The organism is Desulfobacterales bacterium (genome assembly GCA_030066985.1).
Taxonomy (GTDB): domain Bacteria; phylum Desulfobacterota; class Desulfobacteria; order Desulfobacterales; family JAHEIW01; genus JAHEIW01.
Map to the genome: position 1 here is coordinate 1 of JASJAN010000006.1, position 57,671 is coordinate 57,671.

At 48.8% G+C, this 57,671-nt stretch carries 47 protein-coding genes (1 of these 47 running past the window's edge); 23 read left to right on the forward strand and 24 right to left on the reverse strand.

From position 1 onward, the window contains the following. Window positions 1–3,319, reverse strand: a 3,319-nt coding sequence (locus tag QNJ26_04615; GenBank protein ID MDJ0984804.1) for a PAS domain S-box protein, incomplete at its 3' end; no start/stop codon positions are given. A 123-nt stretch (window positions 3,320–3,442) separates the two neighbouring features. Between QNJ26_04615 and QNJ26_04620 the strand changes: the two genes are divergently transcribed. Then, window positions 3,443–4,591, forward strand: a complete 1,149-nt coding sequence (locus QNJ26_04620) for an AI-2E family transporter (GenBank protein ID MDJ0984805.1) — start codon at window positions 3,443–3,445, stop codon at window positions 4,589–4,591. A 247-nt stretch (window positions 4,592–4,838) separates the two neighbouring features. Here the strand turns inward: QNJ26_04620 and QNJ26_04625 are convergent, their stop codons facing one another. The 5 genes from QNJ26_04625 to QNJ26_04645 all read right to left on the reverse strand — a co-directional run bounded on the left by QNJ26_04625 (window position 4,839) and on the right by QNJ26_04645 (window position 9,585). Continuing rightward, the gene (locus QNJ26_04625; protein ID MDJ0984806.1) at window positions 4,839–5,534 is read right to left on the reverse strand and encodes an ABC transporter ATP-binding protein; all 696 of its coding nucleotides are present in this window, start codon (window positions 5,532–5,534) and stop codon (window positions 4,839–4,841) included. Further along, window positions 5,534–6,268: an ABC transporter ATP-binding protein gene (locus QNJ26_04630; protein MDJ0984807.1), complete on the reverse strand. Its 735-nt coding sequence runs from the start codon at window positions 6,266–6,268 to the stop codon at window positions 5,534–5,536. The genes QNJ26_04625 and QNJ26_04630 overlap by 1 nt, the downstream gene beginning before the upstream one ends. A 4-nt stretch (window positions 6,269–6,272) precedes the next feature. Then, the gene (locus QNJ26_04635; GenBank protein ID MDJ0984808.1) at window positions 6,273–7,238 is read right to left on the reverse strand and encodes a branched-chain amino acid ABC transporter permease; all 966 of its coding nucleotides are present in this window, start codon (window positions 7,236–7,238) and stop codon (window positions 6,273–6,275) included. Window positions 7,239–7,251: 13 nt separating this feature from the next. After that, window positions 7,252–8,148, reverse strand: a complete 897-nt coding sequence (locus tag QNJ26_04640; protein MDJ0984809.1) for a branched-chain amino acid ABC transporter permease — start codon at window positions 8,146–8,148, stop codon at window positions 7,252–7,254. 210 nt (window positions 8,149–8,358) lie between these two features. Next, window positions 8,359–9,585: an ABC transporter substrate-binding protein gene (locus tag QNJ26_04645; GenBank protein ID MDJ0984810.1), complete on the reverse strand. Its 1,227-nt coding sequence runs from the start codon at window positions 9,583–9,585 to the stop codon at window positions 8,359–8,361. Window positions 9,586–9,797: 212 nt separating this feature from the next. Between QNJ26_04645 and QNJ26_04650 the strand changes: the two genes are divergently transcribed. The 7 genes from QNJ26_04650 (at window position 9,798) to QNJ26_04680 (ending at window position 16,755) form a co-directional block, all read left to right on the forward strand. Next, window positions 9,798–11,183, forward strand: a complete 1,386-nt coding sequence (locus QNJ26_04650) for an FAD-binding oxidoreductase (protein ID MDJ0984811.1) — start codon at window positions 9,798–9,800, stop codon at window positions 11,181–11,183. A 127-nt stretch (window positions 11,184–11,310) separates the two neighbouring features. Next, window positions 11,311–12,396, forward strand: a complete 1,086-nt coding sequence (locus QNJ26_04655) for an ABC transporter ATP-binding protein (GenBank protein ID MDJ0984812.1) — start codon at window positions 11,311–11,313, stop codon at window positions 12,394–12,396. 43 nt (window positions 12,397–12,439) lie between these two features. Next, entirely contained in the window at window positions 12,440–13,537 is a 1,098-nt protein-coding gene (locus QNJ26_04660) for an ABC transporter substrate-binding protein (GenBank protein MDJ0984813.1), read from the forward strand. 203 nt (window positions 13,538–13,740) lie between these two features. Then, window positions 13,741–14,631: an ABC transporter permease gene (locus QNJ26_04665; protein ID MDJ0984814.1), complete on the forward strand. Its 891-nt coding sequence runs from the start codon at window positions 13,741–13,743 to the stop codon at window positions 14,629–14,631. Beyond that, complete coding sequence (locus QNJ26_04670) at window positions 14,628–15,461, forward strand: ABC transporter permease (protein MDJ0984815.1); 834 nt, start codon at window positions 14,628–14,630, stop codon at window positions 15,459–15,461. Before QNJ26_04665 ends, QNJ26_04670 begins: the two co-directional genes overlap by 4 nt. Window positions 15,462–15,522: 61 nt before the next feature. Continuing rightward, window positions 15,523–16,176 carry a hypothetical protein gene (locus QNJ26_04675; GenBank protein ID MDJ0984816.1) on the forward strand — a complete coding sequence of 218 codons (654 nt, stop codon included), beginning with the start codon at window positions 15,523–15,525 and terminating at the stop codon, window positions 16,174–16,176. Window positions 16,177–16,410: 234 nt separating this feature from the next. Continuing rightward, the gene (locus QNJ26_04680; GenBank protein MDJ0984817.1) at window positions 16,411–16,755 is read left to right on the forward strand and encodes a hypothetical protein; all 345 of its coding nucleotides are present in this window, start codon (window positions 16,411–16,413) and stop codon (window positions 16,753–16,755) included. 8 nt (window positions 16,756–16,763) lie between these two features. Here the strand turns inward: QNJ26_04680 and QNJ26_04685 are convergent, their stop codons facing one another. From QNJ26_04685 to QNJ26_04695, 3 genes are all read right to left on the reverse strand, one after another. Next, complete coding sequence (locus QNJ26_04685; GenBank protein MDJ0984818.1) at window positions 16,764–17,300, reverse strand: hypothetical protein; 537 nt, start codon at window positions 17,298–17,300, stop codon at window positions 16,764–16,766. Between the two features lie 99 nt (window positions 17,301–17,399). Continuing rightward, window positions 17,400–17,828: an SRPBCC family protein gene (locus tag QNJ26_04690; GenBank protein MDJ0984819.1), complete on the reverse strand. Its 429-nt coding sequence runs from the start codon at window positions 17,826–17,828 to the stop codon at window positions 17,400–17,402. 35 nt (window positions 17,829–17,863) lie between these two features. Further along, a complete protein-coding gene (locus QNJ26_04695; GenBank protein MDJ0984820.1) occupies window positions 17,864–21,205 on the reverse strand; it encodes an AsmA-like C-terminal region-containing protein in 3,342 nt (1,113 codons plus the stop codon). Window positions 21,206–21,556: 351 nt separating this feature from the next. Here QNJ26_04695 and QNJ26_04700 point away from each other — a divergent pair, with 351 nt between their 5' ends. Continuing rightward, window positions 21,557–22,753: a metallophosphoesterase gene (locus QNJ26_04700; GenBank protein MDJ0984821.1), complete on the forward strand. Its 1,197-nt coding sequence runs from the start codon at window positions 21,557–21,559 to the stop codon at window positions 22,751–22,753. A 156-nt stretch (window positions 22,754–22,909) separates the two neighbouring features. Here QNJ26_04700 and QNJ26_04705 read toward each other — a convergent pair whose 3' ends face one another. Beyond that, window positions 22,910–24,070: a DUF362 domain-containing protein gene (locus tag QNJ26_04705; GenBank protein ID MDJ0984822.1), complete on the reverse strand. Its 1,161-nt coding sequence runs from the start codon at window positions 24,068–24,070 to the stop codon at window positions 22,910–22,912. 161 nt (window positions 24,071–24,231) lie between these two features. Further along, on the reverse strand, window positions 24,232–24,702 hold the full coding sequence (locus QNJ26_04710) for a universal stress protein (protein ID MDJ0984823.1): 471 nt from the start codon (window positions 24,700–24,702) through the stop codon (window positions 24,232–24,234). A 132-nt stretch (window positions 24,703–24,834) separates the two neighbouring features. Between QNJ26_04710 and QNJ26_04715 the strand changes: the two genes are divergently transcribed. From QNJ26_04715 to QNJ26_04730, 4 genes are all read left to right on the forward strand, one after another. Beyond that, window positions 24,835–25,626 carry a hypothetical protein gene (locus QNJ26_04715; protein ID MDJ0984824.1) on the forward strand — a complete coding sequence of 264 codons (792 nt, stop codon included), beginning with the start codon at window positions 24,835–24,837 and terminating at the stop codon, window positions 25,624–25,626. Window positions 25,627–25,664: 38 nt separating this feature from the next. Continuing rightward, entirely contained in the window at window positions 25,665–26,114 is a 450-nt protein-coding gene (locus QNJ26_04720) for a Slp family lipoprotein (GenBank protein ID MDJ0984825.1), read from the forward strand. Between the two features lie 107 nt (window positions 26,115–26,221). Then, window positions 26,222–27,490, forward strand: a complete 1,269-nt coding sequence (locus tag QNJ26_04725) for a radical SAM protein (protein ID MDJ0984826.1) — start codon at window positions 26,222–26,224, stop codon at window positions 27,488–27,490. Between the two features lie 180 nt (window positions 27,491–27,670). Next, a complete protein-coding gene (locus QNJ26_04730; protein ID MDJ0984827.1) occupies window positions 27,671–28,609 on the forward strand; it encodes a hypothetical protein in 939 nt (312 codons plus the stop codon). 164 nt (window positions 28,610–28,773) lie between these two features. Here the strand turns inward: QNJ26_04730 and aceA are convergent, their stop codons facing one another. The 4 genes from aceA to QNJ26_04750 form a co-directional block, all read right to left on the reverse strand. Continuing rightward, a complete protein-coding gene (gene aceA / locus QNJ26_04735; GenBank protein MDJ0984828.1) occupies window positions 28,774–30,114 on the reverse strand; it encodes an isocitrate lyase in 1,341 nt (446 codons plus the stop codon). A 281-nt stretch (window positions 30,115–30,395) separates the two neighbouring features. Then, on the reverse strand, window positions 30,396–31,994 hold the full coding sequence (gene aceB, locus QNJ26_04740) for a malate synthase A (GenBank protein ID MDJ0984829.1): 1,599 nt from the start codon (window positions 31,992–31,994) through the stop codon (window positions 30,396–30,398). 148 nt (window positions 31,995–32,142) lie between these two features. Beyond that, window positions 32,143–33,870 (reverse strand): bifunctional isocitrate dehydrogenase kinase/phosphatase, encoded by a 1,728-nt coding sequence (gene aceK / locus QNJ26_04745; GenBank protein MDJ0984830.1) that lies wholly within the window; start codon window positions 33,868–33,870, stop codon window positions 32,143–32,145. A gap of 368 nt (window positions 33,871–34,238) precedes the next feature. After that, on the reverse strand, window positions 34,239–35,774 hold the full coding sequence (locus QNJ26_04750; GenBank protein ID MDJ0984831.1) for a YifB family Mg chelatase-like AAA ATPase: 1,536 nt from the start codon (window positions 35,772–35,774) through the stop codon (window positions 34,239–34,241). Between the two features lie 721 nt (window positions 35,775–36,495). On the opposite strand from QNJ26_04750, the gene QNJ26_04755 reads away from it, so the two are divergent. The 5 genes from QNJ26_04755 to coaD all read left to right on the forward strand — a co-directional run bounded on the left by QNJ26_04755 (window position 36,496) and on the right by coaD (window position 42,485). Further along, a complete protein-coding gene (locus QNJ26_04755; protein ID MDJ0984832.1) occupies window positions 36,496–37,011 on the forward strand; it encodes a DUF4390 domain-containing protein in 516 nt (171 codons plus the stop codon). Window positions 37,012–37,047: 36 nt separating this feature from the next. Next, window positions 37,048–39,279: an ATP-binding protein gene (locus QNJ26_04760; protein ID MDJ0984833.1), complete on the forward strand. Its 2,232-nt coding sequence runs from the start codon at window positions 37,048–37,050 to the stop codon at window positions 39,277–39,279. Between the two features lie 97 nt (window positions 39,280–39,376). Continuing rightward, window positions 39,377–40,735 carry a sigma-54 dependent transcriptional regulator gene (locus QNJ26_04765; protein MDJ0984834.1) on the forward strand — a complete coding sequence of 453 codons (1,359 nt, stop codon included), beginning with the start codon at window positions 39,377–39,379 and terminating at the stop codon, window positions 40,733–40,735. Window positions 40,736–40,994: 259 nt separating this feature from the next. Then, a complete protein-coding gene (gene rsmD, locus QNJ26_04770) occupies window positions 40,995–41,555 on the forward strand; it encodes a 16S rRNA (guanine(966)-N(2))-methyltransferase RsmD (GenBank protein ID MDJ0984835.1) in 561 nt (186 codons plus the stop codon). 417 nt (window positions 41,556–41,972) lie between these two features. Further along, the gene (gene coaD / locus QNJ26_04775; protein ID MDJ0984836.1) at window positions 41,973–42,485 is read left to right on the forward strand and encodes a pantetheine-phosphate adenylyltransferase; all 513 of its coding nucleotides are present in this window, start codon (window positions 41,973–41,975) and stop codon (window positions 42,483–42,485) included. A gap of 278 nt (window positions 42,486–42,763) precedes the next feature. Here the strand turns inward: coaD and QNJ26_04780 are convergent, their stop codons facing one another. Both QNJ26_04780 and QNJ26_04785 read right to left on the reverse strand, forming a co-directional pair. Next, window positions 42,764–43,744 carry a DUF368 domain-containing protein gene (locus QNJ26_04780; GenBank protein ID MDJ0984837.1) on the reverse strand — a complete coding sequence of 327 codons (981 nt, stop codon included), beginning with the start codon at window positions 43,742–43,744 and terminating at the stop codon, window positions 42,764–42,766. A 205-nt stretch (window positions 43,745–43,949) separates the two neighbouring features. Next, window positions 43,950–44,612 (reverse strand): protein-L-isoaspartate(D-aspartate) O-methyltransferase, encoded by a 663-nt coding sequence (locus tag QNJ26_04785; GenBank protein MDJ0984838.1) that lies wholly within the window; start codon window positions 44,610–44,612, stop codon window positions 43,950–43,952. Window positions 44,613–44,816: 204 nt separating this feature from the next. Here QNJ26_04785 and QNJ26_04790 point away from each other — a divergent pair, with 204 nt between their 5' ends. Continuing rightward, window positions 44,817–45,830 (forward strand): potassium channel protein, encoded by a 1,014-nt coding sequence (locus tag QNJ26_04790; protein ID MDJ0984839.1) that lies wholly within the window; start codon window positions 44,817–44,819, stop codon window positions 45,828–45,830. A 32-nt stretch (window positions 45,831–45,862) separates the two neighbouring features. Here the strand turns inward: QNJ26_04790 and QNJ26_04795 are convergent, their stop codons facing one another. After that, entirely contained in the window at window positions 45,863–46,450 is a 588-nt protein-coding gene (locus QNJ26_04795; protein MDJ0984840.1) for a 5-formyltetrahydrofolate cyclo-ligase, read from the reverse strand. 178 nt (window positions 46,451–46,628) lie between these two features. Here QNJ26_04795 and serS point away from each other — a divergent pair, with 178 nt between their 5' ends. The 3 genes from serS to QNJ26_04810 all read left to right on the forward strand — a co-directional run bounded on the left by serS (window position 46,629) and on the right by QNJ26_04810 (window position 50,483). Next, complete coding sequence (serS, locus tag QNJ26_04800; GenBank protein MDJ0984841.1) at window positions 46,629–47,903, forward strand: serine--tRNA ligase; 1,275 nt, start codon at window positions 46,629–46,631, stop codon at window positions 47,901–47,903. Next, window positions 47,900–49,402 carry a threonine synthase gene (gene thrC / locus QNJ26_04805; GenBank protein MDJ0984842.1) on the forward strand — a complete coding sequence of 501 codons (1,503 nt, stop codon included), beginning with the start codon at window positions 47,900–47,902 and terminating at the stop codon, window positions 49,400–49,402. The genes serS and thrC overlap by 4 nt, the downstream gene beginning before the upstream one ends. A gap of 313 nt (window positions 49,403–49,715) precedes the next feature. Further along, the gene (locus QNJ26_04810; GenBank protein MDJ0984843.1) at window positions 49,716–50,483 is read left to right on the forward strand and encodes a tetratricopeptide repeat protein; all 768 of its coding nucleotides are present in this window, start codon (window positions 49,716–49,718) and stop codon (window positions 50,481–50,483) included. 294 nt (window positions 50,484–50,777) lie between these two features. Here QNJ26_04810 and pilQ read toward each other — a convergent pair whose 3' ends face one another. The 6 genes from pilQ to QNJ26_04840 are packed head-to-tail and all read right to left on the reverse strand — an operon-like array spanning window position 50,778 to window position 56,937. Beyond that, entirely contained in the window at window positions 50,778–53,600 is a 2,823-nt protein-coding gene (gene pilQ / locus QNJ26_04815) for a type IV pilus secretin PilQ (protein ID MDJ0984844.1), read from the reverse strand. 1 nt (window position 53,601) lies between these two features. Then, entirely contained in the window at window positions 53,602–54,405 is an 804-nt protein-coding gene (locus QNJ26_04820) for a pilus assembly protein PilP (protein MDJ0984845.1), read from the reverse strand. Window positions 54,406–54,452: 47 nt separating this feature from the next. Further along, window positions 54,453–55,088, reverse strand: coding sequence for a type 4a pilus biogenesis protein PilO (locus QNJ26_04825; GenBank protein MDJ0984846.1), 636 nt, complete (start codon window positions 55,086–55,088; stop codon window positions 54,453–54,455). Beyond that, window positions 55,088–55,678 carry a PilN domain-containing protein gene (locus QNJ26_04830; protein ID MDJ0984847.1) on the reverse strand — a complete coding sequence of 197 codons (591 nt, stop codon included), beginning with the start codon at window positions 55,676–55,678 and terminating at the stop codon, window positions 55,088–55,090. The genes QNJ26_04825 and QNJ26_04830 overlap by 1 nt, the downstream gene beginning before the upstream one ends. Continuing rightward, complete coding sequence (gene pilM, locus QNJ26_04835; GenBank protein MDJ0984848.1) at window positions 55,675–56,727, reverse strand: type IV pilus assembly protein PilM; 1,053 nt, start codon at window positions 56,725–56,727, stop codon at window positions 55,675–55,677. The genes QNJ26_04830 and pilM overlap by 4 nt, the downstream gene beginning before the upstream one ends. Window positions 56,728–56,736: 9 nt before the next feature. Next, window positions 56,737–56,937: a helix-turn-helix domain-containing protein gene (locus QNJ26_04840; protein MDJ0984849.1), complete on the reverse strand. Its 201-nt coding sequence runs from the start codon at window positions 56,935–56,937 to the stop codon at window positions 56,737–56,739. A 665-nt stretch (window positions 56,938–57,602) separates the two neighbouring features. Between QNJ26_04840 and QNJ26_04845 the strand changes: the two genes are divergently transcribed. Then, on the forward strand, window positions 57,603–57,671 hold the beginning of the coding sequence (locus QNJ26_04845; protein MDJ0984850.1) for an ATP-binding protein. 1,395 nt of this gene lie beyond the right edge of the window; only the first 69 of its 1,464 coding nucleotides appear in the window; the start codon lies at window positions 57,603–57,605; its stop codon lies off the right edge, out of view.

Here is a 57,671-nt window from a genome sequence, read left to right on the forward strand (position 1 = left end):
CGGCCTGTTCTTCGGTCAGGCCGATGCCGGTGTCTCTGACGGAAAATTTTAACGACACCTGCTCCTGATTGCGTTTGCGCAATTCTGTGGATACGACGATTTCACCGTTGTCTGTGAATTTGACTGCATTGTTGGCCAGATTGATCAGCACCTGCCCGAGCCGCAAGGGATCCCCCACCAGAAAGCGGGGCACCTCCCAGTTGACATTAAACAGCACTTCGAGCTCTTCTTTTTCCTGGGCCTTGACCGTGACCAGGTTGGCAAGATTATCCATCACATCTTCCAAATTAAAATCGACACTTTCGATGTCCATCTTGCCGGCTTCAATCTTGGAGAAGTCTAAAATGTCATTGATAATGCCCAAGAGCGCATTGGCTGATGACTGGATTTTTTTCAAATAATCGCGCTGTTTGGGTGTCAGATCGGTCTTGAGCGCCAGATGCGCCATACCGATGACCGCGTTCATGGGCGTACGGATCTCATGGCTCATGTTGGCCAGAAAATCCCCCTTGGCCTTATTGGCATCGTCGGCGGCCTGTTTGGCCTCGATTAGTTCTTCTTCCATTTGTTTGCTATCAGTGATATCACGCAGTGACTCAATGGCGCCGGCGATTTTCCCGGCGGCATCATACAGGAGACCGGCAGTGGCACTCAGATAGATCCCCCCATCACCCAGATGCTCATGGTAGGATTCGGAGATCAGGTTCTCACCTTCCTTTTTGACTGATATGTATTTCTCTTCATATTCGGGCTGCCAGCTACGAACCAGGTCGATCAATACCGGTCTTCTCTCACCATAAAAGGGCAGGGCATGTTCATAATCGCCTTTGCCGACAATTTGCCCTGCTTTTACACCCACCATTTTTTCAATGGCTTTGTTCCAGCGAACCACTTTGCCTTCATTATCAACCACCCAGGTGGGATCCGGCAAAAAGTCGATGATCTGTGCCAGACGTTCCTGGGAATTTTTTGTCTCTTGCTCGGCTTTTTTGCGTTCGGTGATATCCATCATGGATGCCAGGATATTTTGAACATCTCCGTTTTCCTCGCGCACGCAGGAGACCGTCAGGCTGGTATAGACGATCTCGCCATCCTTGCGGATAAACCGTTTGTCCATGGCGTAATCATTGATCTCGCCGGCCATCAATTTTTGGAAATTGTTCAAATCTTCTTCTAAATCGTCCGGATGCGTCAACTCAGCCCAGGTCATGCGGCGTAATTCATCCAGGTTGTATCCCAGCATCTGTTGCAGCTGGTCGTTGACCTCGATCCAGCCCTTATCCGGGGCGGTAACGGTCATCCCGACCTGGCTGTACTCAAAATAACCTCGAAAACGCTCTTCGCTTTTGCGCAGGGTTTCCTGAATCTTTTTTTGCTCGGTAATATCTTCTTTAACCGCCACAAAATGGGTGATCTCGCCTTTATCATCCTTTATCGGCGAAATAGAAGCACTTTCCCAGAATTCTTCTCCATTTTTTTTACGGTTAATAAATTCACCCCGCCAGACGTTTCCGGCCAGAATGGTATCCCACAGCTCCTTATAGAAGGATGGGGGAAGATCTCCGGACTTTAATACCTTGGGGTTGTTTCCAATGGCTTCTTCGGCCGAATAACCGGTAACTTCACAAAAAGTGGGATTGACATATTCGATGGTGCCGTCTTTGGCAGTAATCACCACCGAAGCCGGATTGTTCTCGATGGCCAAAGAGAGCTTGCGGGCCTGCTCCTGGGCCAGTTTGCCTTCGGTAATATCGATAATGGAGCCGGCCATGCGATAGGCCAGGCCACTGCGATCCCAGAGGGCATGGCCCATGGAGCGAAACCAGCGGTATTCGCCGGATTTGCATCGCAGTCGAATGATCTCATTAAAGGGGGTGTGGTTGTCCAGGTGGTCCTGTAATTTGGCCACAATGACGTCGTGATCATCGGGGTGTAGGCTGTTTTCCCAGCCTGGAAAAGCATCTTCGCTTTCATCGCCGGAATAACCCAACAGTTCTTTGAAGCGCTCCGAATACCAGGTCTTGCCGGTCTGTGGTTCCAGGTCCCATAGACCGCCCCCGGCAGCTTTGACGGCCAGGGAGAACCGCTCTTCACTTTCGGACAATTCAGCGGTTCTTTCCTCGACGCGGATTTCAAGCAGATCATAGGATTCCTGCAAAGCACGTCTGGCTTGCTTTTGTATGACCACCGCAAACATCATTGAACCCAGCGCAAGAAAGACCGTAATTCCGAGCACCGTCAGAATTACCGTGCGCGTGGTAAAATAGGGACGCAGGGCATCAGCTTTATCGATTTCAGAGGCCAGCCCTATTTGCAGCTGTTGATCCCATAACCAGGCACCGTAGACCAGGATGCCCCGGTAATCGCGGTACCCGGATACATTGAGCCCGGTGTTGCCTGCAGTCGCTTCCCGGGCCATGAGGGTCAACGGTTGCTGGTAGCGGGGAACCGCAGGGGTGAATCCCGCGGTCATGTCACCGCCGGGGTCGCGAACACTGACAGCCAAAATACTGTCTTCATCTTTGCCGATCAAACCGATTGCACGCAGATCTTCATCAAAGCGGCTTTCGGAAAGCATGGTGCCGTAGCGGCCGAAGGCATATGTTTCGCCGCTGTTACCGAGGCGCCCCAGCTGAATGAGGCGGGTAAAATCCCGGGCCGGATGGACCCTTAGGGTTAGAACCGCAATAACAGCGCCGCGTCTGTCTTTGACAGGGGCGGCAAAAAACATGGAAGGCGATTTCCGGCGCCGACCGTCCCGGGGAGAAATCAAAGGGACGTCCGACCAAATGGGCGGCACCATAATCACTTCGCCCTGGAAGACACGATGAAGAAGATCCAGAGCCTGGTTTGCAATCAGATTTTTAGCCCCGACGTTGCTATCCCGCATGGATGCGATGTTGAGAAAATCTGGAGCGATAACAAAAAATCCCATCTGACCGTATCGGCTTTTGCGGTATCTGAAAAAAGCGCGCAGCTCTTTCAAACTGTCGCTTTTCAATAATCTTGTTTTGCTGCGGGGAATATTCAACTGTCGCTGAATCAGATCAACCATTCGGGGGTCTTGGGCGAGCTGGACCAGGTGGAATTTGTTGGATTCAACCCACACTTTGAGCGATCCCCGGGTGGTCTGCAGGACCGTCTTCAAAGAACTCCCTACATCAGCCTGTATTTTTGTCTTAACCCTGTCCAGCGCGAACCAGGCCAGGGTCGACACCAGGATGATGAAGCAGACCCCTAAAATGATGAGCAGGCCTAATTTTTCAGTCGATCCCTGCTCTGTGGGAAGCAGTCCGTTTTGGTTTGACCTGAAGAACATGATGTGCCTCTCAAATGAAATAATCGGTCATACAAATGGTGTTGCATATTAAAATATTGCTTTGATCATTACAAGTTGGTTATATTTATAAAAAAATCAACTCTGCTTTAGAGGGATTCTGCCATGAACAAAGAAACCATTAACCAATGGGTACTTTTGCTGCTGGTTTTGTTTATCTCGGCCCTATTTCTATCGATGATTCGCCAGTTTCTGATGGCCATTTTTCTGGCCGGTATTTTCTCAGCCCTGTCCTATCCTTTGTACCGCCGCTTTGTACGCTGGTCTGGCGGGCGCCGTGCCCTGGCCTCGATGGTGACCCTTTTGCTGATCGTCTTTGTTGTTATCATACCTTTGGGCGCATTGCTGGGCATCGTCACCGCCCAGGCCATCAAAGTCGGTGAAGCGGTTACTCCCTGGGTGGCAAAGCACCTTTCTCAGCCGGATGAGATTTCCAGCATCTTAAAATCCCTACCGTTTTATGATCGCATCGAGCCCTATCGCAATCTGATCCTGACAAAGGCCGGTGAGCTGGTCGGCCACATTAGCGGCTTTTTAATTAACCGTTTGCGAGCGTATGCCGTGGGGACGGTCAACTTTATCTTTATGATGTTCATCATGTTGTATACCATGTTCTTTTTTTACATGGACGGCAATAAGTTGATTGATAAAATTCTATATTACCTGCCGCTGGAAGACCAGGATGAACGCCGCATGCTCAATAAATTCACCTCGGTCACCCGCGCCACGCTTAAAGGCACGGCAGTGATTGGTATCCTGCAGGGCACCCTGGCCGGCGCAGCCTTTGCGGTGGTCGGAATTGACAGTGCCGTGTTCTGGGGTACCGTGATGGCGGTGCTGTCCTTTATCCCGGGCATTGGCACTGCGCTGGTTTGGGGGCCGGCAGTGATCATCCTGGCCGCCACCGGGCATTTTGCCAAGGCCATCGGGCTGGGTGTGTTTTGTGCGGCGGTGGTGGGCAGTATCGATAATCTGCTGCGCCCCATCCTGGTGGGGCGTGACACCCAGATGCACGAGTTGATGATTCTTTTCGGGACCCTGGGCGGCATCATCATGTTCGGTGTGGTGGGCATCATTATCGGTCCGATTGTGGCCGCCTTGTTTGTCACGGTTTGGGAAATATATGGGGTAGCGTTTGAGGATATTTTACCTTCGGTGGGAAACGCTGCGCCAGAGGGTAAATCCAAGAATTCAAATGGAGAGTTGCTTTCAGACGATTTCGACTCTGGTGCAGATGCCCCGCCGGATTCTTAGTTGCTGGCAACTGCTCACAGGGCTTTGAACAAGGATTTCTTCTTTACTAAAAATAAATGTAAAAATTGTTTTAAAGGCTCAGATTGTTTTTATTTAAATATTTAGTTTTCATTTCAGAGGTGAGCAATTTTTTGCAAGGTCAAGGAAGAATCAGATTTTTACCGGAGGCATACTTGCAGTATGTCGAGGATTAAAATCTGATTGTGACACAGAGATCGCGAAAAAGGGCCATTTCTGAAATGAAAACTTAGATGCCGCAGATATGTTTGACTTCCTCATTATCAATCAGTTCATCAACCGGCCCCTCATAGCAGATCCGGCCGTTGTCGATAATATAGCCATAATCGCTTAGCGTCAGCGTAAAGTTCACGTTTTGTTCAGCCAGCAAAACCGTTAAACCGACGTCTTTCAGTTTTTTGATCCGTTCGCCCAATGTTTTAACCAGCACCGGTGCCAGTCCCTCGGTAGGCTCATCCAGCAACAGAAACTGCGGATTGGTCATCAAGGCTCGACCGATTGCCAGCATCTTTTGCTCGCCGCCACTAAGCAAACCGCCCTTGCGGCTGTCCATTTCTTTCAAGGCCGGAAAAAGATCGTAAACTTTGTGTTTATCCCATTGCTCTCCCGTCTTGCTTTTGCGCTCGGCAATTTCCAGATTTTCTCCGACAGTCAGGTCGGCAAAGATGCGGCGGTCATCAGGGACCCAGCCCATGCCCCTGCGCACCAGCTGATAGGCAGGTGTGCCAGTCACATCCGCATCATTAAAACGGATTTGGCCCTGGGCAGGCGGGTTTAAACCCATGATGCTTCTAAACGTGGTGGTCTTGCCGGCGCCGTTGCGACCCAGCAAACAAACAACTTGCCCCGTCTTTACCCTTAAAGACACATCAAAAAGGATGTGGCTCAAGCCGTAGTAGGTGTGAATACCTATAACCTCGAGCATCATTCATCTCCCAAATAGGCTTGTTGGACATCAGCGTTTTGCCTCACCGTCAGGGGATCGTCCTGAACAATTGTCTGTCCCTGCTGCATGACCATGATGCTCTGGGCCACGCCAAAGACAACCTCCATATCATGCTCGCAAAATAAAATAGTCAGGCCCTGTTCTCGGGCAAGGCGTTGGATCAGAGCCATAGTGGTTGTGGTCTCCTCGGGAGACATGCCGGCAGTGGGTTCATCCAAAATTAGCAATTCCGGCTCATTTCCCAGGGCAATGGCAATCTCCAGAATGCGTTTGTCTCCATGGGACAGGGAGCCTGCTATGTCCATTTTTTTATCCACAAGACCGACACTTTCCAAAATACGGTTGGTTTCCTCAACCGCCAGCTGCGCCGCCGGATAAAACAGCTTATTGCTGAGTTTCTGCTGAGAAAGAACCGAAACCTGCACGTTGCGAAAGACAGACAGCCGCGGAAAAATATTGGCGATCTGAAAGGACCGGGCGATCCCCTTACGACAGATGGCATGCGGGGGTAATTTGCCGATGTCTTCGTCGGACAGTAAAATCTGACCCGTGTCGGGCTGCAGTTGTCCGCAGATCAGATTGAATAGGGTAGTTTTGCCGGCGCCGTTGGGCCCGATCACCGCCACGAGTTGTCCTTTTTCTACGGTTAGATGCGCACCATCTACGGCTTTGAAGTCATCGAATGATTTATGTAAATTCTCTACGCGCAGCACTCATTTACTCCGTCTGGTATTCGCCGGTATATTTTGCCCGGGACCGAAAAAGATGGCGGTAGTTGGTGCCCATAATACCGTCCGGCAAAAAGAAAATCAGCAAAATTAAAATAACTCCGAGAATGAGGGTCCAATATTCGGTGTAGGTCCCCATGAAGGTACGCAGGGACACAATGATGGCAGCGCCTAAAATGGGGCCGGCAAATGTAAACCATCCGCCCAGCAGGCACATGATAAATACTTCAAGTGACAGGCTCCAGAACAGCAAATCCGGAAAAATGGATCCTTCCACCACCACAAAAAGCACGCCGGCCACCCCGCCAAAGAAGGTGGCGATGATAATGGTCACCAGTTGGTGACGTCGTACATGGATGCCCACGGCCGCACAGCGCTCCGGGTTGTCGCGGATGGCCTGCAGGGTGGAGCCAAAGGGTGACTTTAAGATCAAGAACATTAGGAACACACAGATACCGATCGCCACCAAAACAAAATAATAAGAAGTCGTTGTCGAGGATATAAAATCAGGTATGGTAATGCCGTGAATGCCGTCATCACCGCCGGTAAGGTCATACCAACGAAAGGCTATGGCCCAGATCAAAGATCCCAGAGAGATCTGCAGCATTCCGAAATACAATCGGTTTAACCGGATGCAGAACATGCCGATCAGCAATCCGGCCAGGGCGGCTGCCAGGGGTCCGGCGATAAAAGCCAACCACCACGGCAGAGACGTTTTGGACAACAAAAGCCCCGTCGTATAGGCGCCCACGCCGTAAAAGACCCCGTGATGAAATTGAAACAGCATGCCATGACCCACGCATAGATTCAAGCTCATGGCCAGCAGCGCGGTTACGAAAATGACCGCCAAAAAGTAGACGTAGAATCTTGGCAGAAACGATGGCGCCAGAAGCAGAATCACAAAAATAGCAACGCTGACACCAAATGATTTTTGCCGGATTATCTCTCGAAACAACGGCAGTTCCTTTCTACCATACCGATTTCAGCATCCCCGTAGGCTTCAGGGTCAAAATAATCACCACCGCCAGATAGGGGAATACAATGGCAAACTGCGGCCAGAACAAAACACCGAAAGACTGGGTAATGCCAAATATCAGCGAACCGGCCAGAGCTCCCCACATATTGCCGAGGCCGCCGATGGTGACAATCAAAAAGGCCTCGATGATGATGTCGTGATCCATTCCCAGGGTAACACTGATCGTCGGTGAGACTAGGGCACCGCCCAGACCGGCAAGGAAACAGCCCAGGACGAATGCGAACGCGAATACCCAGCTGACATTGATACCGATGGCACCGACCATCTCCATATCCACGGCTGCGGCGCGGGCAATTTTACCCATTTTGGTTTTAGTGGAAAACAACCACAGCCCGACGGCCACCAGCGGGCCGATGACTAACAGAAACAGATTGTACCTGGGATACGGGGATTCGAAGACAGAAATAGAGCCCTGCAGAAATGCCGGGGCCATAATGGAGCGGTAATCGGCGCCCCACACCATTTTGGTTAAATCGCCCAAAATTAACATCAACGCAAAGGTGAACAGCAGCAGCATGAGATGCTCGCGCTCGTATAGATGACAGAACAGCGTCCGTTCGGCAATCAGGCTGATGAGCGCAACCACCAAAGGTGCGAAAATAAGGGCCAGCCAGAAACCGAGGGACCCACCGCCGAACAGGGTCGAAATGCTATAAGCGGCAAATGCACCGATCATATATAAAGAACCGTGGGCGACATTCGGCACGCGCAGCACACCGAGCACAAAACTCAGACCCGAAGTCACAATGAATAAAATCATGGCGCGACTTAAACCGATCAGAAAGGTACTGCTCAAAGCTGCAAGCGTTATCCCCGCTCCACCTTCCATACCTTAATTCCTTATCTTGTGTCTTTCCCGTTCTCCCAATAAAGAAAACCGGCTCACCGGCCAACCGGCGAACCGGTAAACTTCACGTATGTGATTGACTTGCCCGCCAGAATCCAGACGGGCTAGATCCTGTCCAGCGCTGAGGATCCGCCCAGCAGGTCAACGGCCCATGTTACCATAGTAGACGGACAAACGTAATCGATGTGTTTTTTATTGTTCCCGGGCCTTCATGATCTCCTGACAGGACGGCATGACTTCCGCTCCCCGCAGGGTATAAATGTCCGTGGAAACGGCCACACCCAGCTCGGGTGATAGCTTTGTTACGCCAAAATACATTGGTAAAATGGCCTGATGATCGCAGGCCCGCATTTCGATCCTGCCCGCCGGGCTTTGAATCTGCAGGCCTTCCATGGCATCAATAAATTTTTCCGTATCAACAGAACCGGCCTTTCGATAAGCCTCGGCAATGAAAAGACCCGTGATATAGCCTTGAAAAGCCGGAAATCCGGGCGGATTGCCGTAGGCAGCTTTAAAACGACTCACAAAGCGCTTATTGGCCGAAAGCTCCGGATAATAAAAATGGTAGTCGATGGTGCCCATGACCCCTTCAGGCGCATTCATGCCCTGGGGCTTTAAAACCGCATGATCGGTTGCGCTGTGAATATAAATCCCCATTTTATCAGTCATGCCGGTGGCTTTGATAGTTTTCATAATGTTGACCATGCTGCGGCCGCCGGTGGCAAAGATTACCGCGTCCGGTTTGGCAGCCATAATTGATGTGACATAGGGAACCAGATCGGGCTCACCGACTTTCCACCAGGATTTACCGATGACTTTCACCTCCGGTTTAAGGGCCTTTAGGTTTCTCCAGGCCGCATCTGCTATGGCATGGCCGTATTCATAATCGTCTCCAGCGATCCAGTAAGTGACATAAGGCTTTCGGGCAAGGGCCACCCCGCCGGATTTACCGGCCATGGCCGTATTTTCACCGGCCGAGAATACATAGCGATGGCCTTTTTTGCCGGTGATATTCTCACTTTTGGAAATCCAGGCGATAAACGGCACTTTTTCTTTTTTGGCTACCGCTTGAGATATCGCCACCGCGGCCCCGCTGTTGATGGTGCCCACCAGGATATCCACATTTTCGCGCAGGACCAGTTCTTTGGCAAAATTTAGCGCCAGATCCACTTTAAACTTTGAATCACGGGTGGTGAACTCAATTTTTTTGCCCAGAACACCCTGGGCGTTTATCTCATTTAAGGCCAGCTTAAATCCGTTAAGGGCATCATTTCCAAAAACGGCCGCAGGGCCACTATAGCAGTCAATGACCCCCACCTTAATATTTTTGGCAGTGGCATTCGCCGGCATCATAGAAAAACAGATAGAAAAAAGGCCGACCAGCAATACCAGACTAATGAGAAACATATTTTTTTTCATCACGATCCTCCTTTCACTTTTGGATTGGACGTTCATATGGGCTACGTGTGTGTATTTTGCTAGACTATTGTATGTGTTTGGCGGGCAGAACTGAATGCGATTCATTTTTTATTTTGATATTCTTTCCTATATAGGTTACACAGTGAAGTCAAGTCTTATTCAGAAGGCAGAACACTTCTAAGTACCGAATACTACTCTCTCAGGAGGATATTTTGGAGTTCAATTCTCTGAACGATAAGCATATAAAAAATCTGCAGGCCATGGTCGCTCGTGAGCGGTTTTCCACCGGCGATTCGGTTCTCGATTTGCATGCCAAAGATCAGTCGCAGCATGCCCCCAGTCGGCCGGAAGCCGTCATCTGGCCGGTAACCAGTGCTGAGGTGGTGACCATTCTACAATATGCCAATGAGCACCGGCTCGCGGTAACCGGATGGGGCTCTGGGTCCAGCCTGGAAGGCAATCCGATTCCGATTCAAAAAGGCATTGTTTTGGATTTTAACCGGATGGACCGCATTCTGGACATTCGGGCTGAAGATTTTCAGGCTGATGTGGAACCTGGTGTTATCTATCAGCATTTGAATGAAAAATTGCGCCACACAGGCCTGTTTTTTCCGCCCGATCCCGGTGCCCAGGCCACCATTGGCGGCATGATTGCCAACAACGCCAGCGGGACCCGCACGGTGTATTACGGCTCCACCAAGGATTATGTGTTGCGGCTGGAGGTCGTTCTGACCAGCGGCGAAATCATCGAGCTGGGTACCCGCGCAGCCAAAACATCTTCGGGCTATGATTTGGTTCACCTGATGGTAGGATCCGAAGGGACACTGGGCATTGTGGTCGGCGCCACCTTGCGCCTGGTGGGTTTTCCGGTGGAATACTCGGCTGCCATTGCTACTTTTACCTCTGTAGAAGCTGCCAGCAAAGCGGTATTTGAGATGATCAGAGCCGGTTTGAATCCGGCGGCTCTGGAACTGCTGGGGTCAGAATGTATTGAACTGATGAACCGTGAAGAGCAGCTGGGCCTGACGGTTTCACCCACTTTGTTTGTCGAGTTTCACAGCTCTACGGCTAGCCACCTGGCAGAAGTCCTGGGGATGGGCCGAGAGATCTGTGATGAATTTGGGTGCACGGAATTTAGATCTGGTTTGGGTAAGGCCGAGCGGGATAAAATCTTCAAAGCGCGGCATGCACTGGGCGAGATGATTATTCGTACCCATCCGGATTGCGGTACCCTCGTTGTTGATGTGGCCGTTCCCAATACGGCCTATCCGAAAATTATCGCGGCCATTGGCGAGGAGATGAAATCAACCGGCATCAAGGGGTATACCTTCGGCCACGCCGGAGACGGCAACGTACACTTTAATATTCCCGGTAAAAAAGGTAATAAAAAGCAATGGGCTCAGATTGACGAGCTGGTCCACCGTTTGGTGTCAAGAGCTATTGATCTGGGCGGAACCGCCACCGGCGAGCACGGTGTGGGTTTGGGGAAGAAAAAGTACATGACCGCCGAGCACGGCAAAAGCCTGGAGTGGATGAAGCAGATCAAAACCCTGTTCGATCCCAACGGTATCTTAAACCCAGGGAAGATCTTTCCCTGAAAACCGCCCGGTGTTCTATTCAATGACATTACCCTTCTTGACCCGAACAACCGCTTCATGTATGAACCTAAACTGAGCGTTTCAAATCTTTCTCCATTACTGCCGTTTATCAGCAGAAAGGGACACGATGGGGTCTCAGCTTGAACTGATCAATGTCTCTAAACTATTTGGAGATGTCAGAGCTGTTGATGACGTATCTTTGAGCATTCAACACGGCGAGTTTCTGACACTGCTTGGCCCCAGTGGGTCGGGCAAAACGACCTCACTGAACATGGTCGCCGGTTTCGAAATTCCCGATCGTGGCGAGATCTTATTGGAAAATGAAGATATCACCACGGTAGCGCCAAATGATCGCGGTATTGGCATGGTGTTCCAAAACTATGCGCTCTTTCCCCACATGACCGTATCCGACAACATCGCCTTCCCGCTGAAAATGCGCAAAACCCCCGGCCCCACCATTCAGCAGTCCGTCAAAGAAGCGCTTGAGCTTGTCAAATTACCGGGATTTGAGACCCGTTACCCGCATCAACTCAGTGGCGGGCAGCAACAGCGAATTGCGCTGGCCCGGGCCATTGTTTTTAAACCCAAAATCCTGTTGATGGACGAACCTTTGGGCGCGCTGGATAAGAAACTCCGTGATCACATGCGGCTGGAAATCAAGCACCTGCAGGAGTCTTTGGATATCACCGTAATTTATGTTACCCACGACCAGGAAGAAGCGCTGACGATGTCGGATCGGATTGCCATTATGAACGAAGGCAAAATTATCCAGCTGGATACACCGGTGGCGCTGTATGAGTCGCCGGCCAGTCTGTTTGTGGCCGGCTTTATTGGCGAGTCTAATTTTCTAAGAGGTCAGATTGCAGAATCCGATGGTGACCGCACAGCCGTTGAGACCGATGAAGGCCTGAAGGTCTGGGTTGCCAAATTTAACGAGGCGAATCCCGGCAAAGCGGTTTCGGTTGCCATCCGGCCCGAAAAAATTCAAATCCTGAGCCCGGAAGCAACTGATTCCAATGAAATTGCCAATCGATTCAACGGCAAAATCGAAGAAATCGTCTATTTGGGTGAAGCCAGAATTTATCGCGTCAGTCTGGCACCGGGGATACTTGTGGATGTCAAAGTGCAAAGCGGGCCCAGTGTTCAAAATTTCAAGATCGGAGGTGATATTACCATCGGTTGGCGCCAACGCCACGGACTTGCCTTAACCTGATATGGCACTTTATCCATAACCTAAACACAAAAGGAGGTGTGGAATGAAAAAGAAAAAGGAAACCCAAAACCAAAAGGGCCTGACGCGTCGTGAATTTATCGTAAAAACCGGTGCGGCCACCGGTGCGGCTTTGGTGACGGCGTCAGTGGGACCGTTTGTTCACACCACCATGGCCAAGGGCGGCACCCTGAAGATTTGCTCATATGGCGGTTCCTATCAGGAGTCTCAACGCAAAGCCCTCATTCAGCCATTTGCGGATAAATTCGGTGTTAAGATTATCGAAGCATCGGGCCCGGATATTGCCAAAGTGAAGGCCCAGGTCGACGCCAAAGCGTTTGAATGGGATGTAGTGGATTTGGAGACCCGCCATATTGCCCGCGGCGAGCTGGAAAATCTTCTAGAGCCCATCGATACCAATGTGGTCAACCTTGAGGGCATTGACAAAAAGGCCATTCGCAAAGCAGCCGTCGGCAATATTTTCTGGACGACTTCTTTGGCTTATAACAAAAAAGCGCTTGCCGACAAGAAAGCGTGCGCCAGCTGGGCGGATTTCTGGGATGTCAAAAATTTTCCAGGTCCGCGGGCTTTGCAAGATCAAGCCCCCTTCAATCTCGAGTTTGCCCTGTTGGCCGACGGCGTGCCCATGGATAAAATTTATCCGATTGATGTCGAGCGCGCCTTCAAGAAAATGGATCAGATCAAAGACCACATCACAGTTTGGTGGAAAAACGGCGCCCAGCAGATTCAACTGTTGACCAGTGCCGAGGCCCACTATGCATCTGCCTGGAATGGGCGCGTCAATGTGGCCCAGAAAAAGAACGTGCCGCTGGAGATTGTTTGGGAAGGGGGCTGTCTTGATCTGGATTGGTGGGCCGTTCCCAAAGGCAATCCCAACCGAGATCTGGCGATGAAATTCATCAACTTTGCAATCTCTGCCGAGCGCCAGGGCGAGCAGATGCAGAAATACATTGCCTATGGCCCCACCAATCTCAAGGCGTTCAACTATATCACACCGGAGCGGGCCAAAGAGCTGCCGTCATATCCGGATAACCTCAAAAAGCAGTTTGCCCACGATGCGGATTACTGGGGACCGAATTTGGCGCCGTTGACTGAGAAATGGAAAACCTGGATTATCTCCTAAAAGTGATTTCAACTTATTAGATCATGTTCGTTAGCAAGGCGGGAGCCAGCATAAAAGTGGAGCGTACACGTCAGTATGTGAGCATTTTATGCTGGCTCACAACGCCGCTAACGGACATTAGATAAAGTTTGGAATCACTTTTAACTATTTAAATTGGCAAGCGAAAATATTTATCTCCTTTATATGAATCTGTGGTTATAATAGTGGAATCAGCGGACACTATCTTATCTCAAAAAATTACATCCAGCAGTTTCTGGCACCGCAAAGGTTTCAAAAGGTTTATTCTGGTGGTACCGGCCCTGTTGGCGCTTTTTCTGCTGTTTGTCTATCCGATTTCAAGCATCCTGATCAAAAGTTTATTTAGTCCGGATTTTACCTTTGAACATTATCTGTATTTTTTTAAAACGCCGCTCTATTCGCGGCTCTTATGGATAACCTTTCAGATTAGTGTTTTATCGACCTTATCGGCTCTGATCGTGGGCTACCCCATAGCCTATGTGCTGCGTCGTGCACGACCCGGTGTTCGTAATTTTTTCCTGCTGGCCATAACGCTTTCTTTTATGATTAGTCTTTTGGTGCGCAATTATTCCTGGATCATTGTTCTGCAGCGCAGCGGTGTCGTTAACTCCGTACTGACCTACTTCGGATTGATCGACTCACCGTTTAAGCTTTTGCACAACAAATTCGGTGTGATGGTCGGCATGACGCATATTTTTGTGCCCTACATCGTGTTTCCGATTTACTCTGTCATGATGGGTATTGATTTGAACCTTGAAAAGGCGGCCCAAAATCTGGGCGCCACCCGCTGGCAGACGTTCTGGCGGGTGTCGTTTCCGCTGAGTCTGCCCGGCATCGGCGCCGGTGCATTGCTGGTTTTTATCATGGCGTTGGGATTTTTTATCACCCCGGCCCTGTTGGGCGGGCGCAAGGAACAAATGATATCCAATTTGATTCAGATCCAGGTCGTGGATCTGTTGAATTGGCCCTTTGCATCGGCAATGTCGGTGATTTTACTGCTGGCCACGTTGGTGGTCTTTGCCATTTATAACCGCTACCTGGGGGTGGAGCGTCTGTGGGGAGGGGTCAAAACATGAGCCAAAGGTCACGCAAAAGAGCGGCGCGTTTCGATCCCTTGCACATCGGCTGGCCGCTTTGGATCGTATCCGGTTCGGCGATTTTTTTTCTGATTGCGCCGGTGCTGCTGCTGATCCCCATGTCTTTGGGTTCAGCTGAGATTATCGAATTTCCACCCAGTAAAATCGGTTTGGATCAATATCGCAAATTTTTCAACCACCCGGCCTGGCAGAGTGCGGTTCTAAACTCTTTACAGGTTTCGGTGATGACCGCCGTCTTTTCAACTTTCCTGGGTCTGTTGGCTTCTCTGGGGTTGGTTTGGGGCCGTTTCAAAGGCAAGGGTCTTATCAATGCCTTTATTATTTCCCCGATGATTGTGCCGCTGATTGTCATGGCTTTGGCGTTTTACATTAGCCTTGCCAAATTTGGCCTGTTAGGGACCAAGCTGGGACTGGTACTGGCTTACACCCCTTTAACCCTGCCGTTTTCGGTTCTGCCCATTTCAGCTACGCTACGCGGGTTTGATCGCAGTCTAGAACATGCCGCTCGCATATTGGGCGCCAATCGATTCCAGACCTTTATGAAAGTCACTTTTCCGATCATCCGGCCCGGTGTTCTGACCGGCGCTATCTTTGCTTTTATGATTGCCTTTGATGAAGTGGTGATCGCCCTATTTATTTGCGGTTCCACTGCCGTCACCCTGCCTAAAAAGATGTGGGATGTGATTCGCTATGAGATCGAACCCATGCTGCCTGCCATTTCAACCCTGCTTTTATTGCTGGCCGCTTTGATTCTGGTGTTGGTCGGTATGCTGCAGCAGCGTATCGCCCGGCGTATGACCGTCGGCTAACACGATGCCGTGAGTCACATTTTATGCCATTATAAGAATTCCCCAAGCGAGGACAAAAACCATGTTTCCTAAATTTTCACTGTCAAGCGCTTATCAAACCAAATATCCTGGCGTTGGATTTGGTCTGACGCTCATTAGTGGGTGCCGCAATCATGAAAATCCAGAAGGATTTGATCAGCACAAGCGCAAACTGCTGCGCAAAATGCGAAAGCGGCAGACCCTGGCTGAAATCACCAGCCGCATTGATACCTATGCTGATTTTTTCCAACGTTTTGGGTTTGACTGCCCGCTCACCCACCATCTGAAGCGCACCATCCACAGCGGTTTTCCACGCTACGATTTGATAGTGGATGCACATTTTATGGCTGAAATGTGCGCCGGGATACTGGTGGCGGTTACCGATTATGAGCGCTTTGATGGCAGTCTGACACTGGATGTTGCTGCCGCGGGCGAGGAATGCGCCGGTATGGGCGGGCGCGAATTTATCTGCAAGGCAGATGAGATTGTGCTGCGGGATGAACGCGAAATTGTTTGTGTCCTGTGCCAGGGAGCTGATGAAAAAACCCGCGTAGGCCAAGATACCACCCAGGTTCTCTTCTATGCCTATGCCGTTCCCGGCATTGACAGCCAGCAGCTAAGAAACGGATTAACCATTGCGGCCGAGACTATGGCGGAATACGGTGGGGGCAAGATTGAAGGGATAGAAGTTTACTAATCAGCCAACCACTTAAAATGAATACGAGTGTTTTTCGAAGCCATTATTCACACCTCAAAGGTCACGAAGTTCACCAAGGATAAAAATATTAATTGTCTTGCTTTCATTTTTCTTAAATCGACAACGAATTTCTTGAATCTGTTTAAAAAGACCTTACCATAAAATATGAGTCAATAATTATAGCTTATGACTTAGCAGCCCTGAATTATACGATGACGAATGTGAGGTCTGAAAATGAAAATAATATATGCCAATGGTTTTCTGACGATGATTGTTGTCCTGCTGGCCGTGTTTCTTATACCGTTTAGCGCACTTGCCGCCCATAACTCATGTCGTATTAAAGTTGAAAATGATGATGTGCAGCTAAGAGTATTTAACTTAGATCAGGATGGCAATCCGATACGTGATGGTTTCAGCGATGGTGAGATCTATCGCGGGATGGTCAAAAAGGGACAGAGCATCAAAATAGAAAGCTCTCATGGACGAATAAACTACAGTTTCCGATCTATGAGAGATTATCGCAGCTACGGCGGCAATCTTACCCCGTGTTCACATGGGGAGGTTATCCGCATCCCCTGAACGCATCTTTATGATTCCAATCGATTTTCAAAAGCGTCCAGTGCTTCTCGCAACAGCTGGCGGATGAACACCTCTTTTTCCCGGGGGATAAGCTTCTGGTAAGTGGCGTGGCCAGGATGGGAAGCTGACAGTCCCGGTGGATTTTGTTTGCAGTTTTCGCGCATCTGCTTGTGATTCTGAATCAATTTAATGATGCTGCAGTCCTGGCAGGCATGCGCAGCCAGCCATTCCAGACGGCACATCATTTCAAAGCGCATATGGTCCGCTAAAAACAAATGTATATCCACTACCCGCATCTGACGCTCGGTTGGCAGATAGTTAAATTTGGTGGCCGGGCCTAAATCCAAAACCCCCATAATCATTTCATAATAAGCAATTGAGCTGTCCTCTCCGGGCTGGGCCAGAAAAAAAAGGGTTTGATCGGACAAATTCGACAGGCGGGTATCTGCATCGTAGGTTTCACCAAAGCGTTTCTGCCAAGGACCGAAAGCTCGCTGCTCTACCGCTTTGGTGCGATAATTATGAAGGTCAACGATTTTAGACATTGGTGTTCCGGATTGGTTTAAGATTTGGGTTAAATCAGATTGCAGCGCCATCAATCAAGAACGATATCCCAAGGAGTATAAAGAAGTGAAAATGTTGTGTCAATCATTGTTAGATGGAATTGAGTTGCGCATATCGCCGATCTGCAGACAGCGGGCAATTCGATGGGCGGCTAGTTTGCAGACCATCGCGTAGGGTGCAGCCCAAAGCGGCACCTCAAATACAAGCCGGCAATTGGTGGTGTCGATGGTTTCGATACGATGACCGGTGGCCCGAATGTTAAAAACATGCCACGCCCAGTATTGCCCCTCGACCCATTCAGTAACGACAAATGGCGCCCAAAAGCCTAAGGTCGTTTTGACGTAACCCTTTGTGCCGGCCTGAATATAACGTGTGTCAGACCGAACCGCTTTGACCGTAGGGCCCCACTCGGTCCAACGTCGGGTGTCGGTCAGCACGTCCCATAATTTTTCAGGTGTTGTTCGGATGATGCGACTGGCGCTTAAATGTGGCAGGGAAACTATGGGCATATTGTAGATCAGCAAATTTTTCGGTGTTAACTCCACTATTTTTTAAGCAGATTTTCGAGGACGTTTTGCAAACCCTTTTCCAGAGATTTTTGCAGCGCCTGTTCAGCCATGCTGGCGGAGGCTTTGTGCATGGTGTCTTCGTCAATGTCCGGATTGGATGAATTGCCGCGGATGGGAACATCGATGGTGACGCCTTCAAGGTAAGTATACGCCTTGTCTCCGACCAGCTTGGGGGTGATGGGCAGTTTGGCCACATAATCAAGGCTTTTATCAAAACCCACCGAGCCGTGGAGTGAAATCGGGTACCCGTCCACTTCAAGCCGGATGGGCGAAGTTTCAATGCGTCCATTGCGGGCGACAAAGTCAATATCCAGATCTCCGAAATCCATTTCTTCTCCGCGGACACCCACCAGAGCCAGTATGCCGCTGAGCAGCTGGGTGGAATTGATTCGCACACCTTTCAAGCGCAGGGTGCCGGCAAAGTCTGTTTTATCACGATCCTTATTGTCCAGAGGCCAGTTAAAATGCTGCATATACAAATCCACCTGCCCTTCGGCCTGCACCGAGCCCTGGAAGACCGGGTGGAGTTTTGACATCAGGCGTTCGGCGATGGCGTCGGTGAGTTCAACGTCTTTTAAAATGTAGGTGTCTGACGGCAGCGTAAGCATGTAAGGTTCTTTTTGCAGCTGAAGGGTCGGTTGCAAGTCGAGTTGACCACCATTGGCAGTGGTGACCAATTTGGCCACGGCCGATTCGTTAGCCACCCGAAGCGGAATCTCTGTGGCTGAAATACCCAGGCCAAAGGCATTGATGGATTCAGCGCGGATGGCGCCGGTAAAATCGGTTTGTTTGAGCGAATCGGTCCAGCGTTTACCCCCTGATACCATTTTGAGCTTAAAAGGATTGTCGCCCTTACCGGTGATGGTAATCTGCTGGGGTCCGGCAATTTTTTCCAAAAAAGGAGATAGCATCTTCAAATCCAGATTGATGCTGCCGGCGGCATTCAGCTTTTTGTGAGCGCCGGCCTGGTTGAGATCACCTGCAGCTGAGAGCGATAGCGGGGTCGAATTGAGTTGAATGTTTTCGATGGTTAAAACCGTTCCATCCGGCTTGCGCTTTAGATCGGCGGTCAGTTTGACGCGGTCCTCGGCAATCGGCGGCAGGGTATCGGATGTTAATTGAAAGGGGGCAAGATCAGCGCGAACTTTCAAAAATTGAGCGGTTGGGGATGAGAAGTCGACATCAAGATCAACTTTACCTTTACCTGCCACGCGTGTTTTTCCAGGCAGCTCAATAAAATCCCCGTAGGCTTTGAATAGTTTAGCCAGGTCAAGATCGGCTTGCGCCTGGGTTTTCAAATCTTTTTGAAAATTTGACCAGTCGTTGACCGTTAAACGCGGTACGGTGATCGAGCCTGCTGAGCCGTTGACGTTAATCGGCGCCAGCCCGGCAGTCCGGGTGGCAAAATTTAGCCGGCCTTTGGTTTGTAATGTCAGGCGCTCCTCACGAATTGCTTTTTGTCCGGTGCGATATTGGAAATTTCGGGCGTCGACGCGGGTGTTGTTAAGCGTCAGTTGTTGGGAATCCAGGGTGCCGCTGGTCTGAAGGTGAGCGTTGCCCGCCAGCCGGGTTGTGGCCGAAAGTTTTTTAAAATTTAGCAGCACATCTGAGATCTGTTGCAGATTGAATTTGGCGTCAACGGCAAGATTCTTAACAGAGGTTTTTTTTCCGCTATCATCCAATTGAAAATGGTCGGCCTTGAAATTGCCTTTGGCCATAGTCGACTGAACGGTTAGATTCGGCTGTTGAAATTGGCTGGCGCTGAAAGAAGCGGCCCGGCGGACGGTGGTCGTTAAATCTGCCTTGGCATCCTGTTGGGGCAAAATCATACGGCCGTTGCGACTCAAGGCCAGTTTGCGGATATCCAGATTTAGCGAAGCGGCATTTATGTCGGGGGCGGTTTCTTTGATTTCAAATTTGGCGAATAGTTTACCGGAAGCGTCCCATTCCTTGATGTCGACAAATTTTTTCAATTCCCGGAGCGCAGCGGCCAAATCCGCTGATAGGGTTCCTTTCATATTGGCCAAATCGCCCTGGCCGTCGGCATTGATAAATGCTGAGCGCAGGGATAATTTGTCTATTTGGATGGCGTCCGGCCGCTTCTCACCCCGTGCTGTGAGTGAGATGGGCTGATTCCAGGCGATGGATTTGCCGCCGCTGGCGCCTTTTAAGCGGTCGATTTTGGCGCTGCTGTCAAATGCGGTGGCCGTGCCGGTTGATTTTACCTTGTAAGACATCACAAGCGTGCCTTCAGAGATCTTGGTGTCCCTACGCAGCTTCAAGGTTTGCGGCAGCTGGGAGAATGCCTCAACCAGATTGATGCTTGCGGATCCGCTAAATTGTTTAGCGCCCTGATCGGAGACGCTGCCCTGAGCCGTTCCCTGGGCCACAGAGGATTGGAGCTCAAATTGTTTTAGTGATAAGCTACCCTGCGTGATATTGGCGTCCAGCTTGGCAGCGATGTTTTTGAATCGTGGATGATCTGTTTTCAGAGGGCCACCCCAGAGTTCAAATCGACTCATAGATAAACGACCTTTGAGGTTTAGCGCCTCGGCTGAGCTGCCTTTTACGTTCAAGTCGGCATTGAGCCGCCCTTTACCATGGGGATAGTTGCCCTGTGATGCCAGAATCGACAGGGTATCCTCGAGTTCCCAGTTGCTGACTTTTAAATTGGCATCGGATTGTATGGCGTTGAGGTCAAAGGGATTTTCAGGCGAGAGGGTCAGGGTGCCTTCGCCGGCAAAACGGCCGATGTTGTCGCCGGAAGTTAGCAAAACACGGTAGGTGATGGGCTTTTCGATATCCGATACGTCCAGGAAGAGATCGAGGTCTTTGATCACCGTTTTTTCATCACCTTTAAGATTCACCATACGGATGCTGCCGTCGGTAATTTTAAGGATACCGGCGATGGCCGGCAGGCCGGCTGCTTGCGAAGGCTCAGCCTTTTTTGATGGTTTCGTCTGTTGATTGTCTGAAATGTAAAACAACACCTGCGGTCTGTTGATCTCGACGCCACCCAGGTTGTTTCTGTTGGCTATAAGCTGAACCAACCCGCGATATCCCTTTAATTCAGCCACTTCGATAAAAATGTTTTGCGTTTGATCATCGTAGGTGATGCCTTTGGCCTCAATACCGCTGAACCATTTAAAGCGCCACTGCGCCACCTGTAGATTTCCCGGCAACTGCTGGTTGACAGATTTCAAAATACGCGGTTTTAGCATGTCGCTGGACAATACCGCCGGCAGAAACACGAGGCCGGCGAAAATCACAAAAAAAACGACAATCACAGTTCCAACTAAAATCGGTTTTGTTTCCATTTTGCTTCCTTAAAGATAGAATGGTGACATCTCCGTCCTTGTTAATTTCAATCGGTGGTACTTTGTATGTTAGGATCTTAAGGGTTCGGCCGGTCAAAAGCGCCGCTTCCTTCAATCTTAGACGGCGTATCTATCAAGGAACATCAATTTTTAGGCTTGGGGGTGTTAGATTCAGACTATAAACAACATAATACATAAAGTTGAGAATCAAAATTAATCCTGAAATGAATCTGATACGACGTGTCACCCAAAAAGGCCCCTCAAATCCGCTTGGCGTTTGCCGTTTAATGATTAATGTATAACTTGTTGATTTGATGAATCTTGATGGATACGAATCGCTTCAGGAGAGCCATGGTTAGATTTTTTATCATATTTTTCGCCGTTTCCGCCCTGTTGGCCAGCTATATGACCTGGCGGCTTTTTGGCAAAGCGCCCTTTAGGCGACGCTGGAAAATCGCGATGACTGTTGGCATCGTTGCCACCATATTTGCACCTGTTTTAACCATCATTCTGCGGCGGTCCGGATTCGATAACCTGGGTCTTCATTTTCTGACCTGGGCCGGCTATCTGGGTGTGGGTTTCTTAAGTTTCGTGTTTTCTTACCTGGTGATTCGTGATTTGGTGTGGCTGCCGGTGGCAGGCATTAAAAAGGTTAAAACGCATTTTAGCAAACCGGCCGGCAACCGAGATAAAATCGAGTCCATTGACAGCCCTTCCCGTAGAGGATTTCTCGTCAACTCGATGAATTACGGCATTCTGGCGGCAGCGGCGCTGACCACCGGCTTTGGCGTGGCCGAAGCCAAACAGACGCCGCAGGTCAAGCGGGTACCGGTTCCGATCGATAATCTGCCGCCTGATCTGGACGGTTTCAGAATCGTGCAGATTACCGATATTCACGTCAATCCCACCTTCCGGCGTTCCAGCGTGGAAGACATCGTAGCGGTAGTCAATACGCTTGAGGCCGACATTGTTGCCCTGACCGGGGACCTGGTGGACGGCTCGGTCGATCAACTCGGGTATGATGTGGCGCCTTTGGCCCAGATTCGATCCGCAGCGGGCAATTTTTTTGTGACCGGCAATCACGAGTACTATTCCGGTGTGATTGAATGGGTTGAGGAGGTGAGGCGGCTGGGGTATACGGTGCTGCTGAATGAGCATCAGCTGATTTCCCGGGGTCAGGCCCGCTTACTGGTGGCCGGTGTGACCGACTATCGTGGCGGCAATTTTTTGCCCACTCACCGCTCTGATCCGCAAAAGGCTTTAAATGGCGCACCAGCGGCGGATGTGAAAATCCTGTTGGCTCACCAGCCCAAAAATATTTTTGCAGCTGCCCGCGCCGGATACGATTTGCAGATTTCCGGCCACACCCACGGCGGTCAGTTTTTCCCGTGGAATCTGTTGGTTGGATTTGCCCAACCTTACGTTTACGGTTTGCACACCCACGAAAACACCCAGATCTATGTCAGCCGCGGCACCGGTTATTGGGGGCCTCCGGTGCGTGTGGGCTCGCCTTCTGAGATTACCCTCATCAAACTGGTTTCCCGCTAAAAAACTGTCTCAAAAATATATCTATGCTCTTTGGGTTGAGCCCGTTGCCCGCTTGTCCGCCTTTGGCGGGTTAGCCCGTATACCGGTTAAAAAAGACATTTCGTATCATTCACCGGGCCTAACCGGCTAAACCGGCAAACCGGCTTAACCTGCAGGTTAGGCGGGTCCGATCAAGCGGTACAGCCAGGAACTGTAAAGACCGATGGCCTCTTCCGGGCAGACTTCGTGGCAGCAGTAGCAGCGGATACACTTGTCGTCATCGATAAAAGCGCGCTCTTTAACAAAGCTGATGGCTTCAACCGGACAGCCTTCAATGCACGTGCCGCAGGCGATACATCGGTGCCACATGACTCTGGGGCGGACGGTAAACGCATTTTTAAACATGGGTTCAATCATACGCTGATACCAGGGGCCCGGGTCCAGGCCAAATCTTCGGGCGGATGTCTGCGGTTGTTTGAAATCCGGCACGCTTACCTTATTGAGGTCTGCGCCAATGATCTCAATGTCTTCTATGCGTATGGGTGAAAGCCCGCGCCGTTCAGCCTCCACCAGGATGGGATTGCGGGTTCTATCCAGATTCATGATCTCGCCGGCGACCACATCCAGGGCCAGCGGATTTTTTGATCCCAGAAGCAAACCGACCGGTCGCGGATCACCCGCACCGGGGCCGTCACCCTCCATGGCCACAACCGCATCCATTATGGTTAGCCGCGGTGAAATATATGCGGCCAGATCCAGCAACATTCCGGCAAAGCGCTGTACATTATTCAGCTTGGCATGATAGCCGGGCTTGGACAGACCGGGGATCACGCCGAAAATGTTTTTGACCGCGCCGGTCATACCGGTAAACACGTGGGTTTTCATTTTGCACAGGTTAAAAACCGCCTGAGCCTCATACACCGGGGTGATGATATCAAAATGTTTGGTCAGCCGGCCCTCAGCATAAGATACCGGGCGGGCGGTTGTGTCCCAGTTGACCTCAATTTCAGCCTTTCGGGCTGCTTGGTGCATGCCGCAGGTGCGATAAATTTTATCCAGTGTTTTGGCGTTATAGCGATAGCCCCCGCCGGGGGAATCGGCGATGATTGGTGTGGCCCCCTCTTTTTTGGCCAATTGGGCGACAGCCGCCACCACAGTCGGATGGGTGGTCACCGCCGCCTCGGGCCGGGCTTCTCGCAGCAAATTGACTTTCAATACGATCTTTTCACCGCTCCGGGCAAAAAGCGGCATTCCGCCCATCAAATCCACCAGTTCTGTTAGTCTTGCCTGGATTTGTTCATAATCTTTGCACGCCACAATATAGACTGTGTTGTCCATTTTATTGTCCTTTATGGCTTAGCGATTTGGACCTAACGCCGCTACCACAATGTTCCTCTAACCATGCCAAAATCCGGGGTCGCTGTCAAATCAATCAACCACCCCGATGGATGATGAAAATCGAAAACCCGGCGCTGCAAAAGCGGATCTGCAGCCTGCGGCTACGCATCAGGCTGCGCTGCGGCTTTGCCCGGCGGGCAGTGGACCGCCAAAACCGAACAGGGGGTATCCTGGATGACCTGTTGAAGCACATTTTCTTTGAAAACGCGTATCCAACCATGACGTTTTTGAGCCGGCAGAACGATCAGATCCACATTCAGCTCGCGGGCCTTTTCAATAATGACATGCGCCGTCGGTGTGCCGGTTACCTGAATTTCGTCGACGGTAATCGAATCTTTAAATTTGTCTGGAATCAACTCTGATAATTCGGTTTGCTCTTTTTGGATCCGCTGATTCTGAACATGCTCCAATGCGCCGGCTGCAATGCGACCATGAACCGGATAGGGCGCTTTGACATGCAGCACCAGAAGGCGAGCCCGATGCGTTTGTGCCAAAGCGGCAGCGTAGCGGACGGCATACACGGCGGCTTCTGTTAATTCGACCGGAACCAGTATTGTGTCAATAGAGATCATGTCCACTGCTTTTGCCTTTGTCCGCTGGCTCAGCATCTGTTACAATTTCAATTGACGATATAAAACCAAAGCAGGTAGTATGAGCCAGAATGACGATACTAAAAAGGTTCAGATTCAACAAGGACCCTATGCATGAAAAAAGAAGATATCAAGAAACTGGCCGAAAACAAAGATTTCATACCCGGAATTTACAATTATTGTGATCGCTGGTGTGAGCGTTGCCCGTTTACCGCGCGATGCATGAATTTTGCTATGACCCGCGAGTATGACGACGATCCTGAAGCCAGTGATATAAACAATGTGAAGTTTTGGCAAAGCCTTTCTGATATTTTTAAAGTGACCCGGGAATTGCTGGAGGAAACCGCCGAGGAGATGGGGGTGAACCTCAATGCCATCGATTTTGAGGAAAGCGCGCGTGAGGAGGGCATCAGAGATAAAATTACGGAAAATCATGAGTGCTGTCGGGCCGCCAAAAAATATTATCAAATGGTCGCTGAATTTTTTGATTCAGAATATATTCCTTCCTTGCAGGTCGTCGACAAGGAACACGTTGAGAATACCGCCAAGGAGCAAAAAAGGGATGTTTTGGATGGACCGCTGACCCTGGATGAAATGGTTGAAATCATAAACTGGTATCAACATTTTATCTGCGTCAAGCTGATGCGTGCCGTACGGGGCACGCTGGGCAATGAAGAAGAGGAATGGGAAGATTTTCCAAAGGATTCAGACGGCTCAGCCAAGGTGGCGCTGATTGCCATCGACCGCTCCATGGCCGCCTGGGGGCACATGCACCGCTTTTTCCCTTCGCACCAGGATCAAATTATGGACATCATCGTGCTCCTCGAGCGGTTGCGCAACCGGACCGAAACCCTATTTCCAGAAGCCCGCAAGTTTGTGCGGCCCGGATTCGATGAAACCCATTAGTCCGTTTACCAATCCGTTTGCATATCAGAGGTATCATAATGAAAAAATGCTTCAGCATACTGGGTATATTGATTGTCGGCCTGGTTTTTACATCCTGCGGGGGGCAGCAAACCAAATTTAAACCTTTAATGCAGCAAGTAGACAACCGGATCGGTGAATCGGTCACCCTCGGTGGTTATATGCTGGACACCCGCGCGGCAGACAACCAAACGCATATCATCGTGCTGCAGGCGCCGCTTGGGCTGCGTGGCAGACCCCAATCCGAAGATAAATCTCAAGGGCGGTTTGTGGTTGTTTATCAAGGCAGGCTGGATCCCAATGATGTCGGTCCCAGACGCAAGCTTACAGTGACCGGTAAAGTCCTCGGAACCGCACAGGAAAAAATCGCAAACTGCCCCGATCCCTGTTTGATAATTGAAAACAGCGATCTTCATGTTTGGCCGCAATATGAAGAGCAGTTTTGGGGATACCCGACAGATGGTCCCTGAACTTAAAATGTTGCCCGCCGGGCCTGTTCATATTTGCATTTTGAGAGCAACCCGTACTTTAAGCGGCCGGTCAATTTGGTTTAAAAAACGAACATCTGGAATGGAAATTGGAAACTTATCGGTTGGGCAATCTGACGGTCGTCACCGACAAGCAAGGGGCTGTGCGCTATACCAAAGCCAGTTATCCGGTCCGCTACGGCAGGTATGGTGAGATCAAGACTGCGGATTACCTGTTTGAGATTAATTTAAGCGGTGAAATTAAAACCATCCGGGGATTGAACGGCAGCTGGCCCCATCCGGCCGAATGGCTCAAGCGCACCGCTGCCAATGACTGGGTGTATTATTCGGTGGGCAGATACCACCGGCTTTTTTCCTTTTTAGGTGAATATTATCTTCCCTGTCTTTCTTATCCGAGCAACTCGCCATGGACGTATGATCCGTTTGACGACCTGCATATCCAAAAGGCGCTGACGGCGGGGTCCCGGCTGCAAGCAGACCTGCGACCGTTGCTAAGGAACGGCATTCCCGCAGGCATTAAGGATTTTCTGAGCCCCGTTGTCCATAATGATGCCGACAGCTTGGATTTGAAATCAGAAGAGCTGCATCGATTTATCGGGGGGCCGGTATCGGTGCTGCCGCCGGACACCCGTCACGTGGATTATGACGTTATTCCACTGATGGTCGCAGATGGTTGTTTGTATGATTGCGGCTTTTGCTGTGTAAAATCCCGGCAGCGTTTCCAGCGCCGGCCGCAGTTTAATGTTGAGCGGCAGATCCAACTTTTAAAGGGTTTTTATGGGGCTGATTTGCGCAATTACAATGCTTTGTTTCTGGGCAATCATGATGCCCTGGCCGCCGGAAGCGAATTGATCTGCCATGTGGCTGCCACAGCTTATCAGGTCTTTGGTTTTGAACGTTCCTACCTTAAAAATCCGGCCCTTTTCTTATTCGGCAGTGTGGATTCGCTGCTAAATGCTGAAAATAGGCTGTTAGAGGAGCTTAATCGACTTCCGTTCTACTGCTATATCAATGTCGGACTGGAGTCGGCCGACGCCGCCACCCTGACGCTGATTGGCAAACCTCTGGATCCCAACCAGATCAGAGATGCCTTCCAGAAGATGCTGGACATCAATCGCCAATATCTGAACGTTGAAGTCACCGCCAATTTTTTGCTCGGAGAGCACCTGCCGCCGGCACATCATGATGCGCTGATTGACTTGATTCGCAGTAACCTGAGTCGCCCATACAGCAAAGGCGCCCTTTACCTGTCACCCTTGAATACCAGCCTCAATCGGGCTGAACTGCTGCACCAATTTATCGAGATTAAAACCAAAAGCTGGCTGCCCACTTTCCTTTACTTGATTCAGCGGTTGTAATCCCCTGATCAGATATACTTGCTGAACCGGTATTTCGTTTCTCTGCCGTTCCACCCAGGGTTTGTAAAATTCAAATCGCTGCGTCTGCGTTGACAACCATCAGGATCGGTCAAAGATTTATGTATCCAAAACCATTCATAATGGTTTTTTCAGACTTACAAATTGCAAATGGATAACCTGATGAACAAAGCGCATTCTATGATAGGATGGTTAATTTCGGTTGCCGCATTCACTATCATTCTGGGCCTAATCAGCTGCAAAGGCCTTACGCCTGAAAAAGAAAGGGTGCCAACCTATCCCTCACTCTGGGAGCGTGCTAATGAGGATTTCCAGCAAGCCCTGACAACTGCACTACGCGAGGAATTTCGTGGTCAATACGCACGCGTCGTTGAAAATAAAAAAGCCGCTTTTGTTGTGGTGGACATCACCGATTTGAAAAATCCTAAGGTCGCCAGCATCAATCCGGATGTCATGCTATATGCCGCCAGCCTGCCCAAGATCGCCATTTTGCTGGGCGCCTTTGTCCAGATCGAGCGCGGGGAGATGACGTTAAACGATGAAACCCGGGCTGCCATGACGCGTATGATCCGCAATTCAACCAACAAAGATGCCACCGACATTCTGAACCAGGTGGGTTTTGAAAATTTGGCCCAAATTCTACAATCCGACAAATACCGCCTCTACGATCTGCAACGCAACGGCGGGCTGTGGGTCGGTCGCGACTACAGCGGTGGTTCCCGTTGGAAAGGAGACCCCTTGCATAATATTTCCCACGGTGCCACCGCCATGCAAGCGGCCCGATTCTATTATCTGGCCGAGACCGGTCGCCTGGTTTCGGATCAATATCAGGCCGACTTGGTTGAAATCATGTCCAGGCCCGGCATCGGTCATAAATTCGTAAAAGGGGTCAGACAATCCAATCCCGAGGCTGAAATTCTGCGCAAATCCGGCACCTGGAAAAATTTTCATGCCGACAGCGGTATTATCGTCAATAAGGCGGAGGGGTACAAATACATCATCGTGGCCTTGGTGGAGCATCCGGCCGGGAATGACGGGCTGGCGCGCTTTGCAATGGTGGTAGACCAGACCATGGACAGCCTATACAAATCCAAGAACTGATATTTATGCTTTTGCCCACCCAAAAAGGGACATCCACAACATAGGATGTCCCTTTTTGCTCTTTTATACATGAGATTGCATCCGCCTGCGGCGGGCTGATGATTTATGCAGCGACCGATTGCAGATTATCTGCGGCCCCCTCAATCATTCAGGATGCACAAGCATCAAAACTGGGCTTCTTCGGTGGACCCCTCCAGGGCCTCCACCGAACTTTCGCCTCCGGTCACACAGTTCATGACACGGTCAAAATACCCGGTGCCCACGAACTTTTGATGGGTAATGGCCATGTAGCCGTCATCTTTGCCATGTGCAAATTCCTCCTGCTGGAATTCGGAGTAGGCCTTCATGCCCTCTTTGCGGTAACTGAGCGCCAGCTCGAACATGCCCAGGTTAAGGGCGTGAAAACCGGCCAGGGTGACAAACTGAAACTTATACCCCATGGCGCCCAGCTCCCGTTGAAAAGTGGCGATTTCACTGTCAGCCAGATTGCCCTTCCAGTTAAAAGAAGGCGAGCAGTTATAGGCCAGCAATTTGTCCGGATAATCGGCCTTAATCGCCTCGGCAAATTGCTTGGCCTGTTTAAGATCGGGGGTTGACGTTTCACACCACACCAGATCCGCGTAGGGGGCGTAGGCTCGGCCGCGAGCAATGGCCGCTTCAACGCCGTTTTTCACAGGATAGAAGCCTTCGGAGGTGCGTTTATCATCGATGATAAACGGTCGGTCTCGCTTATCGATGTTACTGGTTAGCAGATTGGCGGCATCGGCATCGGTGCGTGCCACTAATAAGGTCGGCACCCCGCAGACATCGGCTGCCAGGCGGGCCGCGATCAGCTTGGTGATAAACTCCTGCGTGGGCACCAGAACCTTGCCGCCCAGGTGGCCGCATTTTTTGGCGGATGCCAGTTGATCTTCAAAGTGCACCCCGGCCGCACCGGCATGGATCATCTGTTTCATTAATTCAAAGGCATTCAGGGGCCCGCCGAAGCCGGCTTCCGCATCGGCCACGATGGGTGCAAACCAATAGGGGCCGCGCTTACGGCCGTCGAGCACCTGGATTTGGTCGGCGCGCCGCAGGGCATTGTTGATTCGCCGCACGACTTCAGGAACACTATTAGCCGGATAAAGACTCTGGTCGGGGTACATCTCACCGGCCAGATTGGCATCAGCCGCCACCTGCCAGCCGCTCAGATAAATGGCTTTAAGGCCGGCTTCTACCTGCTGCACGGCCTGGTTGCCGGTCAGCGCTCCCAGGGCCGGAATGTAATCCTCGTTCTGCAGCAAATACCACAGTCGCTTGGCACCGGCGGTGGCAAAGGTATATTCAACTTTCAGCGTTCCACGCAGTGCCAGGACTTCCTCAGGGGCATACGGCCTGGTAATGCCTTGCCAGCGCGGGTCGTTTTCCCATTCGTCGCGCATGATGGCAGCATCATCCACATCAATTTCGTGGCATGAGAGCCGTTCACAGAGTTCCATGGCCTTTTCTTCTATTGTTTTTGGCATTGTTATCTTCCTTTCGTTAGACCCCTACTTGGATTATGCATGAAATAGATGGAGAATGTTTTAATACAAAATATAGGTTGTGCTTGGTTGTTGCACGGGTCGGAGGCTTTCATATGCAAGGCATTTAAGGGCGAGGCTATAGTGAACTATGCCTCGGCCTTAATAACGCAGCAGATTGAAGCCTCCGTCTCGCCCGAAGGGTGAAAATAGATGAGAAATAAAAATAGTTATTATCCGATTTACACAATAAGTAGAATATTCTCATATATTTTCATGCGACATTAGTCCAGGTATTCATAAGCCACCAGCGTTAAAAATTCTTCCAGCTCTTCATTGGCAATAATGTCGTCGAAAAGCCGGGCGGCCAGCTCATAATTGCCTGAGGCAAAGCGTTCTTGACCCATCGTTTGTTTTATCTTCTGCAATTCTTCGTTCATGACTTCCCGGAACATCTCAAGGGTGACCTTGCGGCCGTCCGACAACACCCCATCGGGATGATGAATCCATTGCCAGACCTGGGTGCGGGAGATTTCAGCCGTAGCGGCATCTTCCATTAAATTATAGATCGGAACACAGCCCAGGCCGCTGAGCCAGTTGGCCATGTATTGGATGCCGACATCGATGTTGGTGCGCAGCCCTTCTTCGGTAATGGTGCCTTCAGGCACTTTTAACAGGTCGGCGGTGGTTACGGTGACGTCTTCGCGCAGTTTTTCAATCTGATTGGGCTGGGGCATGATCTTATCAAATTCATCTTTGGCAATTTGCATCAAGCCCGGATGCGCCACCCATGTTCCATCATGACCGTCTGAGGCTTCGCGAACCTTGTCTTCCTGCACCTTTTTCAGGGCGGCTGCGTTGGCATCCGGATCATTTTTTATCGGAATCTGGGCCGCCATGCCGCCGAGCGCATGAGTGCCGCGTCGATGGCAGGTTTGGATGACCAGCAAGGAGTAGGCGTGCATGCAGTGCCGGGTCATGGTAATCTGGGCGCGGTCGGGGAATATGTAGCCCGGCACGTTTCTAAAGCGTTTGATGAAGCTGAAGATATAATCCCAGCGACCGCAATTTAAGCCGGCCATATGATCCTTAAGCTCGTAGATGATTTCATCAACTTCAAAGGCGGCTAAAATAGTTTCGATCAAGACCGTGGCTTTGATGGTACCGTTGGGAACGTTGAGCATTTCCTGGGCGCGAACAAAGATATCATTCCACAAGCGGGCTTCTAAGTGGCTTTCTATTTTCGGCAGATAAAAATAGGGTCCGGTCCCTTTGGCCAGCAGGGCCTTGGCATTGTGGAAAAAATACAGCCCGAAATCAAATATGCTTGCGGAAATCGGCTCCCCGTCAACAGCGACGTGTTTTTCAACCAGATGCCAGCCCCGCGGTCTGACGATCAAGGTAGCAATTTCGGGGTTTAGCGCATACTTTTTCCCCTGCGGGTTGACAAACGTAATTGCTTGGTTGACCGCATCGCATAAATTGATTTGCCCCTCGATGGTTCCCTGCCAGGTGGGCGAGTGGGAGTCTTCAAAATCCGCCATATATGTGCTGGCACCGGAGTTGAGTGCATTGATGATCATTTTGCGATCCACCGGTCCGGTGATTTCCACGCGTCGATCCTTCAAATCATTGGGAATCGGTGCCACCTTCCAAATGCTTTCTCGAATTTCCTGAGTTTCCTCCAAAAAATCGGGCAGCTTTCCGCTATCAATTTCAGCCTGTCGCTTTTGACGGTTTTGCAGCAGTGTTTTGCGTTGAGACTCGAATTCGCGCGCCAGGGCGCCAACGAATTGAAGGGCTTCTGGGGTCAGAATCCGGGAAAACGCTTCATTCACAGGGCCGAGTACTTCAATACCATCTATTTTAATGGGGTCGCCCATGGTTTATGTCCCTCCTTTGCAGCTTCTGTAGCTTTGAAGAAGATTTTAAGCTCGATTTGAGTCGAAGTCAACGGCCTCGTTTAGTTTGAAATTATCATTTTTGACAGGGTCATCCATATATTTCTTGGAAGATTTTTTAGAAGTTATCTTAAAACAGCCTTCGGCTTTCAGCGTATGGAAATATATGCGGTAATTTGCCGGCTTTGATGGCCGCTTGAGCCTTATGCCAGAAAGCGACATCCAGCAGATCGGCGTGGTGATCTAAAAAAATTTGCAATAAATGATCGGGCAGGCCCAGAAAATGTTTAAACTCCTGCGGAAAGACATCATTTTCAGCAACGGCATACCAGGGCTCAGATGCCAGATCGTCATCATAGCTGGCCGATGGCGGTATGCTGCGGAAATGACAGTCTGTCAGCGGGCAAATTTCATCGTAGTCATAGAAAACCACGCGACCGTGGCGGGTGACGCCAAAATTTTTCAGCAGGATATCACCGGGGAAGATATTGCTGACGGCCAGATCTTTAATGGCAGCGCCAAAGTCGATCACTGCTTCGCACGCCGCAGCCGGAGCTGCCGTTTGCAGGTAAATGTTTAGCGGCGTCACCCGGCGTTCGACATAAGCATAGGATAAAATCACCTGATCTTTGTCAACCTTTACGCTCTTTGTAGCCTCGGATCGTAGCTGGTCCAGCAGCTGCGGTGAAAAATGACAGTCATCCAATTTTAAATATTCAAAATCCTGCGCATCGATCAGTCGACCGGCGCGATCATGTTTAAATACCAGTCTGTATTTTTCTTTAACCTGTTGATGGGTGACTTTTTTGGGCCTTCCAAAGCGATCCCGGATGATTTTAAACACCAGATCATCATTGGGCATATTAAAGACGATCATGACCAGACCGCTCTCGCCGGGGGATATTTCAAAGCGCTCTTCGCGGCATTCCGACAAGTGACCCAACAGCTCCTGGTAGAGCACGGTTTTACCGTGTTTGTTAAAACCGATGGCCGTATACAGCTCCGCAACGCGCTTATGCGGCAAGATGCTTCTAAGAAAGCCGATTAAGTCATCAGGGCTTTCCGACATTACATGGAAATACGACCGCGTAAAGCTAAATAAAATACTGATATCGGTTTCCTGCAGCAAAACCGCATCCACGCAGATGCCCGCATCAGAATTCAACAATGCAATGGCCAGTGGAACCAGATGCGGGCCGTATTGGATGCGACCGATAAGATAAGCGCCCATCCCGCGATAAAAAATGCTTTTGGCGATGTCAATGCGATCAATCTCAGCCGGCAATTCCCTTTTGTCCAGGTGCGCTTTGATTCTGCCGGCCACCTGCCTGGCATCCTGTTCATGGTTTTGAAATCCGGTTGGCAAGGGACAGGCCAAAATTTTGCGGGTCAAATCAACGAGCGATTTTTCGCCTTTATACGACCGATATACTGTTGATTTTGGCGAACCAGGGGATGTGGCACCATCGGTGTCGACAAATTCAATTTGCGGATTCACACCGATGGTGGCAAATATGCGTCGCGTAACGGAATTAAAAAAGGTTTCCGCCAGCTCCCGGTCCTGACGTGGGCTCACCAGCCCGGCGAATTCCGCCTTTAAGCCAGACCAGAGCAGTTTGTCTTCTATTTGATCACCCAGCAATTTGCGAATTGTGATTTCAACACTGTCGACTTCATTTTTATAGATATCCAAGCGTGCGGCGGCATCGGTGCGCATACCCTGCCAGTCAAGCGCTTCGAATTTTGATTGGGCACGCTTGGTGACCTCGTCAAACTGTGTCCGGTAGCTGACAAAGGTTTCCTTAATCGCTCTGGCAGCTTCTTTGGCGAGGCGGTTATTCGTATCTTTTCGAGGCATATTGATAAATTGTATTGCGAAAGATCGTATTAAGAAGCGGGTCTGTTTTTACTATAAATTTAATGGGGATCTTAATTTTATTCGACAATTTTTTCAACTGAGATCGACAATAATTTGTTGGAAAAGCGGGGAAAGGGTGGCGTCCGATTTAACTCTCTTTAGTCCGGTAACAGAAATTAACAAAAAATTACGAATAGCTGTCTCAAAAATAACAAGTCACGCTTATCGGTTGGCCAGTTGAGTCCGCCTCCGGCGGGTTGAGCCCGGAAAAAGAGGAATATCATCTAATTTCATTTTAATAACCGGCTAACGGGACAACGGGAAACGGGCATAACCTTGTGTGTTAGATGCATTATTGAGATAGCTTTTTATTTGAATTGACGGCCGCGGTCGAGATTGCGGTATTGGATGGCTTCGGAGATATGGGCGGCGTTGATATCTGCAGATTGTTCCAGGTCGGCAATGGTACGGGCAATCTTAAGGATGCGATTGTAGGCCCGGGCAGACAGCCCCAGTTTGTCGATGGCCGATTCGAGCAGGCGACAGGAGGCATCGTCAACCCGGCAATGACGCTTGATGTGGCGACTGCTCATCTGGGCATTGCAAAAAATTTTGGTGCGGGACAGGCGGCCTGCCTGAATCCGGCGGGCAGCGGCCACGCGCTGACGAATGGTTTCAGAGGCTTCGGCGGCATAATCCTGCATCAGGTCCTTATAGGGCACAGCCGGCACGTCCACATGCATGTCGATGCGATCCAACAGCGGCCCTGAAATCTTGGAGCGGTAACGGTGGATTTGCTGATGGGTGCAGCGGCATTCGTGTTTGGGATCGGACAGATAGCCGCAGGGGCAGGGATTCATGGCGGCCACCAGCATAAAATCGGCCGGATAGGTCAAGGTTGATTTGGCCCGCGAAATGGTCACCTGCAAATCCTCAAGCGGCTGCCGCAGCACTTCCAGAACGTGTTTTTTAAACTCCGGCATTTCATCTAAAAATAGCACCCCGTTATGCGCCAGGCTCACCTCACCGGGTCTGGGGATATGACCACCGCCGATCAAACCGGCATCGGATATGGTGTGGTGGGGTGCGCGAAACGGCCGGGTGGTCACCAAAGCCTGTCCTTTGGATAACAGACCGACAACACTGAATATTTTAGTGGTTTCCAATGCCTCTGCAAAGGATATGGGCGGCAGGATCGTTGGTAGGCGTTTGGCCAGCATGGTTTTTCCGGAACCCGGTGGTCCAATCATCACCAGATTATGGCCACCGGCGGCAGAAATTTCCAAAGCCCGTTTGGCATGCTCCTGACCCATAACCTCGGCATAATCAATGGCGTAATGACTGTCATTGGCCAACAATTGGTCGATATCGGTGGACTCTGATGTGATTCGGGTAAATCCTCTTAAAAACCCCACAATCTCAGACAGCGTTTTGGCCGGCAACACCTCGATATCTTGGATCACCGCAGCCTCACCTTTGTTCTCATAAGGAACGATGATGGCCGAATAACCGGCGGTTTTGGCAGCCAGAGCCATGGGTAAAGACCCTTTTACCGGCTTGATGCGCCCGTCCAAAGAGAGTTCGCCTAAGATAAGATAGTGGGAAAGTTGATCCTGGGGAATAATACCGGTGGCGGCCAAAATACCCAGCGCGATCGGCAGGTCAAAACCGGTGCCTTCTTTTTTTATATCCGCCGGCGCCAGGTTTACCGTTATGCGGTCTGCTGGGAAATGATAGCCGGAGTTGTTGACCGCCGATTTGACACGTTCTTTGCTTTCCTTGACCGCGGCTTCCGGAAGACCGACGGTTGTGAAAGTCGGTAGACCGGAAGTGATATCCACTTCCACCTCCACCGGATAGGCATCGATTCCCAGAACGGCACTGCTGAGGACTTTGGCAAGCAACAGCCTTCTCCCTTGCTTTGGGGTAACCGGATGGGCCGGATGGCCGATTGCAGACTGCTGAGAGCTATAGCAAATCTAATTGTCGGCGACAATCTTTTTTGTTGCGCTCTTCTCAAGGCCCCTGCCACCTTATACTGGTATGACCCTGGCACTGCTGTAGCAGCCAAATCACTTGCTATTTAAGTAAGTTTCGGCTATTTATTACTTAAATCGTGCATGAAAATTAATAAAAGAATTATATTCATCCTAATCACAGCAGGTATAGCCAGCAGATATCTCAGGTGTAATTCGCCTTCAAACAAAAAAGGATGTATATCATTTTATTAATTTTCACCCTTCGAGCGAGCCGGAGGCTCCCATCGGTCCGCCGCAGGCGGATTATTAAGGACGAAGCATAGTTGACTATTGCTTCGCCCTTAAATGCCTTGCATATGAAAACCGCAGACTTGTCCGCCTCTGGAGGACTCGTGCAAGATTTAAGTACAACTTGTATTCTGTATGAGAATTTATAAGAGAATCAAATTCATCAGACATCCTAATGGGCTGTATGGGCAGAGCCGCGAGCAATATTGAGCAGCATTTCGGACGCTCATTTTTCATTTTTGGTTATGATGCGCCAACGGAAAAAGCAGCAGATTTTAAAAATCGATAATTTTTTCTCATGATGGCATTGCGTAAACGGATAAAATTCATTTCCATTCTGGTTTCGGGTATGCTTTTTATGGCTTCCCATGCAGGATTTGCTCAAGACGCCACGCTGACCAATATTACGGTATCCAATAGCCAGGATGATCTGCTGCTCTTTTTAAATCTTGAAGGCGCTTTCCGTGAAGAGATGAAACAGGCCATTTTAAGCGGCGCGCCCTCTACATTTTCTTATTTTGCTAAATTGAATCGTGTGCGCAGTCTATGGTTCGACAATGCTATTGCCGATATAGAGGTCAGCCACACGATCATTTACGATAATCTCAAAAAAGAATTTACCGTCACACGGTCCTGGAAGGACAATAATCCTGAAGTCACCAAATCATTTGATGAAGCCAAGAAATGGATGACGGAGATCGACAGCTTAGAGATAATCCCATTAGACAGGCTGGAAAAAGGCGAGCAATACCAACTGAGAGTGAAGGCTGAAGTTAGCAAGAAAACCCTCCCTTTATATCTGCATTATATTCTGTTTTTTGTGTCTTTATGGGACTTTGAGACGGATTGGTATACCATCGATTTTATTTTCTAATGACAGCCTGTTGATGCACGATCCATCATTAATGCCATGAAAAGGCCTCGATTTAAAAGAAAATCTTCACTTTCGGAAAAAGAACGCAAAAGACGCAAGCGCGAATTTATTTTAATCTTGGTGATTTTGTTCGTGGTTGCTCTGTTGACGTTGGTCGAAAGCCGAATCATCAAGTTCGGAGCCGATATTGCCGTCTCCAATACGGTGTTGATGTTTATTCTGATTAACATCAATTTGCTCCTGCTGATCTTAATGATTTATCTGGTGTTTCGAAACCTGGTAAAACTGATTTACGACCGCCGGCGCAACGTCTTAGGCGCTAAAATCAGAACCAAGCTCGTTATTGCTTTTGTGTCGCTAACCCTTTTGCCGACCATCGTCTTATTTTTCTTTGCGCTTAATTTTATTACCACCAGCATTGAGTTCTGGTTCAATGTGCCGGTTGAACAGGCGTTGGACAATTCCCTGTGGGTAGGTGGACGCCTGTACAGTCGGGCAGAAGAGAACAATAAATTTTTCCTGGAGCGCATATCCTATCAGGTCAAAACCAAAAATTTGCTGGATGACAAAAACCGCAAAGCCCTATCCCATTATATCCGAATTGTACAACGCGAATTTAACCTTGATGCTGTCGAAGTTTATGCCCGCGATGCTGAGCGTTTGACATTCGCTTTGGCGCCCAAGCTTGAAAACGAATATTTCGGCATTATTTCGGCTGAAGACATCAAAAAGGAATTGCCTGCGGATGGGATTCGATCCATTTCACAATCCATTCCGTCCGGAGAATTCATTAAGACCGTAGGGACCATTCCATTTGGGGTACAGCCCGATGAAGCCATCGGTTTTGTTGTCGCCACCATCCTGATTCCAAAGGAACTTTCTGAAAATCTGCAGTTTATTCGCAAGGGCTTTACGGAATACCAGCAGATCAAACTGCTCAAAAAGCCGATTCAGATTACCTATTACATATCGCTTTCAATTGTTGCATTGCTGGTTTTATTTTGTGCTGTGTGGTTTGGATTTTTTATGGCGCGTTCTATCAGTCTGCCGATTAAAGAGTTGGCAGAAGGTACGCGGCGGGTGGCAGACGGCGATTTAGGCTATACCATTGATCCGGTCAGCGATGATGAGTTTGGCAGTCTGGTTCAATCCTTTAATCAGATGACGCAGGATCTTCGAATCAGCCGGGAACAACTGGAGTTGTCCGCTCGGATGTTGCGGCATCAGAATATTGAGATCGAAGAAAAGCGGCAGTTTATGGAGATCGTTTTAATAAGTGTTTCTGCTGGTGTCGTCACGCTGGATGCCAAAGGCATTATTTCGACCATGAATAAATCAGCAGAAAAGATGCTCAATCTCAAATCCGAACAAATACTGAACAAAAGCTATAAGCATTTATTAGATGGGGCCTTTTTAGAACTGGCCAATGAAGTTCTGGACAACCTTTCTTTAACCAGTGGTGACACAATTGAATTGCCGCTAAAGCTTACGATCGAGGGCCGACCGCGAAGCTTTCTGGTTTCTGTCAATGCACTCAAAGACGATGCCGGACGACACATGGGAACATTGATGGTTTTTGATGACCTGACCGAGCTGGAAAAGGGCCAGCGCATGGCGGCCTGGCGCGAAGTTGCCCGGCGCATCGCCCATGAGGTTAAAAATCCGTTGACACCGATTATTCTCTCCGCGCAGCGGCTCAAACGCAAATATGCCCAGTTTGTGGATGAAACCATATTTGAAGAATGCACGGAAACCATTATCAGCCAGGTGGAGCTGATTCGGAATTTGGTCAACGAATTTTCATCTTTTGCCCGCTTTCCAAGTGCCAATCCCGTTCCCGATCATTTGCTACCCATCATTGAAGAAACCGTTGCCCTTTATAGGGAAGGACATCCCGGGATTAATTTCAAAATAAACAACACCAGTGATATCCCGGTTCTAAACCTGGACCACCAGCAGATGAAGCAGGCACTCATTAACCTGATTGATAATGCGATTGGTGCCTTAAAAGGTCCTGGCAATATCATTATTAGCGTAGCACATGATCCCATACTCAAAAAGGTCCGCATGGAAGTTGCCGATGATGGGCCGGGTATTTCAGATGAAGATAAAACGCGTTTGTTTCAGCCCAATTTTTCGACCAAAAAGACAGGTATGGGTCTGGGATTGACGATCGTCAGCACCATTATCGCGGATCACAATGGCATGATAAATGTTCAGGACAATGCCCCCCGCGGGGCAAAATTTGTCATTGAATTGCCGGTATAAATCAAACGCTCGCTGCTGGCCCTATTCAGCCAGCAGCCAGCGACACGAAGCCAGAAGCCATACGACGACTATGTAAACAATTGCAAAGAGGAATACCATGCTAGCATCGGTGTTAATTGTTGATGATGAACAGTCTATCGTTCAGTCTTTAAGCGGTTTACTCTCTGATGAGGGCTATGAGGTCTCAACAGCCATCAACGGTTATGATGCCCTGACCGCGATTGAATCAGAAGCGCCTGACCTGGTTTTGCTCGACATCTGGATGCCGGGAATGGATGGCATTGAAACTTTGAAGGAAATCAAAAAATACAATCCCCAAATCCAGGTCATTATTATCACTGGTCACGGAACGATTGAAACGGCGGTTAGGGCCACAAAATTGGGGGCTTTTGATTTGGTTGAAAAGCCGCTTTCCATTGATAAGATCATCTTAACCATTAACAATGCCTTAAACTTCAAGCGTCTCGAAGAAGAAAATAAATATCTTCGGAACAAGACACTGGAAAAGCATTCAATTGACGGAGAATCTGAAAGAACAAAGGAACTCCGCAAAAATATTGAAGTCGCAGCTCCAACCGACACCTGGATACTGATCAGTGGAGAAAACGGCACTGGAAAAGAACTGGTGGCACGCACCATCCATCAGCTCAGCCCGCGTTTTGAGCAGTCAATGATTGATGTCAGTTGCGCGGCTATCAGAGATGAGCTTTTGGAAAGTGAGATGTTTGGGCATGAAAAGGGCTCATTTCCCGGTGCGACTGCCAAAAAAATAGGCAAGTTTGAGCTCGCCAACAATGGAACCATATTTCTGGATGAAATCGGCGATATGAGCTTAAGCTCGCAGGCCAAGATTTTACGAGTTCTGCAGGAACAGCAGATCCAGCGAGTGGGCGGAAGCCGCTTGATCGGCATCGATGTTAGAGTGATTGCCACCACTAATAAAAGCCTGGAGCAAGAAATTGAAAAAGGAACCTTTCGAGAGGATCTTTATTATCGATTAAATGTAATACCCATTGATGTGCCGCCTTTAAGAGAGCGTATCGAAGATTTACCCCTGTTGGTCGAGGCGTTTTTAGTAGAATTTGCTGTTCAAAATCGCAGCAAGCGCAAATCAATGAGTCCTGCGGCAATCAGTGTTTTGAGCAATTATGCCTGGCCTGGAAACGTCAGAGAATTGCGGAACCTGGTCGAACGTTTGGCCATCATGGTTGATAAAGATGTTATTGATGCAACTGACATACCGGATTCATATCGCCCCGGTGGCTTGACCAACCCATCCTTTGCGGCTTCGGCACCGTTTATGAAATTGGATAATTTCAAAGAAGCCAAAAAAGCGTTTGAAAAGGAATTTATCAAAATAAAACTGGTTCAAAATGAGAACAATATCACCAAAACCGCCAAGGCCATGAAGGTGGGCAGGAGTTATTTGCACAAGAAGATAAAATCTCTTAATTAGTGTTGCACCTCATAAATACGTGTAAAAAATTGAAAGGGTCATATAATTTTCTTTCGGACGCTATGATTGGCCCATTGCCAGTGGCCTGATATTTGGGATTATAGCCACAGTTTGCCGAATCCAAAGGCTTGCTTGGCGTACATCCCAAACATCAGGCCACACCATACATCGGGGGTATATTTTCTGCATAGCGTCTTTCAGAAAACAACATGACCCTTTAGACTTTGAGCTCTCATATTTTGGAAGGCTTTTTTTGAATATGACCATTCGCGTTATCGGGGGGAAATTGAAGGGCAGAAAATTGGTGACCGTGGCCGGGAAGGAAACAAGACCGACCGCCGATCGGGTGCGGGAATCCATTTTTAATATACTGGGCCAAAGCGTTCAGGGGGCCCGTGTTTTAGACCTGTATGCCGGAACCGGTGCAATGGGAATTGAGGCTTTAAGCCGGGGTGCCCAATTTGCTTTTTTTGTAGACGACCAGAAAACAGCTTTGGCTGCCTTGGCAAAAAATTTAAAAAGTTGTTCGCTGGAGAGCAGGGCCAGCACCGTCAAATGGAATATAAAAGACAATTTAAACATTCTTCGTTCGCACAGACTCGCCTTTGATCTTATTTTTATAGATCCGCCCTACCATCAGAATATGATTCAGCCAACCTTATCACATCTGAGTGTGAGCAAATGCCTGGGCAACGGCGCTCAGCTGACCATTGAACACTCGCCGCTTGAGCCGCTACCGGAAAACCAATCTGAGTTCAAATGCACTGACCAGCGCAGATATGGAAAAACGCTTGTCTCTTTTTTAATTTATATGTTATGAATTTGATTTATTACCTGAATCCTGCATGAAAATTAATGCGAAATTCTTATTATAGATTAATGATAGCCAGTTAGACGAATCATAGAAGTCATTCAAATTACCAATTAGGTATAAAGGATGGAAATCATTTTATCGCATTAATTTTCACTATCTGGGTTTGGCTTTGAGCTTTCGACTTCGCTTTTTGAGCGACGACGAGACAACAAGCCCAAACAAATCGGGCGAGCCGGAAGCTTTCATCTGCTGTGTTATTAAGGGCGAAGCATAGTTCACTATAGCTTCGCCCTTAAGTGCCTTGCATATGAAAGCCTCCGACTCGTGCAAAATTCAGGTATTAATTGGTCCTATCATCATTTTATATATGCCGCTTGTCCTTTCCATTGCCGCCGAACCCCAAATAAAAAGGAATGATAACAGATGCCTAAAATCGCGATTTACCCCGGATCCTTTGATCCGGTGACCAACGGCCATCTTGACATTGTTGAAAGAGGCTTAAAAATATTTGATAAAATTATCGTTGCCATTCTGTATAATCCGAACAAGGAGTATCTTTTTGGCCTCGAAGAACGATTGGAGATGCTTAAAGATTGCTTGAAGAAATTTAAAGGCGTTGAAATCGATAGCTTTGATGGTCTTCTGGTCAACTATGCCGCGCAACGAAAAGCACATGCCATCCTCCGGGGGCTGCGCGCCATGTCAGATTTTGAGTATGAATTCCAGATGGCCTTGATGAACCGACGACTCAATCGCGAGGTGCAGACCGTATTTCTTATGACCGGATTGCGCTGGATTTTTACCAGCTCTTCCATTATCAAGGAAGCCATTCAATTCGGCGGCAATATTGACGGTATGGTCCCCCGGTTGGTGCAGAAAAAGCTGAGAGATAAATTCGGTCTGGTTTCAAATTCTGAGCAAAGCGGGAAAAACTAAACGGACCATCGATTAAAGGTTAACTCAATCGGACAGCTGGATGGATCTTTGGCAGTTAAATACCTTCTGCAAAGTCATCGCGCTTAAAAGCTTTTCCTGAGCTGGAAAAGCGGTACGCCTTTCTTAGCCCACTATCAGCAACCACTTCAAAGATTTGAAAGATCATTTCTATTGCCGGCTAATTGATCGCCTGACCAAAGAAGCAGCCCCGATCAATTAAAGTGAATGCATATTGGGTTTTCTGGCAAAGACGCAAAGAGTTGAAGCGGTTTTACGCCTTAGTCGTTTTTCCTGTCTCTGGCCAAGCGCTCAATCGCCATTACCGCTAAAAACCCGATGATCGCTAGAGCGATGGCAAAAAGTACTTCCGTGTTCAGCGTATCGGGAATGATATTGGGACCCCAGGTGACATGCGGTTTTCCGTTAATTTTTTCGGCTGCTAATATTTGTTTCCACGGCCAAATTTTGGGCATGGCGCCAACCATCAAACCGGTCAAAAACGCCATGGTCAGACCACGGAAATTCTTGAGGAAATAGTTGAGCAGTCTGGAAAAACTGAGCAGTCCAACCATACATCCCAGACAAAATACGATGATAATAATGAAGTGCTGCGGTACAAACGGATTTTTTAGGGTGGCTGTGATAAACTCATATTTGCCCAAGATCAACAAAATGAAGGCCCCGCTGATGCCGGGTAAAATCATGGCACAAATGGCGATGATGCCGCACAAGAATATAAACCACAGCGCCTCGGGGGTTGTTATTGGTATTAGATTCATAATGAAGGCGGCAACGGCAATTCCAACCGCCAGGCTGATACTGTTGCGCAGTGTCCAGGCGGTCACCTGCCGGCTGACCACCAGGATGGATGCCGCAATCAGACCGAAAAAAAGACTCCAGGTCAATACGGCATGATGATTGATCAAAAAATTCATCAGTCTTGCCAGGCTGATGATGGCAATGCCGATTCCAACAAACAATGATAGTAAAAAACGGATGTGAATACCCGCCACGGCACCTTTCACGTCAAGCTGCAGCAGTTTTTTAACCATTGCTAAATCCAGTGATTTAAGGGCTTTGATCAGATCTTCATATATTCCGGTTATAAGCGCTATGGTGCCGCCGGAAACGCCAGGGATCACATCAGCCGAACCCATACACAGTCCTTTTAAGGACAAAACACATGCCTTTTTAAGCGAATCTGGTCCTGGACCTGCAAAAAACGCTTCTTTCCACGTCAGCTGTGTTTTTGTTTTCACCGATTTATCCTGCTTCATTTTCTATTTCAGATCCAATGCCATCGAATCCATTGACCGCTCACCCGTTATATGCAAAAAAACCCGCATGCTGCGGGATAAATGCAAGGATAACATCACAATGCCGCAAAGATCTCAATCAAATAAAACAAAAGAACGACAGAAAAGAGCCTTTGTGTGTTTTTCTGTCTTTGTGGTTATGGACGATTTATCGGTTTTCTTTCCAACCCTGTGCCCCGATTAGTTTGACAAACCGGCATCCTCCCAGATTCGATTTGTGGATACCCATCTTATCTTTGGTAATTTTGATCAAATCCTGGGAGTGTTGGTTGCCTACCGGCACGATCATACGCCCACCCTCGGCCAGCTGGTCCAGCAATTTTGTCGGAACCTCCGGCGCACCCGCAGTGACCATGATGGCATCGAAGGGACTTTCATCCTGCCATCCGGCTGTGCCGTCGGTGCAGCGCATGACGATATTATGATAATGGAGTTTATCTAGCAGATTGCGTGCCTGAATATAGAGCGCCCGGATTCGTTCGATGGTGTATACCCGGAAGACAATCTCTGCTAAAATGGCTGCCTGATATCCGGATCCGGTTCCAATTTCCAGAACGCGGTCATCTTTGCAAAGCTCTAATGCCTGGGTCATTTCGGCCACAATGTAAGGCTGGGAAATGGTCTGCTGTTCGCCAATGGGCAACGGGTAATCGCCATAAGCCTGATCTCTTAACGCTTCACTGACAAACAGGTGTCTGGGTACGGTGCCAAGTGCTTCCAAGACATTGGCGTCATGTATGCCTCGCGGTTTGAGCTGCTGGCGTACCATTTCCTCTCTTTGGCGCTCATATTTCATGGCTTCTTTATTCATGACTGATTATCTACCAACTCAGCACATTCAGGTCAAGTATGCCCGGGGCATTCATCCGATGATTCATACAGACGGCTTTAAGCTATGGTGCGGTTAATGATCCCGGCAAACCCCTTTGTTTAAAAAAGACCTTGATCCTTTGGTAAAATACTACAATAATTATAGGATCCGTTAACTTCAGATGCCATATGGCTGGGACTGTGCATGGACGGCACGCGACATTTAATTTACTGCATATTGATATCGATTCTGATACTTGCTGTAGGAAGCATCGGGTACATGGCCATAGAAGGCTGGCCGTTTACCGATGCCATTTATATGACGGTGATCACCATTTCCACCGTCGGTTTTAAAGAAGTCAACCAGGTGGGTGAAACCGGACGCATATTTACGATTTTACTCGTTTTTAGCGGCGTCGGATTTTCCCTCTATGTTGCCGCAGCCGTGGTACAGTTTATGGTTGAGGGCCGCATCAGAATAATCATGGGGAGGCGCAGGTTGGATAAAAAGATAAACCGGTTAAAAAATCACTATATTGTTTGTGGGTATGGGCGTATCGGTCGGGTGCTTTGTCGCCATTTAAAAAAAGCCGACATCGAGGTGGCTGTTATCGAAAAATCCTCAGAACGAATTTCCGCGATGGATGAAGATGATATTCTTTACATTGCCGATGATGCCACTGATGAAAACAATCTTTTAAAAGCCGGCATCAAACGCGCCCGTGGACTGGTCGCTGTGTTGGCGACCGATACGGACAATGTCTTTTTGGTGCTGACCGCTAAACAATTGGCGCCGCAGTTGTTCATTATGGCCCGCGCGAGTCAGAGAAACGCCATTATTAAATTGCGCGCTGCCGGTGCCAACATGGTGGAATCGCCTTATGTGATGGGGGCCATGAGCATGGCCAATCGCATTATCCGTCCGACGGTGACCTCGTTTCTGGAATTGGCCTTTGCCCAACGCCATAAGGATATACAGATGGAGGAAATACCGGTAAGCTCAACCTCAGAACTGGTTAATATCGAGTTGAAAGATTCTGGTATACGGCAAAAATACAATCTAATCATTATTGCCATAAAAAAGCCCGATGGCAGTATGCAGTTTAATCCCTCTTTTGACGCCGTCATCAAACCCAATGATACGGTCATCGCAGTTGGTGAAGCTGCCAGTTTACAGAAGCTGGGCTGGGCGTTAAACCCTCAGACGGGCACTTCATAAAAGGGCCTGGCAGATGCCAGTGGCCGGGGATTTTAAATTTTATAGATGACGCGGTTTTCTGTGATGATAATATCAACGTGTTTGTCGTGCGCTTCAATGGGTACCTGCGGAATTATTTGCGCTTCGAGGGCAAGCGCCACCTTGCGGGTGGTAATAGACAGATTGGGGATCAAGCGGTCATAATAGCCTTCCCCGGAACCGATCCTGCCCCCTTTCTCATCCAGGGCCACCGCCGGAATGATGGCGATGTCGATCTTTTCAATCGGAACAATCTTGCAGCGGGTATCATGGGGCTGTGCAATATTGCGGGGACCTATTTGAAGGTCTTTTTTAAGGTTGTCGACTTTTTTCAAAAGCATTTCATAATTTTCAGGGTTATAAGCTGGCAATACAACAATTTTGCTATACTGAAATGCGCGCAGGAGAATGTTTCCGGTTGGGACTTCGTGTTCATTGTTCACATACATCAGCGCAATTTTGGATTCGAGAAAATTGGCAAAATCAAAGAGTCTGTTTTCAATGGCTTTTGTTTTTTCAGCGATTTCTTTGGTTGAGAGGGCACCAAGTTTCTGGGCAACTTCTTCACGAATCTGACCTTTGGTGATTTGAATTTCCTCCATCTGATAACTCCTGCTGCAAGTTTGAATGGTTTCGGATATAAAGGGGATGCTGTGCTAATCGTCAATAATCATTGACTATACAGCACGACCATGCTAATTGCGCCAATGTTTCATCCATCTGCCCGACAAAGGGATTGGATGATTTTCATCATGTGAACCTTCCATTATAAGGAAAGAAATGCTGGAAATCAAGTTTGTTAGGCAAAATTTAGCTGCCGTGCAAGATGCGTTAAGCGCGCGGGGTTATGCGATTGACCTGGATGCCTTTACATCTTGCGACGAGGAACGCAGGGCCATATTGCAAGAGCTAGAAGCCTTACGGCATAATCGCAATGTGGTTTCCGACCAGATCGCGGAAATGAAAAAAGCCGGTGAAAATGCAGATACCCCTGTAACCCAGATGCGCGAGGTTTCAGCCAAGATTAAAGCGCTGGATAAGTCGCTGGCCGATACTCAGGAAACACTCGAAAAAATGTTGCTGGGAATGCCGAATATTCCCCATTCATCGGTACCGGTGGGCAAGGATGAAGCCGACAACCCTGTTATAAAGACCGTTGGTGAACCCCCAGCGTTTGAGTTTGAACCCAAAGCGCACTGGGACATTGGAACCCAGCTCGGAATCCTGGATTTTGAGCGGGCTGCAAAAATTACAGGGGCGCGTTTCCCGCTTTACTATGGTGCCGGTGCCCGCCTGGAAAGGGCACTTATTAATTTTATGCTCGATATTCATACCCAGGCGCATGGCTACACAGAAACACTGCCACCTTTTATCGTCAACCGACAGAGCATGACGCATACCGGCCAGCTACCGAAATTTGAAGAAGATTTGTTTAAATTGGTAGACTGGGATTACTATCTGATCCCCACTGCCGAAGTGCCGGTCACCAATATTCATCAGGACGAAATTTTGGCTGAAGCGCAGCTGCCGATTTATTACACGGCCTATACGCCGTGCTTCAGATCTGAAGCAGGATCATACGGTAAAGATACGCGCGGATTAATTCGCCAGCATCAATTTAACAAGGTTGAACTGGTCAAATTTACTACCCCGCAAAGCTCCTATGACGAACTTGAATCGCTGCGCGCTAATGCCGAAACCATTTTGAAAAAACTTGAACTTCCCTATCAAGTCATTGAGCTGTGTACCGGGGATCTTGGCTTTTCGGCTGCCAAGACCTATGATCTTGAGGTCTGGATGCCGGCCCAAAGTGTTTATCGTGAAATTTCATCCTGCAGCAATTTTGAAAATTTTCAGGCACGCCGCGCAAACATCCGCTATAAGAAAAAAGGCCAAAAAGGGACTGAGCTCGTCCATACACTCAATGGATCCGGGCTTGCGGTGGGCCGCTGTCTGGCCGCAATCATTGAAAACTTCCAGCAAGAAGACGGCAGCGTGTCGATCCCCGCTGCGCTGCAACCTTACATGAGTGGAATGGAAACAATTCAACCGTGAAACTGGACGATCTTCCCGAAGAGATCCGATCTCAAATCCTGCCTCAGCATGAAGGCCAGCTGGTTTATCGCTGTTTGGGCTGTGGGCAGGAATTCGGCATTGAAGAGCTTTTATATGTCTGCCCGGCCTGCGGGCAGGTTTTTTTGATTCATGATCTGAATTCTAGCCGGTTATCCCGAATTTCAGGGGCGACATGGCGCCGGATTTTTGATTATCGAAAGCTGCTCAGTATTCCGGCGTTAAAGGGTATTTACCGATATCACGAGTTTATCGGGCCAGTGATACCGTTGGCAGCAGTCGTCTACCTGGGAGAGGGTCATACCCCGGTGGTCGAAGCCAATGCCCGACTACAAGAAAAGGTTGGTTTGCGGTTTTTTTTTAAAAATGACGGTCAGAACCCCAGTGCCTCATTTAAAGATCGCGGTATGGCGAGCGCCTTCAGTTACATTAATATGATGGTGCGCGCTGCAAAAGTGTCTGATGTCTTGGCCATCTGTGCCTCAACTGGCGACACCTCTGCCGCTGCGGCATTGTATGCATCTTATCTAGCGCCGCAAATCAAGTCCGCTGTGCTATTGCCCCATAAAAAAGTAACCCCCCAGCAGCTTTCCCAACCGCTGGGCAGCGGTGCGACGGTTTTTGAAATTCCCGGCGTTTTTGATGACTGCATGAAGGTGGTTGAGGCTTTATCGGATAATTATAATGTGGCCCTCTTAAATTCGAAAAATGCTTGGCGCATCCTGGGCCAGGAGTCCTATTGTTATGAGATTGCTCAGGACTTTGAATATGATGTGTCCCATTTAGCGGTGGTGGTGCCCATTGGCAATGCCGGCAATATCACTGCGGTCATGAGCGGGTTTTTAAAATTTTATGAAGCCGGTGTTATCGGCGGGCTGCCCAAAATACTGGGTGTGCAATCCGAACATGCCAATCCTGTCTATCGCTATTACCTGGAGCCGGCTATCGATAAACGCCAATTTAAACCGGTTACCGTAAAACCCAGTGTGGCTCAGGCAGCAATGATCGGCAACCCGGTCTCAATGCCCCGGGTGATTCATCTGGTGGAACGTTACAATCAGCTGGCCGGCCAGCAGCAGGTTTTTTTTATTGAGGTCGCCGAGCAGGACATCATGGACTGGGAAATCATTGCCAATCGCAACGGGCACATTGCCTGCACGCATGGTGGGGAATCGCTGGCGGGCCTGGTCGATGCCGTGGACCGCGGCATTGTATCCAACAGTGATGTGGCGATTGTCAAATCCACCGCACACGCATTAAAATTTGCTGAATTTCAGGAAATGTATTTTGAACAGCAGTTTCCACCGGAGTATAATGTCGAAACCGACACGGACTTGATCAACGCCCCAATTTATGTTCATCCCAAAGGTCTCAAACAGGTGCCGACAGCGGGTAAATCGTTGTCGGATAAAGATTTTAAAGCGTTTGTACGCCGGGTATCGAAAGACATTGCCGGTCATTTGAAACTTAAAAAGCGCTAAGGGTAACAATTGGCCTTTTGCGATAACACCTGTTTCGGGGTAGCGTCCATTGGGCAGCGGTAGAAAACCACACGTCATTTAGGATGTTGTCATATTGGCGCTTTAGCTTGGCGCTAACGTGAGAATGGCCTCAGGGTGAATTTCATATTGACAAGTCAATTAAGATATAGATATCATTCATTATAAATAATATTCCATCATTCCCACATTCCATTATTCCACTTTGGGCTGCCGCGGGATCACACGGAAAATGTCATTCTTTCAAATTGGTATCGCACTTTCAGGCTATGCAATAAAGTTGAGGTAACCACTAATGAAACGAAACTTAATAATATCTTTTGGATGTATTATTCTATTGGGTGTCGTTGCGGCGTGCGCAACAAAGGATATTGAGAAACAGAAAAAGGAGGCCGAGGTTGCCCGACGGCTCGGCGAAGCCTATTTACAACAGGGCAATTTTTCTGGTGCGCTAAAGGAGTTAAAAAAGGCCGAGGCGAAATACCCGGATGATCATTTGCTGCAATATGACCTGGGTCTGTTATACGCATTCAAAGAACGGTATGACGAAGCGATCGTGCACTATAAAAAGGCTTTGGAGCTGAGTCCCACCTATGGACCTGCAATGAACAGCCTGGGCAATGCCTATGCCGGAAAAAAGGACTGGGACCAGGCCATATTTTATTATCGTAAGGTCATCAATGATATCCTGTATGCCACCCCGCACTTTGCTTATACCGGCCTGGGCAATGCCTATTATTACAAAGGTGAATTAAAGCGTTCGGAAAAAAATTATCAGCAGGCACTAAAGATCAAGCCTGATTTTGTCAAGGCGCTTCAGGGAATCTCTGAAACCTATATCGCCATGGGGCGGGTGCCCGAAGCGGTCGAAAAATTAGAAAAAGCCGTGCGCATAGAACCTGAATTTGCGCGCTTGCATTTTCAATTGGCCAGGGCCTATCAGGTGGCGTTGGAGTTTGATAAAGCCTATCGTTCCTATCAGAAGGTCATAGAGCTGGCTCCGGAAACCGGACTGGCTGATCAAGCGGAGCAGGGGGCTAGGGAAGTCAAAAAATATCTTTAGAATTGGCTTTTAATACCTATCTTTTTCCCGCTAGCTGTGTTGCAATCCGCTTCAAAATGCTCACGTACTATCGTGTACGCTCCACTTTTGAAGCGAATTGCGTCGTGCTATCGGAAAAAATCTAAGCATTAAAAGCCAATTCTATGTTTATAAAAAAGCGAATGCGGCCTTGCTGTAGATCAAGGACCGCATTCGCTTTTTTAACGCTATCTTCTGGGACGCTGCCGGCTCTGCTGGTTTTGACACTTATGAAATCAACATGTCATTTTTAAAATCTGAAACGCTCAATGTAGGCTATGAAAGACGCTTTTGTTCGAGCTGAATGATTCTCGGCGTCAGAAAAATCAGCAGTTCGTTTTTAATATCGGTTTCTTCCTGAAATTTAAACAGCCAACCCAGCACGCCCATTCGACGCAATCCCGGAATGCCTCTTTCCGTCCAATTAAGCGTTGATTTGAGGATGCCGCCGATGACAATAGTATCGCCGTCATCAACCAATATTTCGGTCTCGGCCTCGTTGGTTGACAGCGCCGGTTCATCAGCAGAGGGGTCCACCAGGTCGTTTTTGGTGACAAAGATCGTCATGGTGATGCGACGGTCTGGTGTAACCGACGGGGTAACCTCCAGCAGCAGATCGACATCCTTAAATCTGACGGAGGCATTCCCTGAAGAGTCTCGCTCCAGATAGGGGACTTCAAACCCCTGTTTGATTTTGGCTTTTTTGTTGTCCAGGGTGACAATCTTGGGTGAAGAAAGGATATTGGTTTTACCTTCGACCTCACTGGCTGCCAAAGTAGCATCCACGATGGAAAAGTCCGTGCCGGCGGTTTTAAAAAGACTAAACTGCAACGATGCCGTCTCCACCAGCGTTGGCGGAATATTGTCGGCCGTAAACACTGTCGGGCCTGCGACCCAGTTGCTGGTGTAGGGCACGTTAAATGTTCCCAGGGTGACCTCGCCCCAATCAAAGCCGATTTGTCTGGTGAAGTTGGTGTTGGCTTCCACAACCCGGGCTTCAATGACCACCTGGGGGGTAACAGTATCGATTTTTTCGACAATCTCTTTGGCCTGCTTAATCTTGAGGGCCGTATCGGTAATGATGATTTGATTGTTGCGTTCATCCACATTGGCTTTGCCGCGTTCTGCAGTCAAAATGGTCTCTAAATGCGGCAACACTTCCGTGGTGGCATTGGAGTAGCTAATCGGAATGTATTCGGTAAACAACGGTTCAAGTGCTTCGGCCTGTTTCTGGGCCTGCTGGGCAGCCTTTAACTGGGCCTGTTTGAGTTTTTCTTCCTGGGCAAGGGTGCTGAGCGTTGCGATTCGGATGATGTCGCCCTCCATGGTCATCCCCAGCTGGTTCATTTTCAATAACAGCTCCATCACCTGATCCCACGGCACTGGTTTCGAAAATTTAAGGCTAACCTTGCCGCTGACATTTTTGTCGATCGCAAAACTTTTGCCGCTGATTTCCCTGAGGATACGAAAGACGTTTCGAATATCCATGTCGTAAAAATCAAAAGCGATCTTTTCTCCGGTATATTTTTGCTCAGGAGCAATGATGGCCAGCCGTTCTTCGGCGGTTTGGGCCTGATCGGTTTTGAGCACGTCCTTTTGAGATGACTTTTTCCTTGCTTCCGGTGCCATCTGGCTGTCGCCTTTGCCAGCTTTCTGGGCAGCGGTTGTCGGCGCGTCAGCCAGAACGGTTTTCCACTCGGGCAAATCAGCATTTTCATAGGGTTTGGGCGGAATAGCCGAGGCCGCAAATTCGAGTCGCAGCGTTTTGTTTTGTTGCACCATTTTATAAGGTACCGCCTCGCGCAATTCGATGGTAAACACAGAATCGCTCTTCATTTCGGCTGTTTGAACCGGTGTGACCCGATCCACCGCGCTTTCAAAGCGGGTGGTGATCAAAGCCCGCTTGCGATATTCCGGCAGGCTGGTGTTAAACAGCTTAAGGTGCAGGCGCTTGGGGCCGACTTTTTGCAGATCATACTTTACCGGCGTGGTGGTTCCGATGATCAGCGCTGAGGTGCCAGCCTCCTCGCTGGAAAAATCAATCCGATTGACCCAGGCTGCATTGCCCGGCAGAACGACAGGTTGGGCTTCGCTTGTATTGGAAGCCTTGTCGGCCGGTTTCATCGGGGTATCATTTTTCGTTTCTTCCGGTTTCACCGGTGTTTCTTTTTTTGCCACCATCGGTTTTGCCGCTGCGCTTTTGGCCACCGGCGCGCTTTTGGGTGCTGCGGCCCTGGGCGCGTTGCCCACATGGATCAGCAGCCCGTTTTCAGCCGGGGCGGCCGAATATTTGGCCAAAGAGGCCTTGGGCGCATCCAGTACCAGACGAACCTTGCCGCTGTGCCCAAAATGACGAACCTGATTCACATAAGGGGATTTGACCGCCTGGCGCTGCTCGCCTTTATACGGGCTTTTGAGGCTAAACATGTCGATGACAATACGGGGTTGTTTGCCGTCAATGGTAAACGCTTTATAGTCTCTAATCACCCCGTCGGCTTTGACATTGACCACCACACTGTTTTTCATCGGAGTGGCGGTCACAGTTTTTAAACGGCTGGCGGCCGGCAGATCTTTCAGCGATTTAACCTTTTGCGGCGCAGGCTGCTGCACCAGCGGCTTTTCGCTGATCGGCGCCGGTGCCGCCGCTGAACCCGCAGTCGCATTGGGAAACGATACCAGCAGTGCCGAATTTTGCGGCTTGAGGTCATAGGGCGCATCGGTTTTCAAGGCAATGAAAATCCGTGAAGTGGTTGATTCGCCTTCAACCAGTTCGCTGGCCTTGACCGAGACGATGATATCATTGGACGGCGGCGTGGTTACCGAGCTGACCTGATCTAAAGAGGTGTCGGGAAAGTGAAACAGCACCCCCAGCGGAAACACCTGCTTGATGGCGGTATAGGTCAGCGGTTGGTTTCCATCGATGGTAACCATCACCTGACCGGCGCTGATGTCAGCGGTAATGGCGGTAATGCGCTTGTCGCCCACATCTTTGATATCAGCTGTTTTATTGGAGGCGCATCCGGCAAACCAGGCCATCAGCACCACCAGCGAGAGGATCACTATAGATAGATTTCGTCGACTTATAAATTGGTTAATCACCTTAAAATTCTCCAGGAGGCTTCGGAAGTTTTAGTTCTTTATTTCTGAGGCTCACATTGCCGACAACATCCTCATATTCTTCGGCAACTATAACTTTATCGCGCTGAATTTTGACCACTTTGCCGGCGTTGGTTCCGATATAAGTTCCCCTTCGGATGACATAACCTTTGCCATTGGACTCTTCGACCAAAGCCTTATTGCCGCTTGAGGCCAGAATAATGCCCACCAGTCTGAGCTGGCTGAGGTCAATTTTTTCCAGTGGTGTGCGCGGTATTCTTTTTTTACGTTTTGACTTTGCCATGGCCACAGTCGGTTTTTCGCGGAACAATGGTTCAAAAGGATTCACTTTACCTCTGGGGTTATATATTGGGCGCCCCTTTGATGCCTTCGCAGCAGCTATGGCCTGATCGCCGGCAGACCCTGCCGGCAACTCGGGTGCGGTTTGGCTACCCGATTGCCCCGAAGATGCTGGCTGGATTTTAGAAATGTCCGACTTGGGCGCTAACGAAAGGTTTGTCGTTTTCGTCTCTGGCGGCTGTGCCGCTGACTGCGGCGGTTTTTGGGCCAGCTTTGGCGTCTCAGGCGGCTGTTTCTCAGGGGCCGGTGGTTCGGGCTTGGGTGCAGGCTGCGCTACTGTCGACGTTTTCCGCGGCGGAGGCCCGGTTTTCTTTTTCGCGGGCTTGATTTTTTTCGTAACGATCTTGGGTTTGCGCGGCTCTTTCGACGCTTGGTCGCAACCCAGCATAACGGTCACAAAGCCAATCAAACAAGCCAAACTACAAATAAGAATCAGATTTTTTTTCATGGCATTTCATTACTTTTCAGCAAGGGTGTCAATTACATTTGGGGTTATTATTTTCGTTTTTTCTTCTTTCGCTTATTCGTCTGTTTTTGCGGAGGCGGCTCCACAAACTTATAGGTCACCGCTGTGCAGGATGTGTTCAGGTCCAATGTATCCCCTGCGCGTTTCATCGAAATATTTCTGATGTTGACAATACGAGACAGGCGCGCAACCTTGTCGAAGAAAACTGCCAGATCGTGATAACCACCTTTGACACTCATCTCCACAGGGATTTCAGCATAAAATTCCTTACGCACTTCGGACTTGGGCTGAAACAATAAAAATTCCAGCCCCGCGTCCTGGCCGGATCTGGAAATACTGGTCAACAATGAAGGGATCTCTTCTCTTTCAGGCAGAGCTCTCATTGCGGTTTTAAATTGCACCTCGGCTTCTTGCATTTGCTTTTGAAACTTTTCTAAATTGGCCGCATTTTGCTTAGCAACTTTCAGTTTTTTCTCCAGGGTCTTGAGCTGTTTATCCAGCTTGCTAATTTCCGCTAATTTGGGTTTGTAAAGTACAAAAACAAAAATGGCGATAATCGCAATAAAGACACCTGAAAAAATCAGGATCCGTTGGATCTTTGATATTTTTTCGATCTTGGCGAAAAAGGCATCAACTCCTGAAGTTGTTCCCTGTGTTGGATTCATTATGTTTTGACCCTCGGCTTACGTTTATTTGCGGATTGGGGTTTTTGTGGCGGCACTTTGGTGCAGACAATTTGGAAACTTTTTAAGTTTGTTTTCTGCACCTCTTGGCGTCTTACCGTTTTTAGCTCGACATTGCTAAATAAACCGCTCTTTTGAAGACGAACCATAAAATCTGCCACTGTTTTTTCATCCAGTGCGATTCCGGTGATTCTTACCGTTTTTTCTTGCACGGCCAATTCGGTTAACCACATGCGCTTGGCGACCAATACCTGAGTTATGGTATCCATTAAAACCACCGGTGCGTGGCGATCCGATTCAAGTTGCTCGATCACGGCCATTTTTTTCCGCAGATTTTCTAAATTCTGACGGATACGAGCAATTTCCTTGTTGATTTCGTTGTATTTTGTCAATTCGGCGTTGGTGTTTTTTATTTTTTTGTTAAACCTGCTGATTTTAGAACCCAGAGAAAAATTATAATAAAACGCGATAATCAGCACTAACGCCAACGAAAGCAAAAATAACGATACTTGGCGGCGGACGTTTTCTTTTTTACGGTCGGCCCGAAAAGGGAGCAGATTAATTCGTATCATTTGTCATTCACTTTTCTCAATGCCAGCCCCACGGTGATGGCTGCCTGGGGGGCAACTTGTTTGATAAATTCTGAATCAAAACGGTCACCTACATAGATGCCTTTAAATGGATCAATGGTTTCTACTTCAGCGGATGCCTCGACACCCAGCAATTCACGAAATTCGCCGATACTGGCGCCACCTCCGCTCAAAATAATACGCTTGATCTGATCATCCGGGTAAGTGGAGTAGAAAAAATCAAGCGCACGTCTTATTTCAGTACACCAGTCGGCAACCACCGATGACACAATGCCCTTTAAATCTTCTGCTGACAGACGATCCGGATTGTCGCCGAATTTAAGCTGTTCAGCCTCATCAAAACTGCAGTCGACCAAAGAAATAATTTTTTGATTGATCTGGCTGCAGCCTAAAGAGACATCGCGCATGAACACAGAGTTATTGCCTTTGAGAATATTCAAAGACGTCTTGCTGGCGCCAATATCGATCAATGCAATGTTATCTTCGCCGGGGTCATAACCGACCTCAAATGAATTCTGCAGGGCGAAGGCTTCAACATCAATGATGCAGGGATTAAGGCCGGCCAGATTTGCCAGGTTATAATAGTCATCGACCATTTCTTTTTTGGCAGCGACCAGAAACACATTCATTTGATTGGAGTTGGTTTCGTTTGGCCCCAGTATCTGAAAATCCAGATTTACATCGCTGATATCAAAAGGGATGTATTGCTCAGCTTCAAAATGAATGGTTTCTTGCAGTTGCTCTTCGTCCATGGTTTGGACAGCGATTTTTTTGACGATAACTGAATAGCCGCCAATGGATATGGCCACATTGCGCTCCTTAATATTATAGCCTTTAAAAAGCTGGCGAATCGCTTCAGCGACCGATTCCGGGTCATTGATGTTGCCGTCTTCAATGGCACCATGGGGAATGTCGGTCATGCCGAAGCGTTTTAATTCTCGGCCGCGTTTAGACTCCGAGATTTCAGTCGCCTTTAAGGAGCGGGATCCAATGTCGAGTCCGACTAGGGTGTCTTTTTTACTAAATACCATGAGATGCTCTTAGTCCTTAAATATTTTGTCTTTATCGGTTATTTTAAGGCCCAATGCCAAAATAATTTTACGTTTGGTTTCCATGCGACATGGCATGCCCTTTTCAATGCGGGCAATTGTAATGGGTGAAACCCGTGCTTCCCGGGCAAGCTCAGCTTTGCTCATAAGCAATGATTCTCTGGTTTCCTTTAAGCGATTTTTACTGGCCATGGATCAAGGATTTCCTATTTTGAAGTACGGATTATAATGGATGCGAAAACATTTTAAATGGGATTTGATCATAAATAAGTGTTAATTAACTAAATTTTCGCATATAATCCTATAGGAGTCAAGCAGTTATATATAAAACATATATAATTACAATTAGTTATGTTATTTTGTAGCTTAATTATATTTAATTACCGTATCTGGTAGAGAAACATTTGCAGCCGATGTGAATATTGTCAGCTGTGTCAAATTGTCTGGCTGATCCGTATGCCTCCTTTTTGCGGTTTGAATGGCTTCCAGGCAGCACAATGAATTGGCCACCTTGTTGGTAAAACCGATTTTGCGTGTTATATTGTGATGCTGGACAGTTGCCTTGCAAGTTTTGCGCCAATACATATAGATAAATAGACCAGCCACCAAATTATTGAATTAAATAATAATTACAGTTATTTAAAAAATGACATTGCAGGTGCTTTTGATAATACATTTGAGGGTAGGGTCATTTTTTGCAGAAGCTGGGCAATAATGTCCAGGTACAGCGTCAAATTTTTGGTAGAAGCGGTCAAATAATTTCCAACTTAAACGGAAAAAGCTTTAACTTGACTTGAAAAATTAGTATTCTTAACCCGCTTCCTAAAGAGCCATTGATATTATTAAAATTTTTACTAATGGAACCCAAATTACCAGAAGATAAACTCAAACCTTTTCGCCTGGTCAAATATTTTGCCTTCAGTGGA

Bases quoted from the DNA above. Each gene is read 5' to 3' on its own strand.
- QNJ26_04810 (MDJ0984843.1), top strand. From the start codon at position 49,716: ATGAAACGAAACTTAATAATATCTTTTGGATGTATTATTCTATTGGGT.
- aceA (MDJ0984828.1), bottom strand. From the start codon at position 30,114: ATGCCAAAAACAATAGAAGAAAAGGCCATGGAACTCTGTGAACGGCTC.
- QNJ26_04720 (MDJ0984825.1), top strand. From the start codon at position 25,665: ATGAAAAAATGCTTCAGCATACTGGGTATATTGATTGTCGGCCTGGTT.
- QNJ26_04705 (MDJ0984822.1), bottom strand. From the start codon at position 24,070: ATGGACAACACAGTCTATATTGTGGCGTGCAAAGATTATGAACAAATC.
- QNJ26_04670 (MDJ0984815.1), top strand. From the start codon at position 14,628: ATGAGCCAAAGGTCACGCAAAAGAGCGGCGCGTTTCGATCCCTTGCAC.
- QNJ26_04645 (MDJ0984810.1), bottom strand. From the start codon at position 9,585: ATGAAAAAAAATATGTTTCTCATTAGTCTGGTATTGCTGGTCGGCCTT.
- QNJ26_04695 (MDJ0984820.1), bottom strand. From the start codon at position 21,205: ATGGAAACAAAACCGATTTTAGTTGGAACTGTGATTGTCGTTTTTTTT.
- QNJ26_04710 (MDJ0984823.1), bottom strand. From the start codon at position 24,702: ATGATCTCTATTGACACAATACTGGTTCCGGTCGAATTAACAGAAGCC.
- pilM (MDJ0984848.1), bottom strand. From the start codon at position 56,727: ATGGTATTTAGTAAAAAAGACACCCTAGTCGGACTCGACATTGGATCC.
- aceK (MDJ0984830.1), bottom strand. From the start codon at position 33,870: ATGCCTCGAAAAGATACGAATAACCGCCTCGCCAAAGAAGCTGCCAGA.
- QNJ26_04760 (MDJ0984833.1), top strand. From the start codon at position 37,048: ATGAAAAGGCCTCGATTTAAAAGAAAATCTTCACTTTCGGAAAAAGAA.
- QNJ26_04685 (MDJ0984818.1), bottom strand. From the start codon at position 17,300: ATGTCTAAAATCGTTGACCTTCATAATTATCGCACCAAAGCGGTAGAG.
- QNJ26_04765 (MDJ0984834.1), top strand. From the start codon at position 39,377: ATGCTAGCATCGGTGTTAATTGTTGATGATGAACAGTCTATCGTTCAG.
- QNJ26_04830 (MDJ0984847.1), bottom strand. From the start codon at position 55,678: ATGATACGAATTAATCTGCTCCCTTTTCGGGCCGACCGTAAAAAAGAA.
- QNJ26_04655 (MDJ0984812.1), top strand. From the start codon at position 11,311: ATGGGGTCTCAGCTTGAACTGATCAATGTCTCTAAACTATTTGGAGAT.
- QNJ26_04730 (MDJ0984827.1), top strand. From the start codon at position 27,671: ATGAACAAAGCGCATTCTATGATAGGATGGTTAATTTCGGTTGCCGCA.
- QNJ26_04795 (MDJ0984840.1), bottom strand. From the start codon at position 46,450: ATGGAGGAAATTCAAATCACCAAAGGTCAGATTCGTGAAGAAGTTGCC.
- QNJ26_04640 (MDJ0984809.1), bottom strand. From the start codon at position 8,148: ATGGAAGGTGGAGCGGGGATAACGCTTGCAGCTTTGAGCAGTACCTTT.
- QNJ26_04790 (MDJ0984839.1), top strand. From the start codon at position 44,817: ATGGACGGCACGCGACATTTAATTTACTGCATATTGATATCGATTCTG.
- QNJ26_04820 (MDJ0984845.1), bottom strand. From the start codon at position 54,405: ATGAAAAAAAATCTGATTCTTATTTGTAGTTTGGCTTGTTTGATTGGC.
- QNJ26_04690 (MDJ0984819.1), bottom strand. From the start codon at position 17,828: ATGCCCATAGTTTCCCTGCCACATTTAAGCGCCAGTCGCATCATCCGA.
- rsmD (MDJ0984835.1), top strand. From the start codon at position 40,995: ATGACCATTCGCGTTATCGGGGGGAAATTGAAGGGCAGAAAATTGGTG.
- QNJ26_04620 (MDJ0984805.1), top strand. From the start codon at position 3,443: ATGAACAAAGAAACCATTAACCAATGGGTACTTTTGCTGCTGGTTTTG.
- QNJ26_04715 (MDJ0984824.1), top strand. From the start codon at position 24,835: ATGAAAAAAGAAGATATCAAGAAACTGGCCGAAAACAAAGATTTCATA.
- QNJ26_04785 (MDJ0984838.1), bottom strand. From the start codon at position 44,612: ATGAATAAAGAAGCCATGAAATATGAGCGCCAAAGAGAGGAAATGGTA.
- QNJ26_04675 (MDJ0984816.1), top strand. From the start codon at position 15,523: ATGTTTCCTAAATTTTCACTGTCAAGCGCTTATCAAACCAAATATCCT.
- QNJ26_04700 (MDJ0984821.1), top strand. From the start codon at position 21,557: ATGGTTAGATTTTTTATCATATTTTTCGCCGTTTCCGCCCTGTTGGCC.
- coaD (MDJ0984836.1), top strand. From the start codon at position 41,973: ATGCCTAAAATCGCGATTTACCCCGGATCCTTTGATCCGGTGACCAAC.
- QNJ26_04680 (MDJ0984817.1), top strand. From the start codon at position 16,411: ATGAAAATAATATATGCCAATGGTTTTCTGACGATGATTGTTGTCCTG.
- QNJ26_04840 (MDJ0984849.1), bottom strand. From the start codon at position 56,937: ATGGCCAGTAAAAATCGCTTAAAGGAAACCAGAGAATCATTGCTTATG.
- serS (MDJ0984841.1), top strand. From the start codon at position 46,629: ATGCTGGAAATCAAGTTTGTTAGGCAAAATTTAGCTGCCGTGCAAGAT.
- QNJ26_04625 (MDJ0984806.1), bottom strand. From the start codon at position 5,534: ATGCTCGAGGTTATAGGTATTCACACCTACTACGGCTTGAGCCACATC.
- QNJ26_04660 (MDJ0984813.1), top strand. From the start codon at position 12,440: ATGAAAAAGAAAAAGGAAACCCAAAACCAAAAGGGCCTGACGCGTCGT.
- QNJ26_04825 (MDJ0984846.1), bottom strand. From the start codon at position 55,088: ATGAATCCAACACAGGGAACAACTTCAGGAGTTGATGCCTTTTTCGCC.
- QNJ26_04755 (MDJ0984832.1), top strand. From the start codon at position 36,496: ATGGCTTCCCATGCAGGATTTGCTCAAGACGCCACGCTGACCAATATT.
- aceB (MDJ0984829.1), bottom strand. From the start codon at position 31,994: ATGGGCGACCCCATTAAAATAGATGGTATTGAAGTACTCGGCCCTGTG.